This window comes from Dehalobacter sp. MCB1, from assembly GCF_003590275.1.
Taxonomy (GTDB): domain Bacteria; phylum Bacillota; class Desulfitobacteriia; order Desulfitobacteriales; family Syntrophobotulaceae; genus Dehalobacter.
In genome coordinates, this window is sequence record NZ_LXPC01000001.1 from 115344 (window position 1) to 173014 (window position 57671).

50 protein-coding genes, 1 tRNA gene, 2 riboswitches and 1 other annotated feature (2 of these 54 cut by a window edge) are annotated in these 57671 nt (G+C 46.2%); of the genes, 9 read left to right on the forward strand and 42 right to left on the reverse strand.

The features are described 5' to 3' along the window. The 14 genes from purD to A7K50_RS00625 all read right to left on the reverse strand — a co-directional run. Nucleotides 1–369, reverse strand: the start of a protein-coding gene (gene purD, locus A7K50_RS00560; RefSeq protein ID WP_119774321.1) for a phosphoribosylamine--glycine ligase. Its footprint begins 921 nt before the window's first position; only the first 369 of its 1290 coding nucleotides appear in the window; the start codon lies at nucleotides 367–369; its stop codon lies beyond the left edge, outside the window. 32 nt (nucleotides 370–401) lie between these two features. After that, nucleotides 402–1943 (reverse strand): bifunctional phosphoribosylaminoimidazolecarboxamide formyltransferase/IMP cyclohydrolase, encoded by a 1542-nt coding sequence (gene purH, locus A7K50_RS00565; RefSeq protein ID WP_165904916.1) that lies wholly within the window; start codon nucleotides 1941–1943, stop codon nucleotides 402–404. Between the two features lie 234 nt (nucleotides 1944–2177). Beyond that, entirely contained in the window at nucleotides 2178–2786 is a 609-nt protein-coding gene (gene purN / locus A7K50_RS00570; RefSeq protein WP_020492830.1) for a phosphoribosylglycinamide formyltransferase, read from the reverse strand. Next, nucleotides 2783–3799 (reverse strand): phosphoribosylformylglycinamidine cyclo-ligase, encoded by a 1017-nt coding sequence (gene purM, locus A7K50_RS00575; protein ID WP_119774325.1) that lies wholly within the window; start codon nucleotides 3797–3799, stop codon nucleotides 2783–2785. The genes purN and purM overlap by 4 nt, the downstream gene beginning before the upstream one ends. 23 nt (nucleotides 3800–3822) lie before the next feature. Next, nucleotides 3823–5223, reverse strand: coding sequence for an amidophosphoribosyltransferase (purF, locus tag A7K50_RS00580; RefSeq protein WP_119774327.1), 1401 nt, complete (start codon nucleotides 5221–5223; stop codon nucleotides 3823–3825). 83 nt (nucleotides 5224–5306) lie between these two features. Next, nucleotides 5307–6026 carry a phosphoribosylaminoimidazolesuccinocarboxamide synthase gene (purC, locus tag A7K50_RS00585; protein WP_119774328.1) on the reverse strand — a complete coding sequence of 240 codons (720 nt, stop codon included), beginning with the start codon at nucleotides 6024–6026 and terminating at the stop codon, nucleotides 5307–5309. A gap of 69 nt (nucleotides 6027–6095) precedes the next feature. After that, nucleotides 6096–7394, reverse strand: a complete 1299-nt coding sequence (gene purB, locus A7K50_RS00590) for an adenylosuccinate lyase (protein ID WP_020492834.1) — start codon at nucleotides 7392–7394, stop codon at nucleotides 6096–6098. 27 nt (nucleotides 7395–7421) lie between these two features. Next, entirely contained in the window at nucleotides 7422–7916 is a 495-nt protein-coding gene (gene purE, locus A7K50_RS00595) for a 5-(carboxyamino)imidazole ribonucleotide mutase (RefSeq protein ID WP_020492835.1), read from the reverse strand. Between the two features lie 295 nt (nucleotides 7917–8211). After that, complete coding sequence (locus A7K50_RS00600) at nucleotides 8212–9279, reverse strand: HD-GYP domain-containing protein (protein ID WP_020492836.1); 1068 nt, start codon at nucleotides 9277–9279, stop codon at nucleotides 8212–8214. Between the two features lie 225 nt (nucleotides 9280–9504). Beyond that, the gene (locus tag A7K50_RS00605; protein ID WP_119774330.1) at nucleotides 9505–10431 is read right to left on the reverse strand and encodes an IS3 family transposase; all 927 of its coding nucleotides are present in this window, start codon (nucleotides 10429–10431) and stop codon (nucleotides 9505–9507) included. Then, nucleotides 10392–11075 (reverse strand): helix-turn-helix domain-containing protein, encoded by a 684-nt coding sequence (locus tag A7K50_RS00610; protein WP_026156420.1) that lies wholly within the window; start codon nucleotides 11073–11075, stop codon nucleotides 10392–10394. Before A7K50_RS00610 ends, A7K50_RS00605 begins: the two co-directional genes overlap by 40 nt. A 122-nt stretch (nucleotides 11076–11197) precedes the next feature. Next, nucleotides 11198–11983, reverse strand: coding sequence for an ABC transporter ATP-binding protein (locus tag A7K50_RS00615; protein WP_020492961.1), 786 nt, complete (start codon nucleotides 11981–11983; stop codon nucleotides 11198–11200). Further along, the gene (locus A7K50_RS00620) at nucleotides 11976–12674 is read right to left on the reverse strand and encodes an ABC transporter ATP-binding protein (protein WP_020492960.1); all 699 of its coding nucleotides are present in this window, start codon (nucleotides 12672–12674) and stop codon (nucleotides 11976–11978) included. The genes A7K50_RS00615 and A7K50_RS00620 overlap by 8 nt, the downstream gene beginning before the upstream one ends. Continuing rightward, nucleotides 12671–13039, reverse strand: coding sequence for a GntR family transcriptional regulator (locus tag A7K50_RS00625; protein ID WP_020492959.1), 369 nt, complete (start codon nucleotides 13037–13039; stop codon nucleotides 12671–12673). The genes A7K50_RS00620 and A7K50_RS00625 overlap by 4 nt, the downstream gene beginning before the upstream one ends. A gap of 436 nt (nucleotides 13040–13475) precedes the next feature. Here A7K50_RS00625 and A7K50_RS00630 point away from each other — a divergent pair, with 436 nt between their 5' ends. After that, nucleotides 13476–14930, forward strand: coding sequence for a M20/M25/M40 family metallo-hydrolase (locus A7K50_RS00630; RefSeq protein WP_020492958.1), 1455 nt, complete (start codon nucleotides 13476–13478; stop codon nucleotides 14928–14930). Nucleotides 14931–15018: 88 nt separating this feature from the next. Here A7K50_RS00630 and A7K50_RS00635 read toward each other — a convergent pair whose 3' ends face one another. The 3 genes from A7K50_RS00635 to A7K50_RS00645 all read right to left on the reverse strand — a co-directional run bounded on the left by A7K50_RS00635 (nucleotide 15019) and on the right by A7K50_RS00645 (nucleotide 16849). After that, nucleotides 15019–15729, reverse strand: a complete 711-nt coding sequence (locus tag A7K50_RS00635) for a 4Fe-4S binding protein (RefSeq protein WP_026156620.1) — start codon at nucleotides 15727–15729, stop codon at nucleotides 15019–15021. A 162-nt stretch (nucleotides 15730–15891) separates the two neighbouring features. Beyond that, on the reverse strand, nucleotides 15892–16323 hold the full coding sequence (locus A7K50_RS00640; RefSeq protein ID WP_020492956.1) for a thioesterase family protein: 432 nt from the start codon (nucleotides 16321–16323) through the stop codon (nucleotides 15892–15894). A 67-nt stretch (nucleotides 16324–16390) separates the two neighbouring features. Continuing rightward, on the reverse strand, nucleotides 16391–16849 hold the full coding sequence (locus A7K50_RS00645; protein WP_020492955.1) for a YdeI/OmpD-associated family protein: 459 nt from the start codon (nucleotides 16847–16849) through the stop codon (nucleotides 16391–16393). A 153-nt stretch (nucleotides 16850–17002) separates the two neighbouring features. Here A7K50_RS00645 and A7K50_RS00650 point away from each other — a divergent pair, with 153 nt between their 5' ends. Continuing rightward, on the forward strand, nucleotides 17003–19162 hold the full coding sequence (locus tag A7K50_RS00650; protein WP_020492954.1) for a PepSY domain-containing protein: 2160 nt from the start codon (nucleotides 17003–17005) through the stop codon (nucleotides 19160–19162). A 48-nt stretch (nucleotides 19163–19210) separates the two neighbouring features. Here A7K50_RS00650 and A7K50_RS00655 read toward each other — a convergent pair whose 3' ends face one another. Then, nucleotides 19211–19474: a hypothetical protein gene (locus tag A7K50_RS00655; protein ID WP_243103595.1), complete on the reverse strand. Its 264-nt coding sequence runs from the start codon at nucleotides 19472–19474 to the stop codon at nucleotides 19211–19213. A gap of 253 nt (nucleotides 19475–19727) precedes the next feature. Between A7K50_RS00655 and A7K50_RS14415 the strand changes: the two genes are divergently transcribed. Then, nucleotides 19728–20627, forward strand: a complete 900-nt coding sequence (locus tag A7K50_RS14415) for a lytic transglycosylase domain-containing protein (RefSeq protein WP_020492952.1) — start codon at nucleotides 19728–19730, stop codon at nucleotides 20625–20627. Between the two features lie 86 nt (nucleotides 20628–20713). Here the strand turns inward: A7K50_RS14415 and A7K50_RS00665 are convergent, their stop codons facing one another. The 10 genes from A7K50_RS00665 to A7K50_RS00715 all read right to left on the reverse strand — a co-directional run bounded on the left by A7K50_RS00665 (nucleotide 20714) and on the right by A7K50_RS00715 (nucleotide 30743). After that, complete coding sequence (locus tag A7K50_RS00665) at nucleotides 20714–21061, reverse strand: cupin domain-containing protein (RefSeq protein ID WP_083916828.1); 348 nt, start codon at nucleotides 21059–21061, stop codon at nucleotides 20714–20716. Between the two features lie 150 nt (nucleotides 21062–21211). Then, nucleotides 21212–22399 carry a prephenate dehydratase gene (pheA, locus tag A7K50_RS00670; RefSeq protein ID WP_020492950.1) on the reverse strand — a complete coding sequence of 396 codons (1188 nt, stop codon included), beginning with the start codon at nucleotides 22397–22399 and terminating at the stop codon, nucleotides 21212–21214. Further along, nucleotides 22387–23487 carry a chorismate synthase gene (aroC, locus tag A7K50_RS00675; RefSeq protein WP_020492949.1) on the reverse strand — a complete coding sequence of 367 codons (1101 nt, stop codon included), beginning with the start codon at nucleotides 23485–23487 and terminating at the stop codon, nucleotides 22387–22389. Before aroC ends, pheA begins: the two co-directional genes overlap by 13 nt. Next, nucleotides 23468–24763 carry a 3-phosphoshikimate 1-carboxyvinyltransferase gene (aroA, locus tag A7K50_RS00680; protein WP_026156619.1) on the reverse strand — a complete coding sequence of 432 codons (1296 nt, stop codon included), beginning with the start codon at nucleotides 24761–24763 and terminating at the stop codon, nucleotides 23468–23470. The genes aroC and aroA overlap by 20 nt, the downstream gene beginning before the upstream one ends. Nucleotides 24764–24775: 12 nt before the next feature. Beyond that, a complete protein-coding gene (locus A7K50_RS00685) occupies nucleotides 24776–25630 on the reverse strand; it encodes a prephenate dehydrogenase (RefSeq protein ID WP_026156618.1) in 855 nt (284 codons plus the stop codon). A gap of 30 nt (nucleotides 25631–25660) precedes the next feature. Next, nucleotides 25661–26674, reverse strand: a complete 1014-nt coding sequence (gene aroF, locus A7K50_RS00690) for a 3-deoxy-7-phosphoheptulonate synthase (RefSeq protein ID WP_020492946.1) — start codon at nucleotides 26672–26674, stop codon at nucleotides 25661–25663. 462 nt (nucleotides 26675–27136) lie between these two features. Further along, a complete protein-coding gene (locus tag A7K50_RS00700) occupies nucleotides 27137–27748 on the reverse strand; it encodes an FmdE family protein (RefSeq protein ID WP_026156617.1) in 612 nt (203 codons plus the stop codon). A 364-nt stretch (nucleotides 27749–28112) separates the two neighbouring features. Further along, nucleotides 28113–28955, reverse strand: a complete 843-nt coding sequence (locus A7K50_RS00705) for a metal ABC transporter permease (RefSeq protein WP_020492944.1) — start codon at nucleotides 28953–28955, stop codon at nucleotides 28113–28115. Next, nucleotides 28936–29763 (reverse strand): metal ABC transporter ATP-binding protein, encoded by an 828-nt coding sequence (locus A7K50_RS00710; protein WP_119774333.1) that lies wholly within the window; start codon nucleotides 29761–29763, stop codon nucleotides 28936–28938. Before A7K50_RS00710 ends, A7K50_RS00705 begins: the two co-directional genes overlap by 20 nt. Beyond that, a complete protein-coding gene (locus A7K50_RS00715) occupies nucleotides 29760–30743 on the reverse strand; it encodes a metal ABC transporter substrate-binding protein (protein ID WP_119774335.1) in 984 nt (327 codons plus the stop codon). The genes A7K50_RS00710 and A7K50_RS00715 overlap by 4 nt, the downstream gene beginning before the upstream one ends. Before the next feature lie 297 nt (nucleotides 30744–31040). On the opposite strand from A7K50_RS00715, the gene A7K50_RS00720 reads away from it, so the two are divergent. Further along, the gene (locus A7K50_RS00720) at nucleotides 31041–31490 is read left to right on the forward strand and encodes a Fur family transcriptional regulator (RefSeq protein ID WP_119774336.1); all 450 of its coding nucleotides are present in this window, start codon (nucleotides 31041–31043) and stop codon (nucleotides 31488–31490) included. Here the strand turns inward: A7K50_RS00720 and A7K50_RS00725 are convergent. The 4 genes from A7K50_RS00725 to recQ all read right to left on the reverse strand — a co-directional run bounded on the left by A7K50_RS00725 (nucleotide 31454) and on the right by recQ (nucleotide 41636). Beyond that, nucleotides 31454–35587 carry a UvrD-helicase domain-containing protein gene (locus tag A7K50_RS00725; RefSeq protein WP_119774338.1) on the reverse strand — a complete coding sequence of 1378 codons (4134 nt, stop codon included), beginning with the start codon at nucleotides 35585–35587 and terminating at the stop codon, nucleotides 31454–31456. The two genes, A7K50_RS00720 and A7K50_RS00725, sit on opposite strands and share 37 nt — an antisense overlap. Beyond that, on the reverse strand, nucleotides 35580–39143 hold the full coding sequence (locus tag A7K50_RS00730; protein ID WP_119774339.1) for a PD-(D/E)XK nuclease family protein: 3564 nt from the start codon (nucleotides 39141–39143) through the stop codon (nucleotides 35580–35582). Before A7K50_RS00730 ends, A7K50_RS00725 begins: the two co-directional genes overlap by 8 nt. A gap of 266 nt (nucleotides 39144–39409) precedes the next feature. Then, the gene (locus A7K50_RS00735; RefSeq protein WP_119774341.1) at nucleotides 39410–39862 is read right to left on the reverse strand and encodes a YaiI/YqxD family protein; all 453 of its coding nucleotides are present in this window, start codon (nucleotides 39860–39862) and stop codon (nucleotides 39410–39412) included. Then, nucleotides 39846–41636: a DNA helicase RecQ gene (gene recQ / locus A7K50_RS00740; protein ID WP_119774343.1), complete on the reverse strand. Its 1791-nt coding sequence runs from the start codon at nucleotides 41634–41636 to the stop codon at nucleotides 39846–39848. The genes A7K50_RS00735 and recQ overlap by 17 nt, the downstream gene beginning before the upstream one ends. 338 nt (nucleotides 41637–41974) lie before the next feature. Further along, nucleotides 41975–42029, forward strand: a sequence feature (sodium ion sensor (DUF1646 type); this cis-regulatory element may regulate processes involved in with the transportation of sodium ions). A 53-nt stretch (nucleotides 42030–42082) separates the two neighbouring features. Next, nucleotides 42083–42220: riboswitch (cyclic di-AMP (ydaO/yuaA leader) on the forward strand. A gap of 146 nt (nucleotides 42221–42366) precedes the next feature. On the opposite strand from recQ, the gene ablA reads away from it, so the two are divergent. The 4 genes from ablA to A7K50_RS00760 all read left to right on the forward strand — a co-directional run bounded on the left by ablA (nucleotide 42367) and on the right by A7K50_RS00760 (nucleotide 47424). Further along, on the forward strand, nucleotides 42367–43650 hold the full coding sequence (gene ablA / locus A7K50_RS00745) for a lysine 2,3-aminomutase (protein WP_119774345.1): 1284 nt from the start codon (nucleotides 42367–42369) through the stop codon (nucleotides 43648–43650). Further along, complete coding sequence (gene ablB / locus A7K50_RS00750) at nucleotides 43625–44473, forward strand: putative beta-lysine N-acetyltransferase (RefSeq protein ID WP_119774346.1); 849 nt, start codon at nucleotides 43625–43627, stop codon at nucleotides 44471–44473. Before ablA ends, ablB begins: the two co-directional genes overlap by 26 nt. Before the next feature lie 197 nt (nucleotides 44474–44670). Continuing rightward, nucleotides 44671–44762, forward strand: a riboswitch (cyclic di-GMP riboswitch). 86 nt (nucleotides 44763–44848) lie between these two features. Beyond that, on the forward strand, nucleotides 44849–46354 hold the full coding sequence (nhaB, locus tag A7K50_RS00755; RefSeq protein ID WP_119774347.1) for a sodium/proton antiporter NhaB: 1506 nt from the start codon (nucleotides 44849–44851) through the stop codon (nucleotides 46352–46354). Between the two features lie 176 nt (nucleotides 46355–46530). Beyond that, nucleotides 46531–47424: a DUF3102 domain-containing protein gene (locus tag A7K50_RS00760; protein WP_119774349.1), complete on the forward strand. Its 894-nt coding sequence runs from the start codon at nucleotides 46531–46533 to the stop codon at nucleotides 47422–47424. A gap of 106 nt (nucleotides 47425–47530) precedes the next feature. On the opposite strand, the gene A7K50_RS00765 is transcribed toward A7K50_RS00760, so the two are convergent. The 9 genes from A7K50_RS00765 to A7K50_RS00805 form a co-directional block, all read right to left on the reverse strand. Beyond that, nucleotides 47531–49360: a M56 family metallopeptidase gene (locus A7K50_RS00765; protein WP_119774350.1), complete on the reverse strand. Its 1830-nt coding sequence runs from the start codon at nucleotides 49358–49360 to the stop codon at nucleotides 47531–47533. Continuing rightward, nucleotides 49357–49716: a BlaI/MecI/CopY family transcriptional regulator gene (locus A7K50_RS00770; protein WP_119774351.1), complete on the reverse strand. Its 360-nt coding sequence runs from the start codon at nucleotides 49714–49716 to the stop codon at nucleotides 49357–49359. Before A7K50_RS00770 ends, A7K50_RS00765 begins: the two co-directional genes overlap by 4 nt. A 120-nt stretch (nucleotides 49717–49836) precedes the next feature. Continuing rightward, nucleotides 49837–51315 carry a ribosomal protection-like ABC-F family protein gene (gene abc-f, locus A7K50_RS00775; protein ID WP_119774353.1) on the reverse strand — a complete coding sequence of 493 codons (1479 nt, stop codon included), beginning with the start codon at nucleotides 51313–51315 and terminating at the stop codon, nucleotides 49837–49839. A 355-nt stretch (nucleotides 51316–51670) separates the two neighbouring features. Continuing rightward, the gene (locus A7K50_RS00780; RefSeq protein ID WP_119774355.1) at nucleotides 51671–52588 is read right to left on the reverse strand and encodes a SufD family Fe-S cluster assembly protein; all 918 of its coding nucleotides are present in this window, start codon (nucleotides 52586–52588) and stop codon (nucleotides 51671–51673) included. Continuing rightward, nucleotides 52572–53330: an ATP-binding cassette domain-containing protein gene (locus tag A7K50_RS00785; protein ID WP_119774356.1), complete on the reverse strand. Its 759-nt coding sequence runs from the start codon at nucleotides 53328–53330 to the stop codon at nucleotides 52572–52574. Before A7K50_RS00785 ends, A7K50_RS00780 begins: the two co-directional genes overlap by 17 nt. Before the next feature lie 208 nt (nucleotides 53331–53538). Next, entirely contained in the window at nucleotides 53539–54069 is a 531-nt protein-coding gene (locus tag A7K50_RS00790; RefSeq protein ID WP_020492931.1) for a DUF2284 domain-containing protein, read from the reverse strand. 173 nt (nucleotides 54070–54242) lie between these two features. Continuing rightward, nucleotides 54243–54319: transfer RNA gene (locus tag A7K50_RS00795), tRNA-Val, on the reverse strand. 62 nt (nucleotides 54320–54381) lie between these two features. After that, a complete protein-coding gene (locus tag A7K50_RS00800; protein ID WP_119774357.1) occupies nucleotides 54382–55206 on the reverse strand; it encodes a DegV family protein in 825 nt (274 codons plus the stop codon). A gap of 27 nt (nucleotides 55207–55233) precedes the next feature. Continuing rightward, nucleotides 55234–55863, reverse strand: a complete 630-nt coding sequence (locus A7K50_RS00805; RefSeq protein ID WP_020492929.1) for a site-2 protease family protein — start codon at nucleotides 55861–55863, stop codon at nucleotides 55234–55236. Nucleotides 55864–56051: 188 nt separating this feature from the next. Here A7K50_RS00805 and A7K50_RS00810 point away from each other — a divergent pair, with 188 nt between their 5' ends. Then, nucleotides 56052–56399, forward strand: coding sequence for a cupin domain-containing protein (locus A7K50_RS00810; RefSeq protein WP_119774359.1), 348 nt, complete (start codon nucleotides 56052–56054; stop codon nucleotides 56397–56399). Nucleotides 56400–56504: 105 nt separating this feature from the next. Here A7K50_RS00810 and A7K50_RS00815 read toward each other — a convergent pair whose 3' ends face one another. Further along, nucleotides 56505–57671 carry the 3' portion of a carbohydrate-binding domain-containing protein gene (locus tag A7K50_RS00815; protein ID WP_119774361.1) on the reverse strand. Its footprint extends 786 nt past the window's final position, so 1167 of the gene's 1953 nt are visible here — the last part of the coding sequence; the start codon falls outside the window, past its right edge; it ends in the stop codon at nucleotides 56505–56507.

Below are 57671 nucleotides of genomic sequence, written 5' to 3' on the forward strand. Positions count from 1 at the left end.
CTTCGCCTGTACCATAATTTCCTTGGCAAAGGCTTTGCTGCTTTCAAGCGTTGCTGCCGCTCCGGACGGGCCAAAAACTCTGAGTCCTGCAGCCTGAAAAGCGTTGACAATTCCCAGACTAAGTGGTTCCTCAGGACCAATAATCGTAAGATCAATCCCTTCATCCTTGGCGAAGTCAACCAAAGCGTTAAGTTCATTGGCCTTGATCGGAACATTCCATTGCGCTGTTCCTGCGTTACCCGGAGCTACAAAGAGTTTCTGACAAAAAGGACTCTGATTGATTTTCCAGGCAAGGGCATGCTCTCTTCCTCCTGAGCCTACAAGCAGAATTTTCTTCCCGTTATTTTGACATCCAGACAAGTCAGCCATCCTTTTTCCACCTCAATAAGTAATATTTATTCTTAGTGCTCAAAATGTCTTCTTCCGGTATGGAGAATAATCATTCCAAGCCTGTTGGCTGTTTCAATCACTTCTTTGTCCCGAATGGAACCACCGGGATGAACAATAGCTTTGATCCCATGGGAATGAGCCAGTTGGACCGTATCCGGAAACGGGAAGAAAGCATCCGAAGCCATATAGGCACCCTGTGCTTTTTCTGCAGCCTGCTCAAGCGCAATTTTGGCCGAGCCGACCCTGTTCATCTGGCCGGCTCCGACACCAATGACCTGCCTTTTCGTTGAAATAACAATCGCATTGGACTTGACATGCTTGCAGGCTTTCCAGGCAAACTCCAGTTCAGCCAGATCATCTTCGGTCGGCTTGGCTTCCGTGACGACTTCCCATTCGGCAGGCGGTGTCGTTCCTTCATCCTCATCCTGAACCAGGAAACCACCATTTACCGTACGGATTTTCCAGCCCCGCGTCTTACAGCACGCTTCCCTGCCAACTGCAAACAAACGAAGGTTAACTTTTGCAGCCAAAATTTCTTTCGCCCGCGGGCTAAAATCTGGAGCAATGACCACTTCGTAAAATTTCTCTTTAATCGCTTCAGCTGTGGCTTCATCTACCACACGGTTAAGTGCAATAATTCCGCCGTACGCCGAGACCGGATCCGCTTCCAGTGCTCTTTGATAAGCTTCCAGCAGTGAGTTTCCAAGCGCAACACCACATGGATTGGTATGTTTAATGATCACACAGACGATCTTGTCATATTCCGCAGCAATCTTCCACGCTGCGTCCATGTCCATCCAGTTATTGTAGGACAGCTCCTTGCCCTGAAGCTGCTGGCCATAGGCAAGTGTCCCCTTCCCAGCCTCTGGGTCCGCGTAAAAGGCCGCCTGCTGCCCGGGATTTTCTCCATAGCGAAGATCCTGCACCTTAGCCGCCACTACACGGAGATGCTGCGGAAAAGAGGCTTTTGTATCGATTTGACCTTCCAGATATCCGGCAATCAGACGGTCATATTCCGCCGTATGCGCAAACGCTTCGGCTGCAAGTTCTTTGCGCAAGGCCAATGGGATGCCACCGTTCTCCCTGAGGCTCTCAAGCACCCTGCCGTAGTTTTCCGGATTGACGATAATAGTTACTCTGTTGTGATTTTTCGCAGCCGAACGGACCATGGTCGGTCCGCCGATATCAATATTCTCGATCGCTTCTTCGAAGGTAACCCCTTCTTTAGCAATTGTTTCTCTGAAAGGGTAGAGATTTACGCAAACTAAATCGATAAAATCGATTCCGTTTTCCGCGCACTGAGCCCGGTGTTTCTCAGTATCAATGGCGAGGATTCCGCCGTGAATCTTCGGATGGAGGGTTTTAACCCTGCCATCAAGGATTTCCGGAAACCCTGTAATTTCACTTACATAACGAACAGGAATATCCGCTTCTTTCAATGTCTTATACGTACCACCTGTTGAAATCAGTTCAAAGCCCTCGGCAACAAGGCCTCCGGCAAATTCTACGATACCTGTTTTGTCTGAAACACTGATCACTGCTTTTTTCACCATCATGTCAACCCCCTATCATCATTCCTCGGAGACTTCCTCAGAACAATCCTAAAATTATCCTTTAGAACCCCGAATAATCCTTAAATGCGCCGATACATTCGTGCCAGCTCAACCCTAAATCTTATACATCCTGGCGGCATATTTCTCGTAATACTGCATTGTCTTGCAGCTCCTTGCTTTACAAGAAATCTGCTCGCCATTTATGATAATTTAGGGTTGACAAGGTACTCGCAATTATGAATCTCTGAGGACAATCACTCTTCTTCCCTCTCTTTTTATCTTCCCATTCACAATAAGTCTGACTGCCTCTGGATAGATGGTGTGCTCAACTTTCAGAATTCTTGCAGCCAGCTGATCGGCATCATCCTCAGCAAAAACCGGCACCGCCTCCTGCAGGATAATCGGTCCAGAATCCATTCCCTCGTCCACAAAATGCACCGTGCAGCCGCTGACTTTAACACCATATTCTACTGCCTGTTTTTGGGGATGTAAGCCAGGAAAAGACGGCAGCAGCGAAGGATGGATGTTCAGAATGGGATATTTGGCCCTGCGGATAAAATCCGGGCTTAACACCTGCATGTAACCGGCCAGAATCAGCAGTTCCGTATCAATGACTTCAAGCCAGTTTAAGATATCCGTTTCCTGAGAGTTCTTGTCCGCATAGCTTTCCCTCGGAAAGGTACGGATCTGAATACCGGATTTTTCTGCCCTAACCAGAGCTTTTGCGTCTATTTTATTCGAACCTACGCCCACAAATTCTACAGGAAGCCGTCCATCCTGCCATTCGTCCAACAAGGCCTGCAGGTTGCTGCCACGCCCTGAAGCGAGTACGGCAACTTTCATCGATAACTCACTCCTTGTCCAGAAATCACACTGCCTATCCTGACCGGCTCTTCCCCGTTTCCAACCAGAATATCCATGGCCTGTTTTTCATTTTCAGGATGAATGACCAGGACAAAGCCAATTCCCATATTAAACGTCCTTAACATCTCCGGATCTTCAACCTTGCCAAGTTTCTGCATCAATTGAAATACCGGCGGAATTTGCCATGCAGAAGTGACAATCTCCGTTCCAAGTCCGGACGGCAGAATCCTTGGAATATTTTCAGTCAAACCGCCGCCGGTAATATGTACCATACCGGGAACAGCCATCTTATCCAGAAGGGCCAGCACTGACTTTACATAGATCCTGGTCGGGATAATCAGTACCTCCCCGAGTGGCCTCCCGAGTTCCGGGAACACCTTGTCAAGCGGGTATTCCGCAAAAATCTTGCGGACAAGAGAAAAGCCGTTGCTATGCAGTCCGCTGGACTTCAGACCTAAAAGGATATCCCCTTCGCGGATGTCCGAACCGTCGATCAGCTTGTCCCGGTTCACCGCACCGACAGCAAAGCCGGCAATATCATATTCTTCTTCAGCGTAAAAGCCGGGCATCTCAGCAGTTTCGCCGCCAATGAGTGCACAGCCTGCCAGACGGCAGCCTTCAGCCACACCGCCTACGATGGAGGCAATTCTTTCCGGAACCAGCTTTCCTACCGCAAGATAATCGAGGAAAAACAATGGCTCGGCACCCTGGACCAGAACATCATTCACGCACATCGCAACAGCGTCCTGGCCGATGGTATCATGCTTATCCAACTGAAAAGCCAGGCGCAATTTTGTTCCGACACCATCCGTACCGGAAACCAGCACGGGGTCAGAATATTTCTGCAGATCCAGGCTGAACAATCCGCCAAATCCGCCGAGTCCCCCTAAAACTCCGGGCCGCCAGGTTGCAGCTACTGCAGGCTTAATTTTCTCCACAGCTTCATTTCCGGCCTGGATATCCACACCGGCATCTTTATAGGTAATTCCCATGATTACTCCCCCTAACGGTTCGTTTAACACTCCATGTCTTCTTTAGAGAACTTCTTCGGAACAGTGGTCGGATAATCACCGTTAAAACAGGCCAGGCAAACTGGATCACTGCCTAAAGCCTTTTTCAGCCCTTCCTCCGACAGATAGTACAGGGTGTCCGCTCCTACAAACTTACGAATTTCATCAATGTTCATTTGATTGGCAATCAATTTTTCCCTTTCAGCTGTATCGATGCCATAATAACAGGAATACTTCACCGGAGGTGAGCTGACCAGTAGATGAACCTCCTTGGCGCCGCATCCTTTGACCATCTCGACGAGCTTGGAGCTCGTTGTCCCTCTGACAATCGAATCATCAATCATCACAACCCTACGTCCGCGGATGACCTGTTTGTTGGCATTCAGCTTAATCCGGACAGCAACTTCTCTTAACTCCTGCGTTGGCTGAATGAACGTCCGTCCAACATACCTGTTTTTGAGCAGCCCCTCCTCAAAAGGGATACCCAGCGTTTGGGCATAGCCCAGAGCGGCCGGCGTCCCGGAGTCTGGAACCGGAATAATCACATCAGCCTCAATCGGACATTCTTTCGCCAGCTGAACACCCATTTGCCTCCTGCTTTCCCAGACATTCAGATTATCCAGCGTACTGTCAGGCCGTGCGAAATAAATATATTCAAAAGAACAGGGAGCAATCCGTTCCTGCGGCGTACCCAAACGGGTATGAAGTCCTGTTTCGTCAATTGTCACGACTTCTCCTGGTTTAACGTCCCTGACAAATTCCGCGCCGATCGTATCAAGTGCACAGCTTTCCGAAGCAAAACAGTACCGTTCTCCCAAACGTCCGATGCACAAGGGCCTCAGACCATGGGGATCTCTCGCCCCGACAATTTTGTCTTCAGCCATAATTAGCAGTGCATAGGCTCCTTTGATGTCAATCATCGTTTTGATAATTGCATCTTCCAGGCTATGCCTGCGGTAACGTGCAATCATATTCAGAATGACTTCGCTGTCAATGGTTGTCTGAAAGACTGTTCCCTGACTGCCAAGTTCTTGTCTGATTTCTACGGCGTTCGTCAGATTCCCATTATGTGCGAGCGCCATCATCCCATTCTGAAAGTGAACAACCAGCGGCTGTGCATTCGATAACAGACTTGAACCCGTTGTTGAATACCGGACATGTCCGATCGCCATTTTCCCTTGCAGACCTGCAAGCAAATCAGGCGAAAATACCTCGGATACCAAGCCCATTCCTTTTTCTACAACGATTTTTCTTCCATCGGAAACAGCAATCCCCGCACTTTCCTGTCCCCTATGCTGCAGCGCATAAAGGCCATAATAAGTCAGACGGGCAATTTCCTTTTCAGGAGCAAAAATTCCGAAGAGACCACACTCCTCTTTGGGCTTGTCATCCCAGAACAAATCCACAGTCAAGGACTCCTTTCATCTACTGTCATATACTGTCTCTGTCCCTAGCAATTATGTTTTAGTATCGTATTTTAGTGATCGCTTTAAGCATTTTCTACGGCGTTCTTCAGACGGGTATATACTTCGGCATACGCTTCTTCAATCTTGCCGAGATCGCGGCGGAAACGGTCCTTATCCAGCTTTTCTCCGGTATCTTTGTCCCAGAAGCGGCAGGTGTCCGGAGAAATCTCATCTCCGAGCATAACTTTACCGTCAATCAGACCAAACTCCAGCTTGTAGTCAACCAGATCAATCCCAGCCTTGGCAACAATTTTGTTCATAAGCTCATTGACCTTCAAAGCAATTTCTTTCATTTTGTTGATTTGTTCGATCGTTGCCCATCCCATCGCAATCGCATGGGTTTCATTAACCATCGGATCACCGAGCGCGTCATCCTTGTAATAAAGCTCAAGTACAGGAGAAGCCAGAGGATAACCCTCTTCTTTGCCAACCTTCTTCACGAGACTGCCGGCTACAATATTACGGACAACGATTTCCAGCGGAACCATCTGCAGGCGGCGAACAATTTGTTCTCTGTCATTTAAAAGCTCAACAAAATGTGTATCCACGCCGTTTCTTTGAAGATAGGAAAACATCATTGCGGACATCTTATTGTTGATGATCCCTTTATCAACAATGGTGCCCTTTTTTATCCCGTTAAAGGCAGTTGCATCATCTTTATACTCGACCCAGAAAACATTTTTGTCATTCGTATCATAGATTTTTTTGGCTTTGCCTTCATACAGCATTGCAAGCTTTTCCATATCATAACCCTCCAGTATTCAATGTCTAAATTAACACCGATATTCAATTTTAATCGTTTAATAAACCGTTTATTTCAGTAGCCCGACTCTGCGGAAAATATAGTCAATGTTTTTCGTATGATACTCATAATCAAACAGCGCATCGACTTCTTCTTTGGTTAGGAACTGCATGATCTCAGCATCCTGAAGCACATAATCCTTAAACGGTACTTTGGTGTCCCAGGCTCTCATTGCATTTTTTTGTACCAACGCGTAGGATGTCTCCCTGCTCATGCCCTTATCAACCAGCGATAGCATAACCCTTTGGGAAAAGATCAGGCCATAGACCTTTTCAATGTTTGTCATCATCTGTTCCGGGGACACTCTTAATCCTTCCAAAGTCTGAATCATCTTATGCAGCATATAATCCAGTGCAATGGTGCTGTCAGGAAGGATCACGCGTTCAGCTGAGGAATGGGATATATCTCTTTCATGCCAGAGTGCGACATTTTCAAAAGCGACCTGAGCATTTCCGCGGATTAGGCGGGCCATTCCGCAAATTCTTTCCGAAATAACCGGGTTTTTCTTATGCGGCATCGCTGAAGAGCCTTTTTGTCCCTTGCCAAAAGGTTCTTCCACCTCGTGGACGTCCGTCCGCTGCAGATTACGAATCTCGGTCGCAATCTTATCAAGTGAAGAAGCGATTCCGGCCAACACACCTACATAGAATGCATGCCTGTCCCGCTGGATAATCTGGGTTGATACTGGAGCCGGCTTTAAGCCCAGGCTCTCACAGACCCATTCTTCCACGGCAGGATCAACGTTCGCAAACGTGCCAACTGCACCTGAAACCTGGCCTACCCGGATCTCTTCGCGCGCATATTTCAGCCGCTCTTTCTGCCGTTTCATTTCGTCATACCAAAGTGCGAATTTCAGGCCGAATGTAATCGGTTCGGCATGAATCCCGTGTGATCTTCCCATTTGCAGCGTATCTTTGTATTCGAGGGCTTTTCTGCCCAAAACATCAATCAGCTTATCCATCTTCTCGAGCAGGATATCGGAAGCCTCAACCAGCTGCAGTGAGAGCGATGTATCCAGTACATCGGAAGAGGTCAGTCCAAGATGGATATATTTAGCTTCATCGCCGACGTTTTCAGCGACATTGGTCAAAAAGGCCAGAACGTCATGCTGGGTGACTTCTTCAATTTCCTTGACCCTGTCCCAGGAAAAAGCGGCCTTCTGACGAATCACTTCGACAGCCTCTTGCGGGATCTTTCCTTTTTTCGCCCATCCTTCGCAGGCTGCAACTTCTATCTTCAGCCATAGCGTTAGACGGTATTCATCTTTCCATATTCTCCCCATAGCGGGAAGCGTATACCTTTCTATCACAGAAATTCTCCTTTATCTTAATATTTTCTAAACTTTCAGTTTATCCTGAAGCGCACTATCCTTGGCTTCAACATCTGCTGCCATTTTTTGTCTAAAAGCTTTTAGCTGGTTCTGCAGTTCCAGATCAGCTATCGCCAGCATTTCTACAGCTAAAAGCGCTGCGTTGCGGGCACCGTTGATCCCGACCGTGGCGACCGGGATGCCCGGAGGCATTTGCACAATCGCATAAAGCGCATCGACCCCCTCCAAAGCGCCACTCTTGATCGGGACACCAATAACAGGGAGCGTCGTGGCTCCGGCGATCACACCTGGAAGATGCGCGGCCATACCGGCTCCGGCAATAATCACTTTTCCTCCCTGCTTCTCAAAACTTTCCACCCATTCCACGGTTCTTTTCAGCGTGCGGTGAGCAGAAGATATTTTCATTTCAAAGGGTACTGAAAATTGCTGCAGAATTTTTGCTGCTTCCTCCATGATGGAAAAATCAGAATCGCTGCCCATGATTACACCAACAGAGATCATTCGTTCATTTCCTCCTTTAGATGCTTTTTCTTATTTGTGAGCAGAAATAATCACAAATCCACAATAATTATCTGCAATAAATTCTAAACATATTTTACCCGACAACAAATACAGGGTCAATCAGAATCCGAACATTATTTTGTTTTTTTGTTCTAATGTTCGGAATATAACCAAAATAAGAGACCTCCCACAGCAATGCTACGAAAGGTCTCCCTATCGTGTTCATACATTTAGGCCTTGGATATTCATATTCTTGCCGCCTTCGTTCCAATTTTCGTAGAGAAATAATACTTCATCAATGATCCACAATGCTGGTGATCATCGTAGATAAATGCTTGGATAAATCTAGGTCATCTGGATTGTCCAGGGCCTGATCGCCTTGAGCAATTACCCTGACCACCGGTCTTGTTGGCAAAATAGGGTTTTGTTTGATAACAACACCGCGCAAACCATTGCTAAGCTCTATACCGGTTCCTACCGGATACGGCGCCACAGACTGAGCAAAAATGCAAACGATTTCAGGGTCAAACTGCAGCCCCGAATGAACAATGACATATTCGTATGCCAGGTAAGGCGGCATTGCATCGCGATAAGGACGCTTGCTGGTCAAAGCCTCATACACGTCGGCAACAGAGGCAATCCTGGCGTATTCATGAATTTCATTCTCTCTTAGCCCCCTGGGGTAGCCTCCGCCCTTCCATTTTTCATGATGCTGCAGCGCAACATGGGCAGATAGGATGCTGAAATCGCGGTTTCCGCGGATATATTCGTAACCATATAGCGGATGGGCCTTAATCTGCTGGAATTCTTCTTCTTCCAATTTACCTTTTTTGTTCAGAATTTCTTTCGATATTTTTGTTTTTCCGATGTCATGCATCAGAACTCCCATCCCAAGCTCCAAAAGCTGATTTTGCGCAAAGCCTTTGCCGATTCCGAGCATCAAAGCCAAGACTGTGGTATTGATCGAATGATGATATGTATATTCGTCGTAGCCATTAATATCAGTCAGATTACTGAGGATATCAGAACTGTGCAACAAATCCTGAACAAGATTCAGAACCGCATAACGGACTGAATCCGCATCTATCTCCGCCTCCGGATTTTTCTCCAGTTCATCGGTAACCCCCCGAACCGCATTATAGGCAATTTCTTTGGTCTTGTCCGTAATGGCATAACCGATTTCAATATCTTGAAATCGTTCATCTTGAATGAATACCATATCGTAGCCGATATCTTTAAGCTTTGACAGATAATTCTTATCGAGTGCGACTCCTTCACCGAGAAGGATCCTACCGTAGGAGTTTCTTATCGGTTTGGCCAACAAAGATCCTTCCTGAACATATTTGATATTGACTAACCTCATGTGTACTCCTTGTTATCAAGATTAAGGGTGCTTTGACTGGTGTAATTATACCATTAAAATGACGATGAAACCAAGACATTTGTATCCTGCGCGAGCATTGTCTTATACTTATTATACACGTAGAAAAAAGCTGCTGCAGACACCTTGAACTGCACCCTGTCAAGTAGACAGATGAAAAAGTAAAACCGTTTTCACTGGACTCCGTCAGAATGGGGTCCAGTTTTTTTATGCAATGTTTTCAAGCAACTGGCGGTAAGTCATTGGAGACATTCTGTTCAGCTTCTTTTGCCGGCGTTCGTAATTGTAGAAATAAATGTAACTCTCAATGGCTGCTACCAGGCTGTCGCAATCCTTGAATTTGCCAAGGTAGTACATTTCGCATTTCAGAATGCCCCAGAACCCTTCAATGGGACCGTTGTCGATGCAGCGCCCCACGCGCGACATGCTTTGTATCATTCCCGCCTTGTCTAGTCTGGTCTTGAATCGCTTACTTGTATATTGAAGGCCCCGGTCACTATGAAAAATTGGGTGGGCATTCGGGTATTTAGCAACAGCCAAATCAAAGGTGTCAAAAACGAGCTGGTTATTGTTACTACGGCTTATGGCAAAAGATATAACGCTTTTGTCTTTAAGGTCGAGGATTGCGCTCAAATAAAGCTTTGCATTATCTCCGTACTTAAATTCTGTGACATCCGTCAGCCACTTCTCGTTAAGCTTTTCTGCCGTGAAATTACGGTTCAGAATGTTCTCTGCCGTAACTTCCGGCGTAGAACGTCGGTATTGTGGACGTTTCCTTCGAATAATAGCTTTTAAGCCCACCAATTGGGCAAGCCGGTATATACGCTTGTAGTTGTATCCGGCCTCATATCTGGCATTGAGTTCATCTGCCAGTCGCCTGTAGCCGTATATCCCGTTAAATTCAGCGTAGAGATATCCAAGTTTGTGAAGCAGATCTTCGTTCTCATACTCACGGGCGCTCTTACTGCGGTGGAGCCATTTATAATAGGATGACCTGTTCAGGTCTAATATCCTACAAACGTTCTCTACTGGGTATGCTTCTTTTTCATGCAGTTCCTTTATAGCCAGGTAAAGACTTTCCTGTCGAACGCCGCTTAGCCCCGCCTCCCTTCGATCTCTCCGACCTTTTTTAATACAGCAATCTCCATTTCTTTCTGTTTGTTCTCAGCTTTGAGCATCTTGTTTTCTGCTCGGAGACGGTCAACCTCAGTCATTTCATCCAGTGACTTGCTTTTACCACGCTTGTCGATAAGGCCATTTACACCTTTTTCCTCATACTTTCGTACCCAACTATATATCTGCTGGTAGGATACCCCATACTTCTCGGCTGCTGCGTCATAGTCCTTACCTTTGGCTATGCAATAACTGACAATTTCTATCCGCTCCTCTAACATGGTCACACGTCCTTTGGTCATATAGCTCTCTCTCCCTTGGCCTCCGGTAGCCCCAAAATCTTTATGACCATTATACAATGTTATCCAATCTTGGAGTTGCTTCTTACTGCGGATGCTATATCTTTTACATATCTCCACTTGGCTTCCTTCGCCCCGGAGGTGCGCCTCTACTGCTGTATTTTTTAGTTCCACGCTGTATCTATTGTTCGTATGTCCAATTGCCAGTCCTGATGGACCCATGGCCTCATAATTGGCTATCCATTGTTGAAAGCTGGCCTGACGTACTCCATATTCCTGCGCTAGGCTTTTCTGACTTCCTTCTCCTCGCTTGTATTTTTCTACTGCTTCCAATTTCTTGTCATAACTAATTCCTCTTCTTCCCATAGAAAAACTCCCCTTTGCGTAGTCCTGAATTTTTATTATTTCAGGTGTCTACTCAAAGGGGAGCATATCACCTTTGTCTGAGCAGCTTTTTTTGTTATTCATTATTTGAGATATTTCTTCTATCACATATCCATTTTATTCTCAAGCAAGTAAGCGGAGACACCAAAGAAAACGGCACCCAGCACCACCTGAATCAAAATTTGAATCGAAAGAAATGTATAACTTGGCACTCCTGGACCGATCATCGAATTGGCATTAAAGATATCTGCTGTCAACGTGTTTGTTATGGCACTATCAGCCCAGGCTAACAGCATAAAGATGATGAAGCTGATCAAACCGCCGAATTTCCTCTCAGCAAGAATGCTCTTACGAATGGATATGGCAGCATAGATCATTAAAAACAGGCCCACAATCGATACAAACATCATCAACAGACTCACTGTAAAATAAGAAGTCAGATTAACCCCTTCCAGGTGAACTTGACTGATGACCTCAGAAAAGAGATCACTCCCGACCAAAGTCCGCAGAGGTTCTCCATAAAACCCTATAAAATTTCCCGCAAGCAGCAGAATATAGACCAGTAGAAACAGTAATCCTTCCAATATTGCAGTAATAACCTTGCTCCCAAGGATCTTGTAGCCAGTGTTCGGCGTCAGCATAAACATATACCCCGTCTTATGATCAAGATCGCGGCTGTACATCATAATCACATCAATAATATACAGCACAAAAAAGATGCCAAGTATTCCCGAAAAAAATGCCCCCAGTACGATCATCTGTTCTTCGGGTGTATGCGCACCGATTTGTAGCTTCACCAAAACAAATGCATTCAGGATCAGGACAATGGCCATAAAAATGCCCAACACCCTCCATTTTCGGATAAATTCATATTTAATCAGATTAACCATGGTAAACCTCCTTATACAATGCCTCAATTGAACAGGATTTCTCCAGTCTGAATTTTTCCGCGTCACCAGCCAAGACGACCGTTCCGTGATCCAGGAAAATTACTTCATCCAGAACCGTTTCCAATTCACTGACCAGATGGCTGGAAATGATCACTGCACAGTCATCACAGAACGCACCCATGATCATCTTTATAATTTTTTCCCTGGAAATCGGGTCGATTCCATTCAGAGGTTCGTCCAGCAGATATAGCCTGGCCTTCCGGGCCATCGTCACGGACAGCTTGAGTCTGGCTTTCATGCCTGTAGACAGGCTGCTGACCTTCATATCTTCCTGCAACTCCATAAAGGTTAAATATTCCAGTGCTTTATTCCGGTCAAAGTCTTCATACATGTCGGCATAAAAATCAAGGATCCTATTAATTTTCATCCAGCCGAACAGATAATCATCCGTCGGCATAAAAGCCGTGCATTTTTTGGTTTCCGCTCCGATCGGATGACCGTTAACAGTCATTCTGCCGGAGGTTGGCTTAAAAAGTCCCGCAGCAATCTTGAAAAAGGTAGTCTTCCCACTGCCGTTAGGCCCGAGCAGCCCGTATACTTTGCCCTCTTCAATCTCCAGATCCAGGTCGTGCAGTGCCTTGTTCCGAAAAAATCCTTTGCTGACATTTTCAGCAATCAATACAGATGTCATTGAACAGCCTCCTTATCCAGCCTGCTTTTTATCAGCGCTATCATTTCATTGGATGAGAATCCGAGTTCCTGCATCCCTTTGACAAAATTCCTAATCATCTCTTCGGCCATTTCCCTCTTCATATTTTCCACCTTTTCTTTGGATTCTGTGATAAATGTCCCGACTCCCCGCTTCGTAAATGTGATGCCTTCCCGTTCCAGCTCCCCAAAAACCCGTACCATGGTATTGGGATTCACATTTAGGTTCTGGGCATATTCCCTCGCAGAAAGCAGCTTCTCCCCTAAGTCCAGTTTGCCATGGATAATATCCTTTTTAATATGGTTCATGATCTGAACATAGATGGGTACATTGTTTTCAAAATTCACATGCTCACCTCTATTCACAGTACTAGTTTACTATTTATATAGTACACTAGAACAGCAAGCCTGTCAAGCGATTCTCCGCGAATGATTCAATGGCCGTCAAAAAAACCGATTAACATTGCTGAAGATCGGTCTTTCCAGATAAGATATAATTAAGATGTAGTTTATGAACCTATTTAGCTTGCAGTTGTCTATCACTTTGCATGATGTGGTTTAGAACCCATTTAAAGATAAAATTGAATATTCTTCTGTCCGCTCTAACATTTTCTTCCACTCCTTTTTATGTTTAAACAACGCGTATAAAGATCATAATTCTTTATAAGTGTCAAATCCCCTTCCGTTGAATTTTGCACGTCAGATTAAGGTATACGAAAACATGAAAACCAAGTCTAAAAAATATAATAATTGAAATGATAGGAGAGCTATTGATAGGAGAATTATGGACAATCTTGAGCAGATTATCGCGTCACAGCAAGAAGATATGATCAAATCCCTCCAGAAATGTCTCAGAATCAAAAGCATTACAGGCCAGCAAGATGGGGTCATCGAAGTTTTGGAATTCTATCTCGGTCTCGCTCAGAAAATGGGCTTTAATGCCTCTAATTTGGATAACCTGGGTGGGATCATCGAATTCGGGCAGGGAGATAAGACCATTGGCATGATCGTCCATCTGGACACAGTTCCCGAGGGAACCGGCTGGAATCATCCCCCTTTCGAAGGATATCTTCAGGATGAAAAAATCTTTGGGCGGGGAGCAATTGATGATAAAGGACCGGCGATCGCCGTGCTCTATGCGCTGAATGCAGTCAAAACGGCCGGAATCCATCCCTATTGCAAAGTACAGATCATTATTGGTCTGGACGAGGAAAATGTCTGGAATACGACGCCTAAACTGCTCGAAAAAATTAAAGAACCGGATTTTTCTTTTGTGCCTGATTCCGTGTTTCCGGTTGTCTGTGCCGAAAAAGGACTACTCTGGCTGGAGTTGAAAAAAGAATTCCGGAAAGATACAAATCAGCTGGACGGCCAGCAGGGCCATAAGAACCGGCAGAGCCTGCAGAATTACCAGAACCGACAAAACGGGCGCTCTTCCATGACAGTGAAACAGCTTTCCGGCGGAGCAGATTCCCTGAATATTGTCCCTGACTTTTGCGAGGCAGTCCTGACTGCTGATCTGAGTCAGGTCCAAAGTGTCCGCCAGGCGTTAAAAACTTTTCTTGCTGAGACCGGGTATGACCTTCAAGCTGAGGAGCACGAGGAAGGACTCAAGCTTATTTCCCGCGGTAAGTCCGTCCATGCCTTTAACTGTCAGGAAGGCAGCAATGCAATCTCCCAGCTCATCGTATTTCTCAGCAGGCTCCATATTGATGAAGATCAAAAAAACTTTATCAGGCTCTATGCTGAGAAAATTGGCATGCAATGCTTTGGCGAAGCCCTGGGCCTTTATCTTGAGGATAAGCTGACCGGGAAGCTTACGTTAAGCCCCGGTTATATCCGGATGGATCCGGCTTCCGTCAACCTGAAAATGGATCTGCGCTTTCCGTCCGGCCATCACCTGAAGGAAGTCCGGTCTCTTGTGGAATCAGCATTCGCTGTTTTCCAGGCAGATCTTGCGGTTTTGGATGCGCTCGAGTCTTTGAATTTCCCAGAGGATGACCCGCATATTCGTAAACTGATTCAGGTATACCAGGATCATACCGGAGACAAAGAAGCCCATCCCCTTGGGATGGGCGGTACTACCTTTGCCAAAGCATTTCAGCGGGCGGTTGCGTTTGGTCCTTCCTTCCCCGGAATGCCCAAAATTGAGCACCAGCCGGATGAATATATCGGAACGGATCATCTGATTAACTGCACGGAGATTTATGCCCGGGCGATCGTCGAACTAACCCGGTGAACCAATGTATCTCAGCTTCCCTGCAGGTGAATGCTCCCTTGATTGGCATGCCCGAATCCTTTTTTCGTTTGCATCTAAAAAAAGCGAATTACAAGATATTTCCCTGTGAATCGATAATGACTTCGTCGTACGGCACCGAAATGCCGGCCTGGACCATGGCTGTTTTTACAGCCCGTATAATCCCGGAACAACATGGTACATCCATTCGGACCACCTTGATACTCTGCGGATGATTGATTCTGATGATTTCCGTGATCTTTTCCGTGTAATAATCATTATCATCAAGTTTGGGACAGCCAATCAGCGTGATTCTGTCCTTCATGAACTTCTCATGGAAAGAAGCATAGGCATAGGCAGTACAGTCCGCCGCAATCAGCAGATCAGCATTTTGCAGGTAAGATGCCTGCGCGTTAATCAGATTCAGCTGAACCGGCCATTGCCTGAGTTCCGAAGGGCGTTCAGCCCCGATGTCTCCGGAATCCTGTTTTTTCTGGTCAGCGGGTATTTTTTTGATCATTGCGGCCATGGTGCCTGGGCAGGAACAGCCGGATTTTTCTTTCTTTCGGGTGAGTTTCGCTTTAACCAGCTCTTCATTATAGTCTGCGGCTTCTCTTTCGATAATCTGAATTGCACCTGTCGGACATTCCGGCAGGCAGTCGCCGAGTCCGTCACAATATGCATCACTGACCAGAACGGCTTTATCATGAACAAGCTGCAACGCGCCTTCATGACAGGCGTTTACACACAGTCCGCAGCCATTGCACTTTTTCTGATCGATTTCGATAATCTTTCTAATCATTTTTATCACCTTTTTCCTTGATTTTCTGTTATTTGGCGTATCTTTACTCTAGCGCAATAATGATTAAAAATCGGTAACCTGCGTTACAACAACTCCGATAATAAACACCAAATAAAGACAAGAAAGTCAATTCAAAAAGGACCTGGCATCAAAAAATGATCGTTATAACTTCTTCTTGATTTCTTCGTAGCGGCGAAACCATTCAGGAAATACTTTTTTGAATTGGACAGGCTTAAAATTGTCTTTCCGGACCAGAATATGTTTCGTGGTTCCTTCAGCGCAGACTTCACTGCTGCCGTTAACAACCTTGTAGCCGTATACCGTCCACAAACCCTGATTTTCTTCGACCCAGGTTTTCACAAACACACGCTCACCGTAGTGTACCGCTTTTTTATAGGTTACTTCGACTTGATAGACCGGAGCATAATACCCGGCTTCTTCCATATCCAGATAATGATACCCGGCATCTTCGACCAGCTGGCATCTTCCGAGTTCAAACCATTTCAGATAGTTGGCGTGGTAGATTACGCCCATCATATCGGTGTCGGCATAACTTACCTGGATTTCTTTTGTCGAAATCAAATATGGTTCCATTTCTTTCTCCTATTCTCAACTTTTCATATTTGACAGCTATATTTGACAGCTAATCATCAGATATCTGTTATTTACTTTTCTTTTTAGCCTCCAGCATTTCAACCACCTTTTGAATCCGATCCATTCTGGTTTCCATTTTCTTGGCACTGGTGATCCACAGGACATAGTCTTTCTTGTGCGTATACGAGAGGTTCTCAAAGAATGCCAAAGCATTCGGAGCCTCCTGCATCTGTACCAGTAAGTCTTCGGGTACCTCGATCGTACGTTCATGCTCGTCTTTTTCAACTTCGACATTTACCAGATCTCCGGGTCGCTTCCCAATCTTACTGCGTATAGCCTGCGTCAAGCCAAGCAAAAAAACTCCATTCATTCTGACGATTGACCCCTGATATTCCACCCCATCAAAGGTAGCTTTTACTTTTACCCGTCTAGCGCCAAATGCCGTCTCAACGTCAAAGGGAATTTCGACATATGCCCCGTCAAGGCCTTCACGTTTTTTGATTTCCGTAATAAACTTCTGTTTCATCTGTTCACCCCGGTTCAAAGTTCCATGGAGATCCGTTCGCGAAAAAGCAGGAAATATTTTCTTTCGGCTGCGTCATAATCGCTGCCTTAATACAGTCTATTTTAGCAAGAAAACGCAACCAGATCAAAATGTTGTGAAAGGATGGTTGGAAAAATGAAACGTCATCACTGGTTTATACTTCCTCTGGTTTTTGTTTTGATCTTCCAGCTGCCGGTACCGCTTTTGGGTGCTGATATGGGAACGCCTCAGACAGGTTCGGCGGAAACAAAAATCTCCCTGGAACAAGCCTTGCAGATTGTCAAACAAAATTTTGAAATTCCTAAAGAACTGACCGAGTTTACTTCAAGCTTCAGCAATTATCAGTCCCGTCAGGTTTGGTCGCTGGACTGGAACACTTCCGGCAGCCCCGGTGGTAATTTTTCAGCCCAGGTCGACGCTGTCAGCGGAGAAATTCTGTCCATATATTCCTGGCAGTCTGTCCAGGGCAATCAGGCCTATACACTTCCGCGGATAACCCCGGAACAGGCCAGGCAAGTCGCGGAAGCTACTGTCCAAAAATTAACCGGGCCGAAATATGCCAAATTGAAATTCCTCGAGAATAAGGCGATTGTTCCGATCAATCTCTATGGCGAGACCATTTACAGCTACAATTGGCAGCGGTTTGAAAACGGCATCCCGTTTCAGGGCAACCTAGTCAGTGTACAGGTGAGTGCTTCGAGCGGCAAGGTCACTGCTTATAACATCATCTGGAATGATTTTAAGATCCCTGAAGTGAATAATATCATCAATGCCGGGCAAGCAACTGAATACTTTAATACCGCTAAACTTCTGGAACTGCAATACTTTTTGGCACCGGCTTATAAGCCATTGATCACAGCACAAAATAGTGAGAAAGTCCAGCTGGTTTATACCCTGAAAAATGGTGGAACAATCGATGCATTCACCGGAAAACCCTTGGTCCTGAACTCCGGTCAATGGCTGTTTACGAATGACCGGGCACTCGGCGGAATGGGTTCGGCTGAAAGCGCAGCCAAATCTGTTCCTTTAACGCCGCAGGAACAAAAGGAAATCGTCGAAAATGCGAAGCTTTTAACCAGGGAAAAAGCGATTGCGGCCGTCAAGCAGTGGGTGGAAATCCCTTCGAACGTTACATTGAAAAGCATCAATCTTTACCAGGACTACAGTCTACGCGGCGGAAAGGTATGGTCCTTTGAATGGGGAACCCCAAGCGGTCCCCGGGCCCAAACGATTAATGCCAGGGTCAATGCAGCCAGCGGCGAATTAATCTCTTTCTCTGTTTACTCCTCTTCCGCAAACGCCGACGGAAGCCTGAATGCGATTACTAGCGAACAGGCCCAGACCATTGCGCAGGATTTTATCAGAAAAATCCAGCCAACAAAATCTCAGCAGGTTAAACTCAATGCGGACAACACAGCCGATTCCGTCAAATCAGCAGAACTTACCAGCATCACGTTCAATTATGAACGGATCGTCAACGGCATTCTGTTTCCTTCCAATAACATCAGCATTACTGTTGATTTGCAGACGAAGAAAATCACTTCTTATTATCTGAATTGGTGGAATCTCGATTTCCCACAATTGTCGGAAGCAATGTCTCCAGCCAAAGTCCAGGGAATACTCTTCCAGGCTAGACCCATGCAATTGACCTATGTTCTGTTGTACGACCAAGGAGAAGCCAAGGAAGTCCGTCTTGTCTATCAGCCTTCCTCAGAAAGCAGTCAAACCTCCGACCTGATGGATGCCAGAACCGGATCATTTTTGGATTTCCAGGGAAATTCCTTAAAAGATCAGCCTCAGGCTCATATCTTCACGGATATTGCCGGAAACACTGCGGAAAAAGAAATCACCGTGCTGGGAATGGCTGGATTATTCGGTGAATACGGAGGCCAGTTCCGGCCGACCGAAAATATCACCGCCAGTGCCTTCCTGCGGGCTCTTTACACAATAAAAAACGGTTCGGAAAACAATCTTTCCGATACCGATGTCATGAAAAAAGCTAAAGAAGAAGGATGGATTCAGGATAACCTGGCCTCGTCCCAAATCGTTACCAAAGAAATGTGCAGCCAAATCATCGTCCGCTTCCTCGGACTCGAAAAGATTGCCGCGCTGAGCCCATTGTTCCAGACTTCCTTCGATGATGTCCCGGTTGAAGAGCGCGGATACGCTTCACTCGCCACGGGTCTCGGCATTCTGAAAGCGGACAACAGCAAATTTTATCCGCTTCAGCCTATGACCCGCGCTGATGCGGCTTACGCCCTGATCAGAGCGTTTGAAACCGGGTTCAAATCTTAATTCGGTACGAAATTAGTAAGGAAATCCCTACGAGGCCCACAGGCAAGACTAATAATAGACAGTAAAAATGTAGCCGAGCGCTATCCCAAGGACGGCCAGTGTGAATCCACCAAATTTGAATCCTGTTTTAATTAGCGGGATTCTTTTTTGATTTCTGACTAAAAAGTCTTCATTCTCTTTTTTCAGTACTTCCATCATTTTTTTGGGCTGTATAAAAGCAAAAAGACCAAGGATGACATACGCGCCGAATCCCGCATAGACAAGGATGTCCAGATCCACATTGCAGCCAACCAAGAATGCTATTAAACTCAATATAACCAAGGTTAAGAAAATTTTCTCGAATAGGGTCGTCGATCTTTCAAAAAGAGGTTTCACCTTTATTATCCCACCTGCTGCAGTTGTATTGTATAAGTACTCATCTATTATAAAACAAGTCCGCAGTAAATTGTCCAGGTAAATTAAGACAATCCCATGCTTGCTTTCAGCGTCTGTTCATCGCATAATAATAGTCAAGACAAACAGTACGTTTCCATTTTGCTAGAAACAAGATTACCGGGGTGATCGTATGAAAATCGATGCTCAAAACGAACTGCTGCAGCTGCAGCTTCAAAATATGGTCCAGGCCCTGGAAGGCACTTCTGAAAACTCCGAAGCTTTTCAGATGGTTTATAAAATGCTGTTGGAGACCATGCAAGAAGACAGCAATGTCACATCGGATCTGAACATCGGGGCTTTGGGTAAAAACCTGACAGACAGTTCAGATCTGTCAAATCTGTCGGCGCTTTCAAATCTGACGGATGTGTCAAGTCAGATGGATCAAACCGATCGTTCTAACACGTCTGACCAAATGCAGATGCTCTATCTCTATAACCTTATCAATCTGCAGAATTCACTGCTCAACACAGGAGACGGAACCGAAAGCCTGACTAGAACCGGGGACTTCCTAGGAACAAATAACATGACCTCATCCGGGCAGACATACAACAGTGCTTACAGTGCTTACAATATGAATAACACGAACAACACGAGTAATACAGACAGCTCTTTCAACGCGTCTTCGATTGATGCTTCAATTGAAGCTGCGATTACGGGAGCTTCAGAAAAATACGGTGTGGAAAAATCTTTGATATCAGCCGTCATTCGTCAGGAATCATCCTTTAACCCGAACGCGGTCTCTTCAGCAGGCGCAATCGGCCTAATGCAACTAATGCCGGCAACAGCCTCAGGACTGGGCGTAACCGACCCCTATAATATTAAACAGAATGTTGACGGCGGAACGCGTTATTTACGGCAGCTGATCGACCGTTACGGATCCACGGAAATGGCTCTGGCTGCCTATAATGCCGGATCAGGAACAATCCGGGCCAGAGGCGTCCAGGGGCCGGAGGACCTTGTTAAAATGCCTGCCGAAACAAGAAACTTTGTTCAAAAGGTTATGAGTCACTATACAGGTAGAAGCGCCTAAGGAAAGCCGGAATATACCGACTTTTTTCTTAGGCGCTTTTCTGAAGTATAATTGATGCAAAAAATTGAGAGGTTCATCCTATGGCCTTACTTATCTCCTTCTTCCGGTACGATACATAGGAATGAAAATTCTTTCCCGGAATGATTCCGAAACTGATGAAGAGCGCCTCCGGGAACATAGGCATAAGCGCCTTCCTTCAGTACGTAATCCTGACCGTCTAAATGCAGCGTTCCTTCGCCTGATACAATATAATTAATATGGGGCCAATCATGCGTGTGTCTGGGTGTAAAGCCGCCCGGTTCAAGTGCAAAAAGCCGCATCGTCCAGCCCTCCCAGCCTTCTTTGGGAGATACCAGTACTTTTTTGGTGGCACCCTGTATTCCTGCGCCCTGCATAGGGATCCCTGCCAATTCGTTTACATGGCCAACAATCATCGTTTCGCCTCCGATCTCATTTCTCAATTTTATTAACTGAATATCGAGTTTACTCCGGTGATCGACTTATCGGGTTAATCTGGGGTAATTAAGAATTAATGGATCCCTGAAACAACTTGATATTCAGTTTTATTATTTATTTTATTATTTTTACCTGTCTTGTTTATCCGACGGATAGTTTCCGAGCATCTGGAAGTAAGCGCTCTCTTTCTCTATCCCCTCAACTGCTTTCTTGACCACACGATTATTCAGATTACCCTCAAAATCAATATAGAAGAGATATTCCCAGGTCTTATCCGTCATCGGACGGGATTCAATTTTCATCATATTCAGCCCGTTGCGGGCAAAGTGACTGAGGACCCTGTACAATGAACCTGGTTCGTGGGAAATGGCAACAACGAGACTGATCTTGTTACACGCACTTCTAAGCTCAGGTTTTCTGCCGATGATGATAAACCGGGTAAAGTTCGCCGGATTATTATTAATCTTTTCAGCCAGAATGTCCAGGCCATAGAGCTCCGCCGCTCGCCTGCTCGCAATGGATGCCAGGCCTTTTGAACCTGCATCGGCGACCTTCTTGGCGCTTACTGCTGTATTGCTGCAGGTCGCCTGGTTCCATTCGGGATGTTTTCTTAAAAAAATACCGGACTGCTGAAAGCCCTGGGGATGGGAGCATACTTCCCTGATATCTTCAAGTTTTGTTCCTTTAATGGCCAGCAGGTTATGATCGATCTGGATACATTTTTCACCAACGATATAAAACCCAAACTGACAAAGCAGGTCGTAGACGTCGGCAATACCGCCGGTAAACGAATTTTCCAGCGGAAGAACCCCGTAATCAATCTCTTCTGCAGCCAACGCCTGAAACACATCTTCAAAGTCCACATAATTCTTGGCATTCTTGCCTTCCCCGAAATATTCCTTAAGCGCCTGTTCACTATAGGAACCCGGAATTCCCTGGAACCCGATCACATTTCCCGAAACAGATTTCCCCAGTTCTCCGGTTTCCGACTCCTCTTCAATTTCCGAAATTTCCTGCCAGGCACCGGTTTCTGGCCTGAAAAAGCGTTCAGCCTGAACACCTTTGCTAATACTCATGACGGCTTTGAGGAATTCTTCTGCCGTCTTAACCAGATCCTTGTTTCTGACCTGCTCAATTTTTTGCAGGACTTTATTCTCCCTGGATTCATCCAAGATGTTAATGCTGTTCAAAATCTTATATTCAGCTACCTCAATGACGGTCTCCATTCTTGCTTCAAAAAGACGAAGCAGTTCGGTATCGATTTCATCTATCTTAGACCTGAGGTCCTGCAATCTTCGATTTTTTAGTTCATCCACGTTACCCCATCCTTTTCTATCATCAAATCCAATAAGGCCAGTGCAGCGGCGCTTTCTACGACAGGAACCGCTCGAGGAACGATGCAAGGATCATGTCTCCCCTGAACCGTAATTTGCGTCTCTTCCCTGGAGGCCATATTCACCGTCTGCTGCACTTTGCCAATCGAAGGTGTCGGTTTCACGGCAGCCCGGAATAGCAAAGGCATGCCATTCGTGATCCCTCCAAGAATTCCGCCATTGTGATTGGAAAGCGTCACTACTTTATCATCTACGAGAGCATACGGATCATTGGCTTCGGATCCTTTCATCTGCGTAATTGCAAACCCAGCGCCGAATTCGACTCCCTTCACCGCCGGAACGGCAAACAACAGATGGGCAATCTTGCTTTCAGCTGAATCAAAGAATGGCGACCCCAGACCGGCAGGCAAACCGACTACGGCAGTCTCAATCACACCGCCGACAGAGTCCTCTTTAGCTTTGGCCTGAAGAATTTCCTGTTTCATCCGGGTACCCGCTTCTTCCGATAGAACCGGGAATTCCTGCTCTGTCAGTTTCCAAAGCAGCCCTGAATCAATTCGGAGGCTGTCAAAATGATCCTCTCTTATGCCGCCAATATTTAAAATATGGCTGCCGATCATAATACCCTTCTTCTCCAGGACTTGCTTGGCAATCGCGCCAGCCAATACCAGCGGTGCTGTAAGTCTGCCGGAAAAATGGCCTCCACCCCGATAATCGTTGAAGCCCCTGTGTTTTACCATCGCGGTATAATCCGCATGGCCGGGCCGCACCGTGTCTTTCAATTCGGAATAATCCCCGGAGTGCTGATCCTTATTCCAGATCACACAGCAGAGCGGGGCTCCGGTCGTAGTTCCTTTAAAGAAACCACTCAGGATTTCAAATTCGTCTTTTTCCTTTCGCGGGGTTGAAAGCGGATTCTTCCCTGGTGCCCTCCTGGCCAGTTCCCGGCTGATGAAGGGCAAATCAAGCTTTAATCCCGCCGGCAGACCATCGAGTACAATCCCGATGCATTTTCCGTGTGATTCCCCAAACAGCGATAGTTTGAGGTATTCACCCCATGTTCCACTCATCAGCTCTACCTCCCAATTTGCAAAAATCCTGCCAGAAATGCGGATATGATTTTTTAACGGCTTCGGCTCCGGTCAAATACACTGGCTCAGTACACCTGATAGAGGCCACAGCGAGGGCCATTGCAATCCGGTGATCGTTCCAGCTGTCGACTGTTCCTCCATGCAGGGTTTCTACCCCTTCGATGAGGAGCCCTTCCTGCAGCTCATGAATCCTGGCCCCAAGTTTGTTCAGCTCTGATGCCGTTGCTTTGAGTCTGTCCGATTCTTTGATGCGAAGTCTTCCAGCATTGATGATTCTGGTTGTTCCTTTGCTTAAAGAAGCAAGAACTGCAAGTACAGGAACCAGATCCGGACACTGCCCGGCATCAATCACTGTTCCCACAGTCTGGGCGCTCAGGACTCCCAAACTATCATCCGTCCAAACAATTCGGGCACCCATCGCCAACATAATATCGAGGATCATCCTATCCCCTTGCAAGGATTGAGCGTTAATATCCAAACATTTTAGACCGGACCCCAGTGTACCTGCCACCAGCCAGAACGCAGCCTGGGAGTAGTCTCCTTCAATGCGGCAATTAATTGCTTTATACTGCTGGCTCCCTGGAATAAAGAATTCACGGTAGGCGTTATTTTGTACGGTTATTCCCGACTTTTCCAGCGCATCGATGGTAAGGTCAACATAACCGCGGGATTCCAGTTCCGTTGTAACGACAATTCTGGAATCTCCGTCCAGGAGTGGCAGCAAAAACATAAGTCCAGTAATAAATTGAGAACTGACATTGCCTTTCAGTTTATACTCACCCGGTGAGAACCTCCCCTTGATCGTCAAGGGCAAATAACCGTCCCGGGTCTGATATTCAATTCGGTGCAGTTGAAACAGCTCATAATACGCATCCAGTGGGCGCTCCACCAGTTTGCCTGCACCGGCAAAGGTCACCGGCCCCCCCGTCAGTGTAGCCAGGGGTATCAAAAACCTCAGCGTGGATCCTGATTCCCGGCAGTTGATCGTTTCCTGGATGATTTGAAGCTTCGGGTTTCCTTCCAGACAAAGTACGCCTGGTTCACCAGGGTCCGCTGAGACTTCCCTGACGGTCGTACCCAGAGACACCAAACCCGCCAGGGTTGCGGAAATATCTTCGGAGAAGACAAGATTGTCAATGCTGCTGATTCCTTCAGCCAGCGCGGCGCATATCACTGCCCGGTGACTGATGCTTTTAGAAGGAGGTATCCTGATCTCCCCTGTTAAAGTTGAAGGCTGCAATCGTAAGCACGTCAAAAAAATCTCTCCTTAAAACTTTTCTCTGCCCCGGCCGGCATTTTCAAGCATTTCTTTCAGCGAATTCCGGTCTTTTTCCGCGATCGCTGCTCTGATCATCCGAACGCTTTCGGTGAACACGTCAATCTGTTCTAAAATATTGTCTTTATTCTCAAGTAAAAGTCCACTCCAGAGTTCGGCATTCATTCTCGCCACCCGCGTTGCATCGCGGAAGCTGCCTCCGACAAGGCTGCCGGTATCCTCGGAGCCGGAACTGTTCATCAGGGCAGCAGCAATGACATGAGGAAGCTGACTTGTCAGTGCAATAATTTCGTCATGCTTATGGGGTTCCATCCGGATCGGCTGTCTGCAGCCGAGACCAATAACTAACCTTTCCACCAGTCTCAAGCTTTCATCCTTCGTGCCGTCGATTGGGGTAATCAGATAGTTGGCCCCCAGGAAAATCTCTTCAGAAGCGTAGGCAAATCCGCTGGACTCTTTTCCAGCCAGCGGATGTCCCCCGACGAAGCTCAAATCTTCCCTTAAGACTGAACTGATCTCCTGAACGACTTGTTCTTTGAGTCCTGCTGTATCCGTAATCAGGGCACCATGTTTAAAATAAGCCAGGTTGTCTTTTACAAACTGAACGGCAAGCTCCGGATAGATGCAGATCACAACAACATCCGAGCTTTGCAGCGGGATGCTCGCCTCCGTGAATCCTTTGCTGATCACACCTGTTTTTTCTGCTTGTTCCAGTACGCTGATGTTAACATCGACTGCCCAGATTTTCTTTGGTTTTAGTTTATTCAAAGCCATGGCGAATGATCCGCCAATAAGTCCCAGACCCACTACCGTAATTTCCATACTACCAAAGTCCGGTTCTTCCAAGAAATCCACCTCCAGGGATCATATTATTGATTAAATAATCTTATTCTGTATAACCGCCAGCTGTCTCAACGAATCCATTAAAGCCTCGAATCTCTCCGGTTTGATAGACTGCTGCCCGTCACATTTGGCATTGGCCGGGTCGTTGTGCACTTCGATCATGACACCGTCGGCACCTACGACCATCGCTGCTTTAGCCATCGGTTCGACAAGCCACCACAGCCCTGCCGCGTGGCTTGGATCAACAATAACCGGAAGGTGACTCAGTTTCTTGATCACCGGCACAGCAGTCAGGTCAAGCGTATTTCGGGTGTAATTTTCGAAAGTCCGAATGCCTCTTTCACAGAAAATAACATTCTCATTGCCATGCGCCAAAATATATTCCGCAGCAAGTAATAATTCCTCAATCGTCGAGGATAACCCTCTTTTTAGAATCACCGGTTTTTGAATTTTTCCGACTTCTTTTAAGAGTTCAAAGTTCTGCATATTGCGGGCGCCGATCTGAATAATATCCACGTCTTCAACGAATCTCTCCAGATATTCGGTCGACATTAATTCCGATACAATCGGCAATCCTGTCTTGTTTCTGGCTATTTTCAGAAGTTCCAGACCATCTTCTCGTAAACCCTGAAAGCTGTACGGTGAGGAACGCGGCTTAAAAGCGCCTCCTCTTAAAAAAGCAGCCCCGGATTTTTTGACCGCTTCAGCAATGCCGACGATTTGCGTTTCACTTTCTACCGAACACGGACCGGCAATCACAGTAAAGGTATTGCCGCCGATTCTTCTGTCCCCGACACTGATGACCGTATCTTCCGGGTGGAATAAACGGTTAACCTTTTTAAAAGGCTCCTGGACATGAATAACTTTTTCAACCCAATCATTTGCATGCATCGTGTCCGGGTCAATGCTGCTGGTATTTCCGATTAACCCAAGAATATGGTAGTTCACGCCTAAAGACTCATGAACCTCACATCCCAGGTCCAATATCTTCTGTTTCATCTTCGCGATCTCCTCTGGCGGCGTCTTCGGCCTCATTACAATAATCATTTTTCCTACCTCCTTAAACTGTCCTACTTACTTACATGATACTACGCAAGCTTAAATATTTATATCTATCAGAAAGATGTGATACTTTCCGATAGTAAAAAACAGAAGACCCATTATTTCTAATGAGCCTTCTGTAACAGTATCGTATTTCAACTTTGGTTCCTCTCGACCGGGGTCAGGCCGCAAGGCAATTTTCCGCCGGATGCTCATTAGTGAAGAGAGAAAGTATTCGATTGTAGAACAACCAAAAATAACCGGTGCTAAAATAAAAGTAATAATAGCACTGGCTAAAGCTTCTAAACGCAAAAGTATTGATTTGTTCTACCATTCTCTTACCACTAAGCATTTTACATTCTCCAAAAAGTTACTATCGAGTTTCGTTCATTATACCGTATAAATTCTTTGGCTGTCAAACAAAATTATATTTGTTTTAACAACCGTCTGACATCTAAATAATCCTGGTTAACGCCATCCCCTGGTATAAGTCTTATTGCAATCGGAACAGATGATTTTTCCTTCGGCCAGATGTGCTTTGACTTCCGCAAATGGCTCCCCGCATTGAGAGCATACGACTGTCTGAAAAATTCTGGCCGGTTCAATCCGGGGCATAGTTACTTCGGTAACCGTAAATAATTCAGCCGCAGGCGCAGCCAGGAATTTTTCAATTCTTTCCTTCTGCAGAGTCCCCCAAGCTGCCTTTTCCTGATCACTGGCTGAACCGGCTGATATTTTTGCTTTCAATTCAGTATATTGTTCATCATCGGGTTTGTTGCCGAGTTTCCTTAAAATCCTGACCGCTTTGCCGGATTTGCGGTTGGCCAGCGTGACTGCCTGTTTGCCGGCATCCTTATAAATCAGATTGCCCTTTCCGAGCGTACAGCCGGTAAGTACCTGGATCGCATCGACACCGCAGGCATCGTTTTCGACGACCGCAAACAGTTCTTCATCGGCCGCTCTCACTACACCAAGCGCATCGAGTCCGATAAACGCCTGTCTGAAGCCAATTGCAAGCCCCATGCATTCGTGTCCATGAAATTCAGCACATTTCTCCCAAGGTGTTTTTTCTCTGCACATGATTGGTCAGTCCTTTCTTAAATAACGCGGTAAGCACATTCTATCGTCACTATTGTTTCAATCGGTAGTTCTAAAATTAGTATACCTATTATACACTATAATTCACTGGTATAACGTTCTCAAATTATTTTCACGTATTTATTAGGGCTAGTCTGTGGGTCACAATACTGCTTTCCGGCCATTGTGCCATCCATGGCACAAAAGGCCGCGCTACGCACTCCATGCTCCGCTTACAGCAGAACTGTGTCCCCCAGACTGATTATCAGCCTGTTTAAGTTCGTCTGCATGCCATAATTGGATCAATTTGAATGCTGGATAGTTTACTTGTTTCCAAAGCGTTCTACTAGAATGGTCATCGTAGATCTTATCTTGTTGAAACTTTCCAGATAAATGTCCCGGCGAAGAATAGCGCAAGCATCAGAACAATGGTGGCGCCTGTTGCCGTTCCCCAAAAATAGGACAGGATCAGTCCTGCCAGACCGGAAATCAAGGCGATGATCACGGCAAAGACATGATACTGCCTCGTATTTGCCGCGATATTCCGGGAAGCGGCTGCAGGCAGGACAAGCAGGGAACTGATAATCAGAATGCCTACCCAGCGAATCGCGAACGTTACCACAACGGCGATCACGATGGCAAATACAAATTCATAAAAGCGGACATGAATTCCCCGGCTTTTGGCCAGGGATTGATTGACACTTACCAACAGCAGCTTGTTGAACCAGCCTGCCCAAAACACCAGCACCAGCACAAAAATCAGGGCTAAAATTCCCAGCTCTGAAGGGGTTATGCTTAACAGATCCCCGATCAAATACCCGGAGTACTTGCTAAAGCCGCCGTTGCGTGACAGGAGCACGATACCCAATGCAACTGCCGTTGAGGAAAATACGCCGATAATCGTATCCGTCGATGCCGTATTGGCATTTTTAACACTAATCACCGCAACCGCAAACAACACCGAAAAAACCAGCAGAGCCCAAAAAGGGCTTTGGATCCCGAGTACAACTCCCGCCGCAACACCTGTCAACGCCGAATGTCCCAACGCATCTGAGAAAAAGGCCATCCGGTTATTCACGATCATTGTGCCGAGGATGCCCAAAATGGGTGTCACCAGAAGAACAGCCAAAAGGGCGTTCTTCATAAAATCATATTCCAGCCAGCCTAGAGGAAGTAAGGCATCAAGCATCCTATACCATTGTTCGATCATTGGCTTGTTCTTCCTCTTTTCTTTTGGATTCAGCGTTTCCTTTGGCCCACCCCATACCAAATGTTTCAATCACTTTCTCGTTATCGAAGACTTCAGCAGCGGTTCCGCAGCATTCGATGGTCGCATGATTCAGCAGTATCACGCGGTCTGCATATTTGGCCACGAGATTCAGATCATGCGAAACAAGAATAATCGACAAGTCATAGTCCTGACGCAGCCTGGACACAATATCATAGAATAGTTCCAACCCTTTCTGGTCGATACCCGACACCGGTTCATCAAGAAACAAGAGATTTGGGACGGGGTCAAGCGCCAGCGCGAGCAATACTCTTTGCAACTCCCCTCCGGATAGCGCACCCAGTCTTCTGTTAAGCAGATGTTCAGCCTGCACAAGCGTTAAATTCTTTTGAACGCGTTTTTTTGTTTTTTGAGAAGAACCGAGCCAGACGGGAAAACGGTTGTAAGTCGCTGTAAACAAGTCCAGCACAGTGACCGGCGAACTGTTGTCAAAATCAAGTTTCTGCGGGACATAGCCGATGAGCGGACGGCCCTTATGGTTATCTTTAGGATCAAGAAATTCAATCGTTCCCGTGTGTGGAATTTCACCGAGGATAGCTTTAAACAAGGTTGTCTTACCGGCTCCGTTCGGTCCGATCACCGCAGTCAAATCGCCGCAGTATATTTCCAGATTGATATCCCGCAGTATTTCTTTGTTATTCAGCGTTACCCCGAGGTGGTTGATCCTCGTACGGCATAAGCCGCATCCGCATTCTTCATATAATTCATGATTGCAGCATTTATTTTTCATTGGAGAGCCCCCTGCAGCGTCTGCAGATTTTTATCCATCAGATCAATGTAAGCATCCGCTTCCAAAGGGCCTGTGACGATCGGGTCAAGATAATAGACCCGGGCACTTGTTTCATTGGCGATTGTCTCTGCCGTATCGGCAGAATACTGAGGCTCGGCGAACAAAGCCTTAACTTTTAATGTTTTGATTTTTTCGATCGTTTCAGTCAGTTCGATTGGGCTGGGTTCTGATCCGGGCTCCCGCTCGATCACTGCTGCCACATTCAAATGGAATTCTTCGGCAAAATACGGGAATGCCTCATGAAAAGTCACGATATCCCGGTTCTTTACCCCATCCAGGGCCTGATGCATTTTATTTTTTTCCTGTTCGAGCTTCACAATATATTCTGCAGTATTTTCCTGATATTTTTCAGCATTTTCGGGATCAAGTGCCGCCAGCTTATCGCCAATGTTCTGAACCTGTCTGATCGCTTTAGATATACTCAGCCACACATGCGGATTTTTCCCTGTCTCATCCTGAATCAGGGTAATCCCTTCACTGGCGTCGATGATCTTCAAATCCGGCATCTGCCCTGTAACCTTAGCCAGGAATGATTCCATTCCCGCGCCGTTGATCACCAGAACCTTGGCATCTTCCAGGCTTTTCAGATCTTCGGTCGTCAGGGCATAATCGTGGAGACAGCCGGTTGTCGGTTTGGTCATATTGACGACGGTCACATTCGAGATACCCTTCGTGATGTTTAAAGTGAATAGATAGATCGGATAAAACGAAGTCGCAATTTTCAGCGATCCTCGACTGTCATCCGTATTCACCGCTGCGCTCTCCTTTGCACCGCACCCGCTTAAGGTTACCATGATTGCCAGCAAAGCCGCGCAAAAAGGTTTCGCCCACTTAAAAAACATTTTTGTCCTATTGGTCCTATTTTTCCTATTCATTGCCGTTTTATCAATCACAGCCGTCTTTGCGGTCTTAGTAGTCATCAGCTAATTTCCCCTATTTTTGCAAATGGTTCGCATTTGCATTAATATATAAATTGATTATACTACAAAAGTATACATTTTATTCCCTTTGATTTAGAAATTATTTCAAATATTTTTTCAGCAAAATCATTAATGCTTTGTGAAGCTGTGTAAAAGTATTACAATAGAGTCAGAGTCAGATATATAAGGCTGAAATCATTAAAAATCTTCTGGAGCAACTGACAAAAATAACCTCATGATCAATTTGGGGGCACTGTTCCGTTGTACGTAAAAATTTGACTAAAAGGACTGAATTCTTTGCCTGAAAACCAGCAAGACCCATTAAAAGAAATCATGAAAAAAGCAGGGATCAAGAATACCAAGCATAGGAACTTGATATTTGACCTGCTTCAGAATGCAGAAGAACCTTTGACAGCTGAAGAGATTTTTATTTCTCTAAAAGATAAAAGCTCGTCCATTTGCCTTTCTACCGTCTATCGTACGCTGGAAAAGCTGATGTCGGGCAATCTGCTTCTCAAAACAAATATCTCTGATGACGGCAAAGCCAGATATGAACTGAATCACGACAAGCACAAACACTATCTGATTTGTATGAAGTGCAATAAACGGATCTCGATTATGGACTGTCCAATGAAAGAATTTGAAATGGCCCTGAAAGACCAAGCCAATTTCGATGTGATCCAGCACAAACTGGAAATCTACGGTTACTGTCAAGACTGCAAGATCTCGCCACAGTCAAAAAGATAAAAATACTTTTCTTTGACTTTTCTCCCTGTCAGCATTTCCAGCGCCCTGGCATAATAGAGAATCTGCTGGCGGTACCTTTCCAGAATAATGCGGGACCCGCCTTCCGGAATGTGGTCCGTCTTATAGTCAACCAGAACAATCCCGTCTTCTTCCTCAAAATAACAGTCAATAATGCCCTGCAGCAAGACGACTTCCTGCCCGCAGGCATCTGCCGCCATGTCAGAGAATATTTCCCGGCAGGGTATTTCTATATTAAAGCGGACTTCACGGTTTACACTGCCTGAGGCCTTCATTCTGCATCCGAGCGTTGACTCTAGGAAAAACATTACCTTTTTCGGATCAACGCTTTCAGCCTGCTGCTCTGTGAGCAGTTCTTTTTTGACCATTTCTTGAATCTGATTCGGAATGTCATTGCGCTGAACATCCAGGTGCTGCATGACAAAATGCAGGATCGTTCCGGCTTCTGCCGCACTCAACCCTTTCTTTTCTTCGAGAAACAACGGCTTTTTGATCAGCTGTGGCAGGAGAGCTGATCCGGTTGCCAGCCCCAGCTCCGGTTCTTCCGTAAGCTCTGCTTCCAGCCGTCTTTTCAGTTCGGTGACAGAGACTTTGGGCGGTGTCCGGGTACTGGCAGTGAAGGGATACTCCCAACCAAGCCTTCGCGCAATCTCTTTCTTTACATTTCTGCCGTGAAGCCCATCACTGTCGTTATTATCGATATAATCGTTATAATTATTAGCATGATTATCGCTGCTACCGTTTTTAGCATTATTAACTTCAGTATCACCGTAATTCTCGGTATCACCGTAATCCTCGGTATCACCGTGATCTTCGGTCTCCTGACGCAAACCGGCCAGCCATCGGATGAATGTTTCTTCTTCCTGTTCCTGAACAGCTGGTCTGCCAAGAAGCTCATTTTTTGTCCATACGCGGATCTGCCATTCGGACGGGTCGTCAAGCTGACCGTTTCCCAATGCTCCCTCCGTCGCACAGGTATGATACCCAAGCCGGCCGCTCAGACTGGCAATGCAGCAGCCCCGGTGCTTTATGAGTGCCGGTCCGATCCAGTCCAGATATTTCTCTCCTTTATACACTTCATGTGCAGGCAGCTTTTCCGGATCACCTGCAGCAGCTTTGCACCATTTGTTCAACGCCTTCCTGGCATTGGAAACCGCTCCGGAGATAATCAGCTTTTCCCTGGCTCTGGTCAAGGCCACATAGAGAATCCGCATTTCTTCCGACAAGGTCTCCATCCTGATTTGTTCCCGAATTGCATATTTAGGAACAGACGGATACGCTATCCTGAGCCTCGGATCCGCAACGTCAGGACCGAGTCCAAGCTCCTGGTGAAATAAAATGCTCCTGTTCAAATCCTGAAAATTAAATTTCTTGCCGCATCCGGCCAGAATGACGACCGGGAATTCCAGCCCTTTGCTTTTATGAATACTCATGATCCGAACGACATTATCATTTTCACCAAGGATTTTAGCACTGCCAAAGTCACCCTGGTTGCTTTTTAGCTTGTCAATGAAATTAATAAAATTGAACAGCCCTTTAAAGCTTGTTCCCTCATATTGTCTGGCCCGTTCAAATAGAATCCGGAGATTGGCCTGACGCTGCACGCCCCCAGGCATCGCTCCGACAATCCCATAATAGCCGGTCTCGGTATAAAGCTGCCAAAGCAGCTTGTCGGCAGACAGATATTGAGCGGTGTCCCGCCATCTGTGAAGGTTGCTCAGGAACATTGCTGCTTTCTTTTTCAGCGCTTCTTTGGCCGACGTCTCTATTTCGTTCTTTATTTTTTCAATCTCAGATTCTCCGTCCGTGGATTGGCTCTGAGATTTGATTTCCGGCTTACTGCTCCCTAATTCGTTATCAGGCTCTCCGCTCTCCGGTTCAGGGGTATCCCCTTCTGCCATCTCTTCCACCAACTGTTTGAGTGCCTCATAGATCGGCACATGCCGTCTGGTAAGCCGCAGTCCGGCGAGCTCATCGGATGAGAAAGCGGCCAGCGGCGATCTCAGAACGGCCAATAATGGAATATCCTGCAACGGATTATCAATGATCTGAAGCAGTGACAGGATCACCTGTACCTCGGATGACTTGAAAAATCCTGTGCCGGTATCAGCAAAGGCAGGGATACCGGCCGCCGTCAGTTCCTCCGTGAATACCTCGGACCAATTCCGGGTGGTCCGGAGAAGAATGACAATGTCGCTGCAGCGCAGCTCCCGGTACGCTTTACGTTCCTTATCATAGACGGCCGTCCTCCTGCCTTGTTCGTCCGGATGAAACAGTTCCTGTATCCTTCTGACCGTAAAGCGGGCTTCACATTGGATCGCATCCAGCAGACCCGGGTCAATCTGTTCCGTTTCATCAGAGAGGCCATTTGAGGCGTCCGCAAACTCCGTCAATTCCTGTTCTTCCTGACCTGAACTGTCAGAAAATCCGTTTTCCTGATCCAGCCGTTCCAGATCACCTGTTTGAATAAGATGAAATTCTACCGCCCCGCCGACAGTCAAATGTTCCTGGTCATTTTCAGCAAAGACAGCTCCCGGATTCAAAGCCTCGTTGTCATTGTAGTCCAGTTCCCCGACTTGTACGGACATGATCTGCCTGAAAATGTAGTTAACAGCATCAACCACTTCCCGGCGGCTGCGGAAATTCTTATACAAGCAAATTTTTCGATGGCTGGCACCTTGTTCCGGAGAGTAACTGTGATACTTCTCCAGAAACAGTTCCGGTTTAGCCTGTCTGAATCTGTAAATACTCTGTTTGACATCTCCGACCATAAAGACATTCGGCCTGGCTGATCCTGTGCGGGAAATCATCTGAAGCAAAATCTCCTGGACCAGATTGCTGTCCTGGTACTCATCAACCAGAATTTCCGCGAAGCGTTCCTGATAGCGTTTGGCTGCTTCAGATGGTACATACGCTCCCGTTTCATCCTGTACAGTCAAAATTTCGAGGCAAAAATGTTCCAGATCATTAAAATCCACCAGAGACTTGCCATTCTTTTTTAGCGCATATCTGCGTTCAAATTCAACAACCAGTCTGCCCAGACACTGCATCAGCGGCTGAAGGATCTGCAAATCGGTTCTGATTTCTTCCGAATCCGCTGCCAGCGACCTTTCTTTCAATTTGCCGATTTTCTTTTTGACCTGATCCCGGATTTCTTTGACCTGCTCCTGAACAGCTTTATCCGCATCTTTGCCGGCTACCGGCAGTCTTTGAAACAGGTAGTCCCGGACTGTTTGGGCAAGGTCATCCCACCTGGCATTACGTTCTTCCAGACAAAGCTCCCGGATATGCTGCAGAAAGCAGTATTCTTCCTCGAAGACAGGACGGTATTTATCCAGTCCTGTACCAGGCTGCAGAAGGGCAACAGCGGCCTGCATATTCTGTATCAGTCCCTCAATTTCGAGTCCAATACTTTTAAGCAAGACTTTTCCCCAGCAGGTCTGGCTGAAATCCGTACCTTCGGGCATAGCAAAACGTTCGGTCATCTCCGCAAGCCATTTTTCCGGCCAGGGACTGCTTTGTATAAACGTATGCAGATTCAGCACCATGTCCTGTAAGGCCTGATCGTCCCTGTTGCCGACATAACACTCTAATAGTTCAAGAAAATCCTGATTCTCGGCATTCTCTTCATACATTTCATCAAACAAGTCATTGAGCACTTCTATTTTCATCAGCATCGTTTCCGTCTCATCGGCGATCCGGAAAGACGGATCAATATTAATGGCCTGGAAGTTACTGCGGATGACCTCAAGACAAAATGAGTGAATGGTTGTAATGCTGGCTTTGCTTAACAGCGTCAGCTGTTTTTGCATATTGGAAGACCCCGGGTTGCTTTCCAGTACTGCAGCGAGTGCTTCGGCAATTCTTTCCCTCATTTCTGCCGCAGCTGCATTGGTAAACGTCACCACGAGCAACCGGTCAATGTCCACAGGATCATGGCTGTCTGTAATCTTTTGAATGATACGCTCCACAAGCACGGCCGTCTTGCCGGCCCCGGCAGCCGCTGCAACCAGCAGGCTGCAGTCCTTGGCCGTAATTGTTTCCCTTTGTTCATTCGTCCATTTCGTCTGATCAGTCATGATTTTGTTCCGCCTTCATGATATCGTTCCAGATTTCCTCATCCCCACGGTCAGCCAGCAACCGGAAGCTGTTTTCCTTTCTGGCCGGATCAAATTGGCAGACTGCAGCGTAGTGGCAGTAGGTGCACGAGGTTGTCCGCTTTTTCTTGTACGGCGTGATCGAAACGCTGCCGCTCATCATTTCCTCACATAAGTCTTTCAGAAGGTTCCGGACATATTTTCTGAGGATTTCAAATTGCTCCAGGGTAGCTGCCGATGATTTGCCCAGAAGGTCCCCCTTATTGATCCTGGCCGGAATGATCAGTGAAGTGCCGTCGATGGTCCGGTCCATTTCCTTGATCAATTTGACATCCGCGAGCAGCAAGCCCTTCATTTTCAGTTGTTTCATAATGTCCAGCTCGATCTCTTCCTCCGTAAGCCTGCCGTCAGCTCTGACGATAGGATCATCGATCCGGAAATACAGGATTCCTCCCGGCAGGACTGGTTTTTCTGTCTCCAGCCCGCTGTTCTGCCAGAGGGCATCGAGATACGTGAACAACTGGATCTGCAGTCCATAATAAACGTCGGCCAGTTTGAAATCTTTGCTCCCGGATTTATAATCCACGATTCTGAGGTAGGTCCCTTCTTCAGCTTCCAGCGCATCGACCCTGTCAATCCTTCCGCTTAAAGATACCTTTCGGCCTGAATCAAGTTCAATCACAATCGGCGGGAACTTTTCCCGCTCGCCAAATCCAAGCTCATAACCCAACGGCTCAAAGCCGCTGCGCTTGAGGTGCTCTGCAATCATCCAGACCGCACGCGTGATGACCCTTTTCAGTCTCAAGGCAAGTGAAGTATACCGTTGGGAGGCCGTGAGGCCGGACCCTTGCATTTTTCGAAGCATTTCATCCACAATCTCCGAGACTTTCTCCCGGCACCACGGTCTTTCCATCTCTCGCCAAGAGATTTGCTGCTGGGCCGCCTCCAGCGAAAATCTTTCGAGAACGGCATGCATAAACGTCCCGACATCCGGCGGACTGAACTGATAAATCTTTCTCTCTTTGGCTTCAAGTCCATATTGAAGATAAAATGCGAACTGACAGGACGCATATTTCTCGAGCCTCGATGCACTGGCATGAGCCGATGCGCCATACAGCGCCGTTATTTTTTCAGAACTGACCGGCTCGGCAATATTTCTGGCTGAAAATGCAGTCTGAAGCGCCTCACAGCGCGGTTTCCATTCTTCCAGCCCATTGTACCAGCGATAGACATCCTGCCACCAGCCGTTGATTTCCAGCCCTTCTGCCTTGCGGCGGAAAGCTGCAACCATTTGTTTAAAAGAAGGGGATTTTCCGGTCAGCTGTTCTAGTTCAGCACTTTCTAGCCAGGTATTTTCTGTGCCGGCATTCACTACTTCTGTATTCTTCGTCTCTGTATTCTCCGTCCCTATATTCTCCGTCTCAGCATTTTCTTTACCAGCAGCAAACCCGGATAGCATTGGAATCAGCGTGCTGTTTTCCGTAATTTTCGGAAACAGCTTCCTTAACCTGTAGATCACCATCGAAGGCCGTAAGCTTCGGCCCTCCTGGTCGGCGATCGGCCAGCTCAGGCGAAGATAAGCAGATGCGGTCGTTAAAGACCGGTAAATCAGATACTGGGCCTGAAAGGCCTGCGTGCGGGTATCATTAGCCAGTTCGATCCCCACCGTATTCAGCGCGGCACGGTCCGCATCGGCCAGGATACCTTCCGTCTGAGCAGTGGCAGGGAACACCCCGTCATTGACCCCTAAAATGAAAAGTGCTTTGATCTCATGGCTTCGAAACCTCTCGATGCTGCCGATCAAAACTTGATCCAGCGAAGCCGGTATCAACCCAATCTGATATTCGGCAAAGCCGATTTTCAGGGTGTCCGTAAAGCTTTCCAAACTCAAAGGCTCCTCGCCCATAGTCTCCACGGTCTGATCCAGGACGTTCATCAGGATATTCCAGACCTGACCGTATTCATTGGCCAGATTTAGCATACCCTGCCGCCTGAATTCTTCCATGATCCTTTCCAATCTGGCCGGGACGCCTATCCCGCCAAGAAAATCATACAAGGCTTCGCAGATTTCCGAAGCCTTTTTTCTGTTTTTGGTTTTGGCGCGAAATTGAAGAAGCGGAGCTGCAATTTCACGTCTGGTCTGATTGATTTCCTTCAGCTCTGCTTCGGCCTTCTCCACATCTTGGGGCCGCTGATTCTCTTCCGGCAGCAAACCCGGATGCATCGTCCAGTCTTCATTTTTCGTCCAGCGGCTACCGCGGATCCCACAGGCCAGCACATAATTTTCGATGTGGTCGATACGTTCCCTATCTAGACCGGATAAACCGGTTTTCAGATAAGCAAATACCGTTTCGTAAGACCAGTTGTCACTAAAAATATCGAGCATCGCCAGCATCATCCTAACCAGCGGCTGATCCGTGATCTCGGTCTTTCTGTCCAAAAAATACGGGATCTCATATTCAGCAAAAACAGTCTCCAGAAAACTCCGGTAGCCGTCCAGGTTTCCGGTGACTACGGCAATATCTCTGTACCTGAGCCCACGATCCCGGCAAAGCCTGACTATGTCTGCCGCTGCAGCTTCAATCTCCGCATAAATATTCACCGAAGCATGCAGGAAGATATCCCTGGTTGCTTCGGTATATACCCGATGCGGATACACATCACAGTAGCGTTCAAGGTGGGACAACTCTGCACTGCAGCGGAACCTGGGCAACGGAAATCCCGCTGCCTGAACCGGGGGCTCGATCTCCAAACCCGCCTCCTGGCAGATTTTCTTGAACTTGCGGTACACCCCCTTGACCTCAGAGAACACATCGGTTTCCAACAGACCTTCTTCAGCCAGGGAATCCGTACACAGGCAGATATTTACCCTGCTCACCTTAAGCAGCAGCATAGTGATGACTTTATATTCCTGCGGTGTAAATCCGGCAAAACCGTCAATCCAGATTTCCGCGCCGTCAAAAATGGTGGTGGATTCCAGCTTGGCTGCCGTCAGGGTAAGATCATCGTCACTGTCCCGGTATCTTTGCCGGATCAGTTCCTCGAACCCGGAATAGACGGCATTCAGTTCAGTCAGTTTATCCTTGAGCGGTTGGTCCGCCATAACGGCAATGGCGTTCTGCAGATCTTCCGGCGTAACATTATACCGTTTCAGCTCCGTGATCAGCCCTGAAAGCGAACTGATAAACCCTTTGCGCTCGGCTGATCTCGTATAGACCTTCAGTTCTTCTTTGATCTGCATGAGGACACGATAGATCAACATGCTCTTGCCTGCTGGGTGGATATGCGGGTACGTGATTCCGCCCGCCTCGTTAAATACCCTGAATGCCAGGCGGCGGAAACTTAATACTTCCGTCTTTAGAATCCCTCCGGTCTTCAGCACGTTAATCAGGTCTCTCTCCGCCTGCAGCGTATACTGTTCCGGCACAAGCAGCACCAAAGGATGATCCGCTCCGTTGTTGACACGTTCCTTTATTTCATTCAGGCAATAGGTGGACTTGCCGCTGCCGGACCGTCCGTAAATAAACCTAAGACTCATCCTGTTCTCCGTTCCTCTGAGAATTATCCAACTAAAACAGTGTTATTATCTCGAGCTTGTCTGCATGCCACAATTCCGCTTTCGGCCGTTGTGTCATCCTTGACACAAAAGGCCGCGCTGCGCATCCATGCTCCGCTTGACACTGGAATTATGGCACGCAGACCAAATCTCGGGTAATATTGATGAATGTTTGCATTATAATTTTTTTGGTAGTTAATTTAAATACCTTGTACTCGTAATTCTGTGTTTTTTCTATCATTCTTGAGTTATTCAAACGTACGGTCTTTGGTTTCTTCGATCAGCCTAATAAAGGCCGTCCTGAACCGTTCATTGTCTTCTTTGGTTCTTTTCTTGACATGGGTAGTTCTTCCTCCCCCACGCCGTACCTTTTGTCCGACGTGACGTTCGAAAAGGAGCCGTTCAATATTGCTGTCCGTATAAATAAGGCCATTTTGATTAATGGCCCTGGCGCCTTTCCCCAGAACAAGCGCCGCCAGTCCATAATCCTGCGTGACAACAATATCTTCCCTGGCCAACCGCTTCATCAGCGCGAAATCTACACTGTCCCGATCCTGGTCCACGGTGATCACCATACTGTAGTCATCCTTCAGTTCATGGGAAGTATCGATGATCATGATGACCGGAAGTTCAAATTGTTTCGCGCAGCTCACAATGATCTCTTTCACCGGACAGGCGTCGGCGTCAACCAATATTTTCATGTCCTTGCAGGGCCTCCTTGATCTCCTCTAAAAATAAATCCCCGTATTTCTGCAGTTTCCTTTCGCCAACGCCATTTACCCGGATCAGGGTATTCCTGTCCTGCGGACAGCTTTGAGCCATTTCCCTGAGCGTGCTGTCCGGAAAAATCATGTACGGAGGCAATCCCTCCTGCTGGGCAATCTGTTTGCGCAAGGCCCGCAGTCTTTCAAATATTTGTTCAGCGGCGGTGAGCGATACTTCTTCCCGTTGCACCTGAATCTGATACACTCTTTCCTCACTCTTAAGCACAGCCGCCGCTTTCGGCGCAAGCTTCATTACCGGATACTGGCCGCCTGCAACCACGAGATAACCTTCGGCTGCCAGGAAACTGATCCTGTCCTTAATCTCCTGCAGCGGTGTGTCCTTCATGATCCCATGGGTAGATAGTCTGTCTAGCCCAAACTGCAGAACTTTTTTGTTCTGGGAGCCTTTGAGTACCTCGGCTACCAACGCCGAACCAAAACGTTCCTTCATCCGGTAAACACAGGACAGAATTTTTTGGGCATCCAGAGTTACATCAACCTTTTTCCGGTCATCGTCACAGTTGCTGCAGTTCCGGCATTTATTGGGACTTTCTGTTTCTCCGAAATACTCCAGGATGGTCTGCCTTAAACATCTCGATGTATGGCAGTAATCGACCATGGCCTGCAGTTTTTTATACTCATTGGCCACACGCTGTTCCTGAAATATGGTTTCTTCAATCATCATTTTTTGAATCTGCACATCCTGGGGGCCAAAAAGCAGAAAACATTCTGCCGGCTCACCGTCACGACCCGCCCTGCCGGCTTCCTGATAATAGGATTCGATGTTCTTGGGCATGTTGTAATGAATCACAAACCGGACATTGGATTTATCGATTCCCATACCGAAAGCGTTTGTCGCCACCATCACAGCAATCTCGTCATAGATAAACTTTTCCTGATTGCGCTTTCGCTCCTGATCGGGCAAACCGGCATGGTAACAGCCGACTGAGAATCCCTGTCCTTTCAACAATTTATAGAGTCTATCGACATCTTTACGCGTCGCGGCATAGATAATTCCCGAATCATTGCGGTTATTTCTCAGATGATCCTGAACAAAAACCTTCTTATTTTCACCGCGCAGAACGGAAAACTTCAGGTTCGGCCTATCAAATCCCGTAATAAAGCAATTCGGTTTCTTGAGGCCCAGCAAGCGGATGATATCCTGCCTGACTTCCTCTGTGGCCGTAGCTGTGAAAGCTCCGACCAACGGCCTTGCGGGCAGGGATTGCAAAAACTTGCTGATCCGCAAATAGCTTGGGCGAAAGTCATGGCCCCACTGGGAAACACAATGCGCTTCGTCTACAGCCACAAAATGGATTGGCAGTCCCTTCAACCTGGCAAGGAACTCTTCCGATTCCAGACGCTCCGGTGCCAGATAGACCAGTTTATACTCTCCCCGCTGCATCCTGTCAATGCGCGACCAGGTCTCTTTCGGAGAAATAGAGCTGTTGATAAACGTAGCCGGAATCCCGGTTTGCCTGAGGCTGTCCACTTGATCTTTCATTAGAGAGATCAAAGGGGAAATAACCAGCGTAACCCCTTCAAACAGAACCGCCGGAATCTGATACGCAATCGACTTGCCTGCCCCTGTGGGCATAATGGCTAACGTATCCTGCCTCTGAAGCAGGCTTGCAATGACTTGTTCCTGTCCTCCTCTAAAATCCCGGTAACCGAAATATTTGAGCAGGGCTTCTTTTGCTTTGGTAATCATATCCAATCAATCTCCCATCGTCGGGATTATAGAAAAATAGCCATAGAGCAGAATCTATGGCTGATTTTATGTATTAAAGTTCGCCGAAAAAAAGTCATTTCCTTTATTAATCTCAGGATTTTTGTTACAATTCTTCATATCGTTGATATCATTGCAGCAATTATTTTCAGGAGGTGTTTCTGTAAACGAGAACTGTAGTTCACATGGTTAGGAAACATTGCCAAAAAAATACATTTTAAATTGACATTAAATTAATCTTTTGTTATCCTATATTTATCAGCTAATATTTTGGCTGGATTCAGTAAATAGGATACGCAAAACATAATACGTTTGCTTTCGGTTGGAATGGCACTTGCCATTTTCAAGAGAAACAAGGCTCTGGGGTGGGAGGCTACTTAATGTGTTAGCTTTTCACCTTATGTTTTTATCAAAGAACAAAACTGAATTTATTTTAAACGCTGAATCCGTATGGAACGGGAGACCCAAACAAATAGGGGTGAATCCATAGCAGATGCTTTGGTAGGGTTAAGCTCTTTCGACCCGAATCCGTCAGCTAATCTCGTAAGCGTTGGAAGAGAAGGTGATTAATATGCTTGATGACATCTTTAGTTAGGGTATAAATTTTTTAGGCATATGCTGCAGAGACTTCTCTGCAGCATTTTGTTTTATATACCTTAAATATTGAGGAATGACAATCCTCAATTAAGAATCTGAAGGGGAATTAAATAATATGCAAAGAAATTATAGGGATATACCCTTATATAAAAATGTAACAGAAGAACAGTGGCAGGACTGGAAGTGGCAGATTTCTAACCGAATCACAAGAATTGATCAATTGGAACAAGTAGTCAACCTTACCCTGGATGAGCGCCTGGGAGTAGAAGTAAGTCTAAAAAAATTACGTATGGCAATAACGCCCTACTATTCTACACTTATGGATCCAAATGACGAACATTGCCCGGCAAGGCGGCAAGCAATACCGACGGTTCATGAAACTAAAATATCCAAGTTCGACAGTTGTGATCCGCTGCATGAAACAGTCGACTCGCCAGTCCCGGGTCTTACTCACAGATATCCGGACAGGGTACTTTTGCTTATTACTGATCAGTGTTCAATGTATTGTCGCCACTGTACAAGAAGACGATTTGCCGGGCATGAGGATAGGGCTCTTTCCCAGGACAATATCAAACGGGCGATTAATTATTTCAGAGCGCATAAAGAAGTCAGAGATGTACTTTTGTCAGGAGGGGACGCCTTATGCCTCTCTGATGAAAGGCTGGAAGCAATCATAAGATCAATACGAGAAATCAAACATGTGGAAATAATACGGATAGGCACAAGAACACCAGTTGTCATGCCTCAGAGAATTACCGATACGCTCTGCGAAATGCTGAAAAAATATCATCCAATTTGGCTGAATACTCACTTTAACCACCCCAAGGAACTGACAGTTGAGGCTCGCATGGCATGTGAGAAATTGGCGGATGCCGGAATTCCTCTGGGCAACCAGTCTGTACTTTTAAAAGGCATTAATGATTGCCCCTATATAATGCGTGATTTGGTTCAAAAACTGGTAAGCTCCAGAATCAGACCATATTACCTTTATCAGTGCGACCTTTCAGAAGGAATAGAGCATTTCAGAACTCCGGTTTCTGTAGGGATTGAAATCATAGAAATGCTGCGTGGACATACCTCGGGTCTAGCTATTCCACAGTTTGTTGTGGATGCGCCTGGAGGCGGGGGGAAGATCCCGGTCAATCCACAATACTTGATTTCATATTCCCCTGAAAAGATCATTCTTAGAAATTATGAAGGTGTAATTTGCACGTATAGCGAGCCTCGGGATAAAACGCACCAGTGCCGAAAATGCGGCACGTGCAGTAAATTCAAGAATAAAGAATACCGGGGATTAGAAAAGTTATATAGAGATGAACAAGTGTGCTTGATTCCAAGTAGAAACGTAAGACTCAATAAGAGGGAGGACTTCCATGAATATAGATCAAGACGAATGTAAAAATTTATATACTAACTTTTCGGGTGTGGACATGTACGTGGATTATCGCAATAAAAGGCTTAAAATATTGAGTCATTCTCTTTTGTCAGAGTTAATAATCAAAGAGATAATTGATTATTCCAAAAAAGAAAATCTGGGTAAGATTATTGCGAATTGTTATAAACAAGATCTTAGTATCTTTAAGGAATGTGGGTTTGTAGCAGAGGGGGGTATCGACGGTTTTTTTCAGGGAGAGGATGCAACTTGTATATCCCTTTTTCTTGATACAAAGCGCAAAAATTCACTCTATGAGGAGAAAGAAAACAGAATTATCGATTATTGTGTTAAGAATACCAATAAATTTGAGCTGACTAAGAATAAAAACTATACGATAAGGCAGGCCGTGCCGGACGATATTCCCCAGATGGTTCAGCTTTTTCAAACGGTATTTGAAACCTATCCAACTCCTATTTTTAGCAGAGAGTATCTTCAAGAAGTCATGCGGGATGATGTCTTGTTTATGGTGGCGGAAGAGGAAGGGAAAATTATTAGTATTGCTTCGGTGGTTCTAGACAAAGAGAACATGAATGCTGAAATAACTGATTGCGCCACTTATCCAAAGTATAGAGGCAGAAATATATTAAGCGAATTGATATTCCAACTGGAAACACACTTGAAACGTAATGGCTTTGCTACAGCATATAGCCTTTCAAGAGCTAACAATCTTGGGATCAACAGGTCTTTAAGCAAGCTGGGGTATATGTATCGGGGTAGACTAATCAACAACTGCCATATTTGCGGGGGTTTTGAAGATATGAATATTTGGGTAAAAACTTTAAAATAGTAAAATACTATTTTGTAAGTCAAGGGGAAGAAGATTTTTGAGAGATAGCCTGATTTGCTAAAGGATTATATTAAAAAACAAATACTTAAGGTAAATACCTGGACAATTCAGCATAAAGTGGATATATTCAGGGTATTCAAAAGAATAATTTTTTGTTATAATATAAAAACTTAAGCAAAAATAACAATATATAGTTGTACAGGTTGGTGCAAACTTCGTGAAAGTGAAGGACGCTAAAGCTATGGGTCTAAGGCTGCTTGTAAGTTGCTATGATTGCCAGGCTGCAAGTAATATGAACTTCTTGGGGGGGAGTAGTTCCGTTTTGGAGTACTCTCTTTTTTATATCTTTAATTTTCACTTGGGAGGATAGTACATATGAAACAAATGGGCATCAGACAAGCATTCAGAGCAAATTTTCTGGGTCACGCTCCGGACTGGTACAAAAGAACAATTCTTGCTTTTCTGGTGTTGAACCCTATTTTGATGGTTACCGCCGGTATGTACGTTACCGGGTGGGTGTTGATTGTCGAATTTATTTTTACCCTGGCAATGGCGTTAAAATGTTATCCGCTTCCTGCCGGTGGGCTTCTGGCGATCGAAGCCGTTGTGCTCGGACTTACTAACCCTCATATGGTCTATCACGAGGTTGAAATGAACCTGCCGGTTATTCTTCTTCTGATGTTCATGGTTGCCGGGATCTATTTTATGAAAGAAGGTCTTGTGTACCTGTTTTCCAAGCTCCTTACTAAAGTACACTCTAAAGTCGCGCTTTCATTCCTGTTCGCTGTACTGGGTGCGGTTCTTTCTGCGTTTTTGGACGCGCTGACCGTAACGGCAGTGATTATCGCCGTGGCCTATGGTTTCTATAGCATCTTCCACAAGTTTGCTTCCAGCGAAAAAGTATACGAAACGTATGACATTAATCACGACCATAGTGTTGATGACAAACTTCATGAAGACCTGGACGAGTTTCGTGGTTTTCTGCGTAATCTTATGATGCATGGTGCTGTGGGCACTGCGCTGGGCGGAGCAATAACACTGGTTGGTGAACCGCAGAACCTGTTGATTGGCTCCATTATGCAATGGGACTTCGTAGATTTCTTTATACAATGTGCCCCTGTGTCTATCTCGGTATTGATCGTTGGTCTTCTGACCACCATTATCCTTGAAGTTACTAAGTTCTGGGGGTACGGCTACCAGCTTCCGGAATCTGTGAGAAAGGTTATGGAAGATGATGTAAAAGCCAAAGATGCTGCCAGGAATATGCGCGGACGTGTGCGCCTGATTGTAATGGCTTTGTGCGGCGTTCTGCTGATCTTCTCCCTGGCACTACACCTGGCGGAAGTAGGTATTATTGGTCTGATGATTATTATCCTGCTTACTGCTTTCAACGGGGTTACTGAAGAAAAGCGCATCGGTCATGCGTTTGAAGAAGCATTGCCGTTTACTGCGCTGCTGGTTGTATTTTTTGCTGTCGTTGCGGTTATTCATGACCAGCATTTGTTTACGCCGATTATTCAATGGGTGCTGAACATGGAAGGGCAGAACCAGCTTGTGGCTTTCTTTGCGGCCAACGGTGTCCTTTCGGCAATCAGTGACAATGTTTTTGTGGCTACGGTATATATGACTGAAACACAGCAAGCGTTTGAAGCCGGGGCCATTGCGGTGGAGCAGTACAACAAGCTGGCAGTTGCCATCAACATGGGTACAAATATCCCTTCCGTTGCCACACCAAACGGTCAGGCGGCGTTTCTGTTCCTCTTGACTTCTGCTCTAGCACCGCTGATTCGCCTGTCTTACGCTGAGATGGTAAAACTGGCTCTGCCATACGCCGTCGTTATGACTGCAACAGGTTTACTGGCAACAATGTACCTGTTATAACACTTGAGAATATCAGATTACAAGGGTTTAAGCATTACTGATCTTTTAGTATCTCGACTTTCGGTGACCTTATATACGATGAGAAAGATTGTCCGTTGTTAATACTGAGGTTGTCACACTTTTAAGCCTGGCCACATATCCTACGAGTGAAGTTAGCCCCAAGGAGTGTGGATATCATGACTGATCCAGTAACCGATATCATCAACGGACGCACGCCGCATGTCATCGCGGCTGAAATTAATATGATCAAATACCAGACTGAGAGGATCTACCTTGCCGCCGCTGTCGAGATTGGCAGGCGGCTGACGGAAGCCAAGGCCCTGCTTAAGCATGGAGAATGGGGCAAGTGGCTGGAGGAGTCGGTCGATTTCTCCCAGAGCAGAGCCAATAAACTGATGCGTATCTTCACAGAGTACGGAGCAGGACAGCTTACCTCCTCAAATTCGGATTCGAATCCGAATTTAAACTACAGTCAGGCGGTGCTTCTTTTAGGTATCCCAAAGGAGGAACGAGCGCAATTCATCGTCGATCTGGATATCGAAGGCATGACCAATCAGGAACTCAGGCAAGCGGTCAAGGAACGGACACAAGCCAGGCAAGAAAAAGACCAAGCCTTACAGGAAAAAGACCTGGCCCTGCAGGAGAACACGGATCTCCAGAAAACAGTGGAAGACCAAAGCGGTATCATCACCGGGCTGACTGCGGAACTCGCCAATCTAAAGGTCCAATTGGAGAACGTCAAAACGTCCAAAGAAGAACTCGCTAAAACGGCCAGGCAGCTGAATGATGCGCTGGAATCCCTCCAAAAAAGCTCAGCCGCCAAGGGCTACGAGCGGATGAAGACGAACTTTATTAATACGTCGCTCAAAGTCAGGGCCAACCATATCGCCTTCCTCTGTGAAAACATGGATCAAACCATCAAGGAAGTCAAGCATAAGCTGCTCCAGATCGCCCCTAATGACAAGGAGACGTATATCATTTATAAGAATAAAATTTACGATCTTCTGGATAGGTGGCTTAAAGATGAGACGTGGAACAGGCAAGCTTGCCCCATCAGAGATACACAGTAAGAAGTGGTAGATGATGAAGGGCCGGAAAAACGCGGCGGACGCTGTCGTTGTTTTCCGGCTTATTGTTGCCGCGTAATGAGAAAAATGCGTTACAGTTCGTTCTAAGTTAATTCTGTTCTCCCCTCAAAATAAGTACACCTTTCGGATAATGCGCCTGCATCCAGTCCAAACCGTTTTTATCTGTGAGCCGCTGTGTATGAGCTTTATAGGCATCATACCAGTCCTGATGATTCGTGCTGGCGTATTTGATATCCTCACTGCCGAGGATCTTTCGGCACAGGATCTCCATCACACTTCCCTTTAAGCCTGTCTGCCCGCCTTTTGCAAATTCGGAAAATAGGTAAGGCAGTGCTTGTTCATCCATGGCCAGAATGATATTGTACTCTGCCTGATGCGCTTTGATATAATCATAGGGATTGGAGGAAGGTAACGGTGATGACATGATTTTCTCCAAGCACAGCTCAATCTGCTTAGCTTTGTTGACCGCCGTATTTCCTTCATTTCCAAGACTGAAGTACACATACTCCAGACGTGTAAGCAATTCCTTCAGCAAATCGGCACTTTCGGCATATACGCGTACATCTCTCTGCATGATTTGCTCGATTCTGCTTCTTAAGTAAGTCGTGCTATATCCTTCATATTTTCCCGCGCTGTCGGTAAATTTTATGTTAATGACTTCAACATTATCGACTAGGCTGAACAACAGGATGGCATTGCGCCCAAACACATCACCGATCATTCCGTTTTCCGCAGAAATCGCTGAATCGTCGTTGATCCGGTACTGAATGGTTAGACCATACGGCGCGGTCGACGTCTGCAATTCGACTTTATCCCGTACGACCCCTTTCGGCAAAGGCATCGCGTCAATCAGTGCGATAACCTTGCTCGCATTGCCTACATACGGTGTTTTGTTGGCCAGTAATTTATCTACTGCATAACCAGCGTATGTTTCCTGTCCTGCAGCCGTGTCATTGACCGGGTTTGCCACAAATCCAATCATCAACGCTACAATCATAACAACTGCCGCCGTACCAATCCAAACACCGGGTTTTCTGTAATGGATCACATTTTTAATTCTCTCTTTAATATTGTTTGCACCGAAAGCTAAAGGGGTAGCCTGCCAGAAGCTGTTCTTCTGAACTGCCAACGCCAGCAGGGAATTGGAATAATCTTCTTTGATCTCTTGTCCCTTGTTTCTGATAACCGTTTCATCGCAGGACATTTCCATGTCCTTAACCATCAGCGCAAAGCAGAACCACATCAACGGATTAAACCAATGGATGATCAGAACCAGAAATGCCGCCGGTTTGATCAGATAATCGCGTCTCTTAATATGTACCGTTTCGTGCGCCAGTACATAGGGTAATTCCCGGGGCGAAATGCCTGCAGGCAAATAAATTCTCGGTCTCCTAAAACCAAAAACAAACGGTGTGCTGATTTGATCTGTCTCATAAATATCCGGTAAAGAAGCATCCAGCAGCGTAGCCGTTTTGATCTTCCCTGCAATTTTAAAATAGGAAAAAATATTCCAAATCAGCAGCACCATAACCCCGGCCATCCAGACCATACTGCCAAGCAACATCATCATAGAAAGCGGACTTACATCCATTGCAGCGACCAGAGGCAGCGTGCTGCCAACTGAGCTGTTTACTGTACCGTTTATTGCATCATTTATGTTCCCAAGGCCTGCCATCACCAGCACCTCAGGTAAGGCATCAGGCTGCATAGCGGGTTTAATAACGTTTAAGAAACTAAAAACTGAGGTAAATGAACCAGGACAAACCAGTCTGAAGAAAACCGCCAGCCATAACAAATAAGAGAAGATTTTCGGTGCCCTTTTCAGAAGCTGCCGAATCAGGATCACACCCAGAGCCACGTAGGAAGCTGTCATGCTCATACCGACAACAGTGCTGAATACTGTCATCAAGCTGTTCATTGCATCGCCTCCTCAATAATTCGTTTTAGTTCTTCAGCTTCCTTAGCCGTGAGCTTTTTCCGATCAAGGAATGCTGTTAAAAATTGCGGCAGAGAACCTTCAAAGTTTTTTTCAATTAAAGATTGGCTCTCATACTTCTGCGCTTCTTCCTTTTTAATACGTGAAGTGACTACAGTATCCGTGTTGTCTAAAATGCCCCGTTCACATAGCTTTCGCAAAACCGTGTAAGTGGTTGACTTCTTCCAGCCCAGTCTTTCCAAAGAAAGCCTTACAAGCTCAGTCGAATTCACCGGTTCCTTTTCCCAGACGATACTGACAAATTTATACTCCGCATCAAATAATTTATAGTTTTCCATGATAGCCCCCAAGGTTTATCTTAATAGACCTATTTGTAAGTTTATTCTAATAGACCTCAGTTGTCAACAGAAAATCTGCGGTACTTCAGGACCCTGAAAATTTTGTTCGAGGACAACCGATCAAAGCCTGATATATTTTGTTGCTACTGATTGCACAAACGCACTGTCATGCTCCACAAACAGCAGGGTCGGCCGGCATCTTACAATAAGGTCCTCAATCTGCATTCGGGACAGGACGTCAATATAGTTCAGCGGTTCATCCCAGATATACAGATGGGCCTGCTCGCAGAGACTTTTGGCCAGGAGCACCTTTTTCTTCTGCCCTGCGCTGAACATACGCATATCTTTTGCAAACTGAATACCTGAGAAATCGAGCTTGTGCAGAATGGTTAGAAGGCGGCTCTCCTCGATCTGGTGCTCCTCGGCAAAACTGCGCAGACTGCCCTGCAAGTAAGCGGTGTCCTGTGAAATATAGGAGACTTTTAGATTACTTGCAATATTGACCTTGCCGCTGGAGACAAGATCTTCTCCAATCAGCAGCTTAAAAACACTGGACTTGCCGCAGCCATTCCTGCCACTTAAGGCCACCCGCTCTCCTCTCTCTACAGTAAAATGAACATTCTCGCAGACCTTCCTGTCCGAATAATAAATTGCCAGGTCATGTAATTCCACAAGTGTATTTTTCGGGTGTGAAAGGGGTTTCATACTCAGGCTGTCGGCCAGCTCAATATTTTTTAAAAGTTTTTCTTTCGTCTGGATGTTCTTTTGCAGCCGAGTTTCGATCACTTTGGACCGTTTCATCATTTTTGCCGCCTGGTGGCCGATATAGCCTTTATCCGGCTTGATGCCGGAGTTCAGCGTTCCCTTCTTGGTTTTCTCGATTTTATCCGACCAGTCGGCCGTCCGCCTGGCTGCTGCCGATAATTGTTTGATCTCTTTCTGCAGCCTGTCATTCTCCGCTGTTTCAAACGAATCCATTCTCTCTTTATTGACCCACCACGTTGAAAAATTGCCTTTTTGAAGTTCAATATTGGTTTTATTGATGGTCAGGATATGGTCGATACAACCGTCCAGAAAAACCCTGTCATGAGAGACCAGGATGAAGCCGGTTTTCCTGTTCAGATATTTCCCGACAACACGCCTACCCTCTATGTCCAGATGGTTGGTCGGCTCATCAATCAAAAGAAAGTTGTGGGGCTTAATGAACAGTGCCGCAAGCAAAACCTTGGTCTGCTCCCCCTGGCTTAAGGCCGCAAAAGGCAGCTCCAGGACATCCTCTGCAACTTCGAGCAATGACAATTCTTTCTGAAGTTCCCAATGTTCAAAAACATGGCAGATACTTGCCACTACCTCAATGACATTTTGACTGGGATCGGTAACCTGGAAAGGAAAATAATCAAAAGACACGGGGGAGTCAATTGTCCCACGGTACTCGTATTTCCCGCACAGCAGCTGCAAAAAGGTCGTTTTACCGCGCCCGTTCCGGCCAGTGAACCCAAGTTTCCAGTCCGTATCGATCTGAAAAGATACATTTTCAAAGATATTGTCGTAACTGCCGTCATAGCAAAACGTTAAATGGTCGATGTTAATCAACGCCATCGCGATCACCTCACCGTGTAAAAATAATAAGGCTGCAAGAAAGTTTATTCTTGCAGCCTCAAAATATCCTTAAACGCAGTTGATGTGCAGAAAAAATGTCAACATGATGCACATTCCGAATGCTGTCGGTTTAATTTGATTGCTTTAAAGATTGTAACTTTCTTGCTCCGTGGGCGTCACAAGGCAGCAGCACTTGCTGCTTACTCCGTAACGCTCTTTTCACTTCACTTTTAGCAAGAAAGTTTGCGCATCTTCCCATCTCCGATCAAATTTATCTATTAATGAAAAACTCCAAATCGCCCTATTGATAGATCACTAACCCTAATATTATATCAGATAACCCTATCATTCAATACTAGGCCAAAAAACCCTGCAGAATCATATCTTCAGCTTCTTTTTCCGTGAGGCCAAGCGTCATCAGCTTAATCAGCTGATCGTTTGCAATCCTGCCGATCGCCGCCTCATGGATCAGCTGCGCATCCGAATGGAAGGCCGAAATTTCCGGAATAGAAGAAACTTTCGCTTGATCCATAATAATGGAATCACATTGAATATGTCCGCGGCATTGGGCATACCCGCGCATATTCAAATGAAAAACTTGGGTGGAATGATCCTGCGCCACGGAACGGGAAATGATCTGGGCGGCAGCATCTTCGCCTATCAGCTCAACTGTAATATCGGATTCGGCATTCTGGTTGGTGGTAGTCAGCAGTCTTTCCATGACAATCAGACGCGCGTTCTTATGCAGGCGTACTTCCGTATCCCTTTTTGTCTGGTCGACGCCTCTAATCTGAACCATTTCCAGCTCAGCCACGCCGCCCTCTTCGACTTCAATAATCGTCTTCGGATTCAAAATTCTTTCTCCGCTGCCATCGCCTTCGCCATAGTGTTTTTCCACATACTTCATCTTAGCACCCTTGCGGACAAAAAATTCGTGAACGCCGTCATGCTGGGCTTTCTTGCTTCCCGGATTATGAATCCCGCAGCCGGCCACAATCAGAACGTCCGAGTCGGCGCCGATTTCAAATGTATTATAAACGAGGTCATCGATCCCTTCAGACAGAATAACCGGAATATGCACACTTTCTCCTTTGGTTCCGGGTTTCACGATGATATCAATGCCAGGCTTGTCCTGCTTGGTGACAATGTCAATATTGGCGGTCGTGTTCCGTCCTGCTTTCTCGCCATTTTTACGGATATTATAGGCCCCATGAGGTATTTCATGCAAATCGGCGACTTCAGCCAGAATTTTTTTATCAATCGCATTCAACATTGGCTTTTCCTCCTACAATGGTACAGTTGTTTCTACATTCGCAGTTGGAATCCAACAGCTCAATTTCACCCAGAATTTTAGCCTTGGTGGTCACTTCGCTGATTTTCCCGTCGGACACTAAAACAACCTGGTCCGCCAGACGGAGAATCCGTTCCTGGTGGGAGATGATTACAATCGTCGTGTCATATTTTTTATTTAAACTTTGGAACGTCTCGGTCAGCTTCTGGAAGCTCCACAGGTCAATCCCTGCTTCCGGTTCATCAAAAACAGCCACTTTCAGGTTGCGCGCCAAAATACTGGCGATTTCGACTCTCTTTAATTCCCCACCCGAAAAGCTCGCATTAATTTCCCTGTCCAAGTAATCCTGCGCACATAAACCTACATCATAAAGCAAATCGCAGGAATTTACCTTTTTATCTGGACCGGCAGCCAGTTTCAAAATATCGCGGACTTTCATTCCTTTGAAACGGGGCGGTGACTGAAACGCATAGCCGATACCCAGTCGTGCTCTTTCTGTAATTCCCATATCGGTAATATCGGTACCATCTAAAAGTATTTTTCCTGCCGTAGGCTGGTAAATACCCATAATCACTTTGGCGATCGAGGATTTTCCTCCCCCGTTCGGACCTGTCATGACATAAATTTTTCTCTTATCCAGGGTGAGACTGATGTTCTCAAGGATTTCCACATCTGTTCCCTTGTCATCGTCTAACGTCAGGCCGACATTTATCAGTTCCAACATCTCAATACCACCTTTTAAGCATTTTCCAATTTGAAAATTTCAGCAACATCTTCCATAACATCTTCCATCATTATCTTTGATAGATATTTCTCCGGATATTATAGCATCCCAAATAAAATAAAGGAAATCCCAGTATTCTTAAAAATTCTTAATTACATTGTTAACGCCCAAAGAAACCATTGATTGCTATTGAGGGCAAATATCTTCCTTAATGGTTATAGAGCACAAGTGTGAAAAAACCGACTTTTCCCATTCCTGCGTTATACGTCATATTCTGATCCATGGACATCCGGACAACATCAATCCCGCTGCCTTCCATCGAATATTGCTTTTTATCCGGAAAGCGGCAAGGCTCTCCTTCGAGGGCCGAGCATTGCTCGCACAATGTGCAAGGACCTGCGCCCATGATCAGAACATCATCCGCAGTGAGTTCTTTCCGCAGCGCTTTGTTCAGATTATCCAGAATCTCAACCGACTCCTTCATTTCTTTTCTGGAACGGATCGAGATGATCTTGCAGAGAATGAAAGCGTGACCGTATTTCTGGACCCTGGCTTTTCTTTCCTCCTCCGTACCTGCTCCGGGCGGGCAGGCATGGTTCTTTCCAAAATTCCCGCAAGTATTTCTTGCGCACTGATCGAATACATCCCGTGAAAAAACAATGTTATCAACTTTGATTTCTCTGTATTCGTCAAATCCCAATTTAGTGAAGGTTTCGATTAACCGCTCTCTTAGCTCCATGTTCTTTAGCTCCTTTTTTTCTTCATTTCTGGCGAGCAGGAAGCTTGGAACCTTACATATGGAATACTATACAAACTGATCAATTAATTCAAGGGCAAAAAGATTGTTAAAATAATAAATGTAAAAAACTCCAGGTTATTAAGCTGGAGCTTTGGTTTCATTGTATAAAATTTTGGTGGGTTTGATAGGATTCGAACCTACGACCCCCGCGATGTGAACACGGTGCTCTAACCGGCTGAGCTACAAACCCACAAATGGCATGCACATGGTTTATTATAGCGCTATTATCTGGGAAATGCTACCCTAAAAGCTCTAAAAAGCAACGATAATTCCTTTTTTGCCCGCATAGGTCGCAATGGTTGCTCCCATTTGGTTAATGATAATTTTCTTGGGATGATAACGTTTCTGAAGTTCAGCAGCGATCGCTTGGGCATCGGTTAGATTATCAACATGCGTAATCCCGATTATCCGGCCGGTAAGATCCGAACATCTTTCCCCAACCAATTCGATCAGCCTGCTCAGAGACTTGTTTCGTCCGCGGATTTTTTCCAGCATTTCCGCTCTTCCATCCACATTATGCAGTATCGCCTTAATATCAAGGATTTTAGCTAAAGAACCCTGGAACTTACTTAAACGTCCGCCCTTAACAATGTTCTCCACAGTATCTAAAAGGATCAGGAATTTCATTTCGTCCCGCATTTTTGTCAGGCCGCTCAAGACTGCATCAAACGCAAGTCCGGCCTCGCAAAATTCCACGGCCTTCAATACCTGCAGTCCATGCCCGAGAGATCCGGCCAGTGTATCAAATATGGTTACCTCAGCGTTACCAGACAGTTCCCTGCCCAGATTTGCTGAAGCAAAGGAACCGCTTAGATACGAAGATATGGTCAGGCACAAGACCGGACCTTTCCCTGACAGCTCTTGAAAAACCTGCGCGAATTTTGCGGGTGCGGGCTGCGAGGTCTTCGGAAGTTCGGCTGAAGCATACATTTCCTGATAAAAATACTCTGGGGTGATGTCCTCCCCTTCAGTATACTCCTTACCATTGACCCGAATCGCTAACGGAACAACATGGATACAGTGTTTTTCCAGTAAGTCCTTCGGAACATCGGCTGAACTGTCCGTGACAATATGCATCTTTTTCCCCTCCCCTTACGATCTATGTCAGAGTAAAGGACTGATTAGAAACTTGTAGATATGCTCAATCGGTGGCCCGATTACAATATTGATCACATTTGTAATAATCAGAATCAGTAAGATAAACGTGCTCATCTGATAAATCCGGCTGTACAGACTGCTGTCTTTCAGACCGAGCAAACCAAAGACAACATGGGAACCGTCAAGCGGCGGGATTGGCAGAAGGTTAAAAACAAACAAGACAACATTCATCCAGACCGCGTAAAAAAAGATATTTTGCAGGATATATAAAGTATCCCCATCGAGGATGCTCTCCGGAATATAACCGATGGCCCATATCAGGACCACGAAACATACCGCAAGCAACAAGTTCATCACCGGTCCGGCCAGGGATACCAGGATATCATCTCTTTTTCTATTTTTAAAGTTACTGATGTCAACCTGAACAGGCTTAGCCCAGCCAAAATGAGCGACAACCAGCATCAGAAACCCAATAATGTCAATATGAACCAACGGGTTAAGCGACGTCCTGCCCTGCAGTCTGGGCGTATCGTCACCGAACCACACTGCGGTCTGGGCGTGGGCAAATTCATGAAAGGTAAGACCAATAATGATTCCGGGCAACATATAAAGGGTTTGAACAATATCAAAATTCATGCTTTACTTCCTTTCGGGTAACATACTATGTTCTCTTAACTTTTGAGAGGCCGCCATATCAAGGGTAAAATCCTATAATCCTAATAATACATAATTCCGACCGATTTGACAAAGGAATACTTCAGATACAATATAAGATACAGGACGAAGCTTAAGAATATGTGAATAAAGAAAAGGAAGTGATCCTTATGGAAAAACATTTTCTTAAAAACATTGATTTTGGTAAAGTTCTGGATATGGCTTCTTTGGTAGATTACCAGAACGGTCAGGTCGTCAGCAGAACGCTGGCCCAGAGCAAAGCCTTAAGTCTGACACTTTTTGCGTTTGATCTGGGAGAAGAGATCAGCTCCCACTCCTCTGGCGGAGATGCGATGGTCTACATCCTTGATGGCAGCGCCCGGATCACGATCGGATCTCAGGACTATGTGCTGGAAAAAGGCCAGACCATCGTCATGCCTGCAGCTATCCCGCACGCAATATTTGCTGCCGCGAAATTCAAAATGCTACTGATCGTTGTATTCAATATTGACGCATAACAGACTTTGCTTACACAAGAACCCCCTGCAATCGGGAGGTTTCTTGATTCTGATGATCTTCGGTTCAATGTTCTATCTATGCTATCAGCTTATCTGTATACCTTCCTATCGTTTGAAGCCTCTTCCGTCTCCCGGTGCGCCACCGGATCCAGGCTGAGTGCTCCCGGCTCTGCCGCCCATTCCTCCGCTATAGGAACCGACACGCGTAACCTTCTCGGAAATCGCAACCTCTTCGTAGCATGTTCCAGCCGTATAGGTTCCACCTGAATAGAGACCGTTTGCAGAGGTGCCTGTTGAACTTCCCCCATAATAAATCTTGTAGGTTGTGCCTTTGGTTAATTCCGATGAACATACGACCAGATTCCGGAACGTTTTGGTCGGCGCGAAAGTAAGTACTTCTTTTCCATCTGCAGTTTCGATCCTGACGATGGTCCCGGCCTGCTGATCAGACGGCAGGTTAATGTTCAAAGCGTAGAGGGATGAATTCGTATCCGGAGCCTCTGCCATGCCTGCGCTGCCTGCCGCTACCAGGAACCCGCCGGTTACGGTGAATGATCCGGTATAATCCAGAGCACCGTTGCCGTTGTCCGTTGGTCCGTTGACAATGACCTTTCCATCGGTCATGGTGACCGCTCCGTTGATATCAATCCCATCACCGCCTGAGTCAACAACGATGGTACCACCATTGATGCTCATACTGCAGTCACCCGAAGACGCAAAATCATTTTGACCGGGCCGGCCATTCGCCGAGGAAGAATCTGTACCGCCTGCACCGTTGATGCCATCGTCGCTTGACTTGACGTTCATATTCCCGCCATGGATATTGATCACAGCACTTTCAATGCCTTCATAGGATTTCGTAATCGCAATCTCTCCGGCGTCAATATTCAGTGTCGCATCGGAATGCATCCCGTCATCTCCGGCTGTAATATTGATCTTTCCGCCGCTTACCGTTAAACTGCCGTTGGAATGAATCCCGTCGTCCGCCGAGTCAATGCTGATCGTGCCTCCTTCGATCGTGACCACAGAACCAGCCTTGATTCCTTTCATACTGCCGGTGGACATACTGTCATCCTTCGAAGCAGTGTCAGGTGCGGCACCGCCGGGTCTCATCATACCTGAATTTGTGTCTGTATTAATGCTGTTGGCGCTGCCTCCGCCGGACGTAATATCAATCGTTCCGTCTGTGCACCAAATGCTTGTTTCGGCCTGCATCCCGTCTTCACCGGCGGTCATATGGATTGTTCCTGCTTCGATCAGGATAAAGCCTTT

Excerpts from the sequence above, each read along its gene's own strand:
- purH (WP_165904916.1), bottom strand. The coding sequence starts at position 1,943 with ATGGTGAAAAAAGCAGTGATCAGTGTTTCAGACAAAACAGGTATCGTA.
- purN (WP_020492830.1), bottom strand. The coding sequence starts at position 2,786 with ATGAAAGTTGCCGTACTCGCTTCAGGGCGTGGCAGCAACCTGCAGGCC.
- purM (WP_119774325.1), bottom strand. The coding sequence starts at position 3,799 with ATGGGAATTACCTATAAAGATGCCGGTGTGGATATCCAGGCCGGAAAT.
- purC (WP_119774328.1), bottom strand. The coding sequence starts at position 6,026 with ATGGAAAAGCTTGCAATGCTGTATGAAGGCAAAGCCAAAAAAATCTAT.
- purE (WP_020492835.1), bottom strand. The coding sequence starts at position 7,916 with ATGATCTCTGTTGGTGTAATCATGGGCAGCGATTCTGATTTTTCCATC.
- A7K50_RS00600 (WP_020492836.1), bottom strand. The coding sequence starts at position 9,279 with ATGAGGTTAGTCAATATCAAATATGTTCAGGAAGGATCTTTGTTGGCC.
- A7K50_RS00610 (WP_026156420.1), bottom strand. The coding sequence starts at position 11,075 with ATGGGAAGAAGAGGAATTAGTTATGACAAGAAATTGGAAGCAGTAGAA.
- A7K50_RS00615 (WP_020492961.1), bottom strand. The coding sequence starts at position 11,983 with ATGGTTAATCTGATTAAATATGAATTTATCCGAAAATGGAGGGTGTTG.
- A7K50_RS00620 (WP_020492960.1), bottom strand. The coding sequence starts at position 12,674 with ATGACATCTGTATTGATTGCTGAAAATGTCAGCAAAGGATTTTTTCGG.
- A7K50_RS00630 (WP_020492958.1), top strand. The coding sequence starts at position 13,476 with ATGGACAATCTTGAGCAGATTATCGCGTCACAGCAAGAAGATATGATC.
- A7K50_RS00635 (WP_026156620.1), bottom strand. The coding sequence starts at position 15,729 with ATGATTAGAAAGATTATCGAAATCGATCAGAAAAAGTGCAATGGCTGC.
- A7K50_RS00640 (WP_020492956.1), bottom strand. The coding sequence starts at position 16,323 with ATGGAACCATATTTGATTTCGACAAAAGAAATCCAGGTAAGTTATGCC.
- A7K50_RS00645 (WP_020492955.1), bottom strand. The coding sequence starts at position 16,849 with ATGAAACAGAAGTTTATTACGGAAATCAAAAAACGTGAAGGCCTTGAC.
- A7K50_RS00650 (WP_020492954.1), top strand. The coding sequence starts at position 17,003 with ATGAAACGTCATCACTGGTTTATACTTCCTCTGGTTTTTGTTTTGATC.
- A7K50_RS14415 (WP_020492952.1), top strand. The coding sequence starts at position 19,728 with ATGAAAATCGATGCTCAAAACGAACTGCTGCAGCTGCAGCTTCAAAAT.
- A7K50_RS00665 (WP_083916828.1), bottom strand. The coding sequence starts at position 21,061 with ATGATTGTTGGCCATGTAAACGAATTGGCAGGGATCCCTATGCAGGGC.
- aroC (WP_020492949.1), bottom strand. The coding sequence starts at position 23,487 with ATGAGTGGAACATGGGGTGAATACCTCAAACTATCGCTGTTTGGGGAA.
- aroF (WP_020492946.1), bottom strand. The coding sequence starts at position 26,674 with ATGATTATTGTAATGAGGCCGAAGACGCCGCCAGAGGAGATCGCGAAG.
- A7K50_RS00700 (WP_026156617.1), bottom strand. The coding sequence starts at position 27,748 with ATGTGCAGAGAAAAAACACCTTGGGAGAAATGTGCTGAATTTCATGGA.
- A7K50_RS00705 (WP_020492944.1), bottom strand. The coding sequence starts at position 28,955 with ATGATCGAACAATGGTATAGGATGCTTGATGCCTTACTTCCTCTAGGC.
- A7K50_RS00710 (WP_119774333.1), bottom strand. The coding sequence starts at position 29,763 with ATGAAAAATAAATGCTGCAATCATGAATTATATGAAGAATGCGGATGC.
- A7K50_RS00715 (WP_119774335.1), bottom strand. The coding sequence starts at position 30,743 with ATGACTACTAAGACCGCAAAGACGGCTGTGATTGATAAAACGGCAATG.
- A7K50_RS00725 (WP_119774338.1), bottom strand. The coding sequence starts at position 35,587 with ATGACTGATCAGACGAAATGGACGAATGAACAAAGGGAAACAATTACG.
- A7K50_RS00730 (WP_119774339.1), bottom strand. The coding sequence starts at position 39,143 with ATGAGTCTTAGGTTTATTTACGGACGGTCCGGCAGCGGCAAGTCCACC.
- A7K50_RS00735 (WP_119774341.1), bottom strand. The coding sequence starts at position 39,862 with ATGAAAATATTGGTTGACGCCGACGCCTGTCCGGTGAAAGAGATCATT.
- recQ (WP_119774343.1), bottom strand. The coding sequence starts at position 41,636 with ATGATTACCAAAGCAAAAGAAGCCCTGCTCAAATATTTCGGTTACCGG.
- ablA (WP_119774345.1), top strand. The coding sequence starts at position 42,367 with ATGCAAAGAAATTATAGGGATATACCCTTATATAAAAATGTAACAGAA.
- ablB (WP_119774346.1), top strand. The coding sequence starts at position 43,625 with ATGAATATAGATCAAGACGAATGTAAAAATTTATATACTAACTTTTCG.
- nhaB (WP_119774347.1), top strand. The coding sequence starts at position 44,849 with ATGAAACAAATGGGCATCAGACAAGCATTCAGAGCAAATTTTCTGGGT.
- A7K50_RS00760 (WP_119774349.1), top strand. The coding sequence starts at position 46,531 with ATGACTGATCCAGTAACCGATATCATCAACGGACGCACGCCGCATGTC.
- A7K50_RS00765 (WP_119774350.1), bottom strand. The coding sequence starts at position 49,360 with ATGAACAGCTTGATGACAGTATTCAGCACTGTTGTCGGTATGAGCATG.
- A7K50_RS00770 (WP_119774351.1), bottom strand. The coding sequence starts at position 49,716 with ATGGAAAACTATAAATTATTTGATGCGGAGTATAAATTTGTCAGTATC.
- abc-f (WP_119774353.1), bottom strand. The coding sequence starts at position 51,315 with ATGGCGTTGATTAACATCGACCATTTAACGTTTTGCTATGACGGCAGT.
- A7K50_RS00780 (WP_119774355.1), bottom strand. The coding sequence starts at position 52,588 with ATGTTGAATGCGATTGATAAAAAAATTCTGGCTGAAGTCGCCGATTTG.
- A7K50_RS00785 (WP_119774356.1), bottom strand. The coding sequence starts at position 53,330 with ATGTTGGAACTGATAAATGTCGGCCTGACGTTAGACGATGACAAGGGA.
- A7K50_RS00790 (WP_020492931.1), bottom strand. The coding sequence starts at position 54,069 with ATGGAGCTAAGAGAGCGGTTAATCGAAACCTTCACTAAATTGGGATTT.
- A7K50_RS00800 (WP_119774357.1), bottom strand. The coding sequence starts at position 55,206 with ATGCATATTGTCACGGACAGTTCAGCCGATGTTCCGAAGGACTTACTG.
- A7K50_RS00805 (WP_020492929.1), bottom strand. The coding sequence starts at position 55,863 with ATGAATTTTGATATTGTTCAAACCCTTTATATGTTGCCCGGAATCATT.
- A7K50_RS00810 (WP_119774359.1), top strand. The coding sequence starts at position 56,052 with ATGGAAAAACATTTTCTTAAAAACATTGATTTTGGTAAAGTTCTGGAT.